We start from the raw sequence: 57,671 nt of genomic DNA on the forward strand, positions 1-57,671 counted from the left end.
CGGGGCGCGCACTCAGCAGCGGGCCGAGGGTTTCGAGAACCTCGTGCACCGCCTGGTGGAATTCGCTCTCGCCCTGATTGCGGCGCAGCACCTCGGCGTACAGCTTCTCGATGACGCTGTTGTCGAAGGCACCGGTCCTGGCGGCACCGTTCTGCATGGCCGCGGAAGAGGTCGCAGACATCGGTCACATCCTTTCCATACTGGTCCGCGCCCGGCACGGCGAGCCCTCCGGGGAGACGGCCCGGGGCCCGTCGGCCGCACGCCGACTCGGGAATTCCTCAGCCGCACGCACGGGGCGCACGGCTGTACCTGCGGCGATTGTTCCAGTGCACGTCACAGGCGTTCACAACGGTCCACATACTGGCGCCCACGCCCCAAAACCTGTTGAGCAAGCCGCCGGGGCTCCCCTACGGTCACTGCACATCGACGTGTAGCTCAGCAGTCAGAGCACCGGGCTTCCTACCCGGAGGGCGCGGGGGCGGAACCCGCCACGTCGGCCATGGACACCAACGCTGACCAGCAGCCCTCGCATCCCTCCCAGGTCACAGCCGTCAACCTCTCCTACGCCGCCGACCAGCTGGCCAAGGCCCTGGCCACGGCGGGCAGCCACCCCGACGCGGCCACCCGCGAGCGGGCCGCCGCGCGCGGCAAGCGCTGGCAGGCCGTGCTGGCGGGGATCGCCGAGGGCCGTCTGTCGATCGGTTCGCGCACCCCGGTGCGCGGCCTGCCCGCCTGGGTGACCCCCGAGGTCGTGCGCGGCGGATTCGCCACCGGCACGGCGAGCGCTTCGGGGCCCGTCCTGCCGTACGAGACCGAGGCCGCCCGGCGTTGCGGCATCCCGGCGACGCGCGGCGCCCTCTTCGCGCACGCCCTCACCGAGCCCGGTCTCGACGCGCTGTTCGCCCTGCTCGACAGCGGTCGCTACGAGGTGGCCGTGCCCGAGGAGGCCGCCCTGCTCACCGTGGCGTGGCTGGTGCGGGCGGGCGACGTCGCCTCCGCCGCCGACCTGGTGGAGGTGCTCGCTCCGTACGTCGACACCCTGCGTTTCCTGCCCCGCCCCTCCGCCGTCCCGGCGGGCCGCGCCGACCTGGTGCACCGGCGCACGGTCGCCGACGCGCGCGGGCGGCTGGAGGCCCGGCTCCCCAACACGGCGGTGGAGAAGCAACGCGAGGCGCTCACGGTCTGGAACCCGTTCTCCGACGAGCTGCTGGCGCACTGGCTGACGGACCCCGACGACGCCTGGTACGCCCACGGCGACGCGCTCCTCCAGCGCTACCGGGCGCTCGCCGCCGAGCACACGCTCTGCACCAAGCACCGCGACCCGAAGGGGAACGTCGGCATCCTGATCGGCGCGCTCACGGAGGTCTCCGCCCGGCGCCCCCTCGACGCACGCCGCACCGGTCTCGTGCGCACCGCCGTCGACTCGATGGTCCGCAGGCGCGGCCTGCCCGGCTCCGAGCGGCACACCGCCCTGCGCGGCACCCAGGCCGCCCAGGCGGCGCTGCCCGCGCACCACGAGCTGGCCCACCTGGCCGCCCGCAGGCTCGCCGCGCTCCCCCAGGAGTCCGGCGTCGAGGACACCGGCCCGCTGGTCGTGGAGGTGAGCGCGCGGGAGGCCGGGGAGTCGGGGCTGCCCGCAGGCGCTCCGCTGCCCGTTCCGGTACGCCGTGTGGTCGAGGGCACGCTCAGCGCGCCGCTGGCCACGCTGGTCGAGCGCCAGCTGGTGCCGTCCGCCGAGGTGCTGGCCGAGCTGGTGCCGCAGTTGGTGGCGTCGACGACGGCCCGTACGTACGAGGACGGACCGCTGCGCACGCTCGCCGCGGCCACCTACCGTGCGTTCCGCAACCGCCGCTCGCTGCTCCTGCTCAACCTGGCGCACCAGGTACGGGTGGACGAGCTGCCCTGGGTGCGGGCCGTTGCCGCGCACCGGAGCCCGGACGCCGACGCCGCCCTGGACGCGCTGCGCGAGCTGGCCGGGACCGCCGTGCGCGCCTTCCCCGGCACGATCCTGCCCAATCCGCTCGTGCGGGAGCTGTCCGTGCTGGCCCGTCAGGCGGAGCTGGACGCGCCGCTGGTGGAGGAGCTGGCGGCGGACATCTTCATGGGGACGTTCAGCCCGAAGTTCCTGAAGGCCGCGCAGGTCGCCGCCGAGCTGTTGGAGGGTTCGCTGTACGCGCGCTACTACGGCATCGACTACGCGGCGCTGCGTGAGCCTCCCGTCGCACGGCCCGACAAGGGCTCCCGGCCGGGCAGGAAGACGCCCCGCACCGCACCTGACTTCGCCGCCCTGTGCGCGACGCGGGCCGGTGGCGGCGCGCACTCCTGGTCGGTCGCGGCCAACGGCAAGGTGATCGAGCAGGCGCAGATCCTCACCACCCACAACCTCGCCACGCTCGTGCACCGGGTGGGGGTCCGTCCCGGCGAGGGCTGGGACGCGCTCGCCCTGCGCTGCTTCACGACGGTGTGCCGCCTCACGGCCCGGGTGCAGGGAAGCCCCTGGCCGCTGCCCACCGTCAAGGACGCCGCGTACGCCTGGCGCCAGATGCTGTTCCACCTGTCGCTGTGCGCACCGGCGGCCCGGGACCGTGTGCTCGCCGGGCTGTCGGCGGAGGCGGCCCGCCATCCGGCGCACGTCGCCGCCCGCCTCGCCCCGGCCCTCGCGGGTCTCCGACTCGTCGTGTCCGGCGGCGAGTTCGCTGCGGACGGCACAGCGGACAGCGGCCGGGCGCAGCGTTTCGTCGGCTGGAGCACGGGCGGGCACTGGATGCTCCCGCCCCGGTGAGCGGACCTCACCGCCGCTGAGCGGACCTCACCGCCAGCGGGCGTCACCACGCCACGGGCAGCGCCCTCAATCCGTACACGATGCTCTCCGTCGAGAAGCTGAGCTCCTCCTCCGCCGCCGCGAGCCGCAGTGTCGGCAGGCGGCGCAGGAGGGTCTCCAGGACGATCTGAAGTTCCGCCCGGGCCAGCGCCTGGCCGATGCACTGGTGGATGCCGAAGCCGAAGGCCAGGTGGCGGCGGGCGTCGCGGGTCACGTCGAGTGCGGTGGGGCAGGTGCCGCCGTCCGCCGCGAAGAGTTCTTGGTCGAGGTTGGCGGTGGACAGCATGCAGATCACGCCGTCGCCGGGTTCGACGGTCACGCCCGCGAGCTCGACGCGCTCCTTGGCCACGCGGGAGAGCCCGAGGTGGATGATGGTTTGCTGTCGCAACAGCTCTTCGACCGCTCCGGGCAGAAGCTCGGGGCGGTCGCGCAGCAGGGCGAGCTGCTCGGGGTGGCGCAGCAGGGTGAGGGTGCTGACGGCGGTCATGTTGGCGGTGCTCTCGTGGCCGGTGACCAGCAGCAGGAAGCCGAGCGACGCGGTCTCCTGCGGGGTGAGGTCGTCGCGGGCGACCAGGCGGCTGAGGATGTCGTCGCCGGGGTGCTCGCGCTTGTGCGCGGCGAGCCGGGTGAGGAAGTCCATCAGCTCGTGGTGGGCCTCGGCGATGCGTGCGTGCCCCACGGTGTTGTCCAGCAGGGTGCGGCTGAGTGACTGGAACAGCTCGTGGTCCTCGTACGGAACCCCCAGCATCAGGCAGATGACCAGCGACGGGACGGGCAGCGCGAAGTCCGCGACGAGGTCGGCCGGGGCGCCCTTGGCGAGCATGGCGTCGACGGCCTCGTCGACGATGCGCTGAATCCCGGGCCGCAGCGCGTCCACCCGCTTGACCAGGAAGTCCTTGGTCACCATGCGCCGCAGCCTGGCGTGCTCGGGGTCGTCCATGCGGATGAAGCTGGGCTTGGCGGTGGCGAGTTGCCGCTGCCCGGGCGAGAGGAAGGGGAATCCGGGCGTGCGCGCGTCGGCGCTGAACCGGGCGTCGGCGAGCACCGCACGTACCTCCGCGTACCCGGTGACCAGCCAGCACGGGGTGCCGTCGGGCAGCGCGGAGAGGCTGACCGGCGCGGTGCGCGCGGCGTCGAGGTAGGCCGCGGGCGGCCCGTACGGGCAGGCGCCGTAGGGGGCGGGGAGCGCGGGACCGGGGTGGGGGCGGGGCTCGGTACGCGTGACGGACATGCGGGGGCTGCCTTTCGGAGGACTCCGTGACGGTTTGCTGATGTGCTTCTGTTACGTGGACGAGGGCGTCGGCCCGCACTCCCGGGCGCGGCCGGTCCGTACGGTCGGCACGGTCCGTACAGTCCGTTCGGCAGGAGAGTCGAGGGAGTCGTCCTGCGGGGTGCGCAGGGTCCGCAGCGTCATGCACATCATGGCCGACTGCCCTGCCAGCACCAGGAGTTCGACCAGCTGATCGGTGCGCAGGCGGTCCGCGAGGCGCTGCCACACCGCGTCCGGTACGTCCTCGTGCGCGGCCAGCGCGTCGACCGTGTGCAGCAGCGCGAGGTCGTCGGGCTGCCAGGGGTGAGCGTCGAGCGGTACGGCGGTGGCCGCCGTCTCGGCCGGGGTCAGTCCGGCGAGGGCGGCCTGACCGGTGTGGCGGTCGTGGACGAAGGCGCAGTCCAGGCGCCAGGCGGTGCGCAGGACGACGAGTTCGCGGTCGCGCGCGGTGAGGGTGCCGTCGTGCGTGAGCACCCGGGCCAGCGCCAACCAGGCCTCGGCGAGCGGGAGATGGTGGGCGAGGGTGCCGAAGAGGTTGACGCGGCCCGACCCGTCCTTGCGGGACCCGTCGAGCACGTCACGCAGGGCCTGCGGCCACTGGTCGTACGGCACGGGTTCGATGCGAACACGCGAACTCACCTTCATGTCGGCCGAATTCACCATTCGCAGATCACCACCCCGGCGCTGGCCCCGCTCGCGAACCCGAACAGGCCGACGAGGTCGCCCCGTTGGAGGTCCCCCGCTTCCAGGGCGAGGGCGAGTTGCAGCGGCAGCGTGTTGGTGGCGACGTTGCCGTGCGTGGGGAAGGTGGCCCGCACGTCGGCCGGGTCGGCCCCGATCCATGCGCAGGCGACCTTGGTGAAGGCGACCGAGGGCTGGTGGACGCAGACCAGGTCCAGGTCGCCGGTCTTCACCCCGAGGTCCCGCATCGCCTGCCGCACCTTCTCCGGCATCCCCTCGAAGGAGGCCACCAACTCCGCCGAGTCGATGGTGAGTTGCCCGAGCGTGCGGTGGTTGGCGTATGGGTTGGGGAGGGTGGCCGCCCGCCAGCCCCAGGAGTTGGCGAAGAAGCGGGAGCCGAGGATGCCGGGCCGTTCGCGGGCCTCGACGAGGACGGCGGAGCCCATGTCGCCGGTGCTCAGGCTCGGCAGGGCGTGCAGGACGTCGTCGGCGCTCTCCACCGACCAGCGGCTCTCGCGGGTGCTGACCTCGGCGGTGGTGACGAGGATGCGGCGGTAGCGGCCGGTGGTGATGAGGGCGTCGGCGACCTCCAGGGCGTTCAGCACGCCGTTGCAGGCGTTCTTGAGGTCGAACACCGGGCAGGTGAGGCCGAGTTTGTCGGCGACGAGGTGGGCGGTGGCGGGCTCCTCCATGTCGGCGAGGATGCCCGCGAAGATCAGCAGGTCGACGTCGAGCGGGTCGGTGCCGTGCTGCCGGAACAGGGTGCGGGCGGCGTGGGCGGCGAGGTCGGACGGCTGCTCGTCGGCCGGGGCGACGGTGCGCTCGACGAGTCCGTACATGTGCTGGAGCACGCCCGGGGTCATCGGGATGCCGGGGTTGTGCGCGCGGAAGCGGTCTTCGACCTCGGCCACCGTCTGGCGGCCGGCCGGGATGTGGACGCTCGCGTATGCGAGGGCGCTGTACACGGTCAAGGGGTGAACGGACTCTCTCAGTCGCGAAAGGGAACGAATCGGGGTACGGAACGAATCGGGGGAAGCAACGAAGTGGGGGAAGGAACGAAGGGACGCTCAGACGGCCCGCAGCACCAGCACCACGTTGTGCCCGCCGAAGCCGAAGGAGTGGCTCGCCGCCGCCCGCACCTCCTGGTGCGAGGGCTCGCCGGTCACGCAGTTCAGCGGGAACTCCAGGTTCTGCGGGGTCAGGTTGGCCGTCGGCGGGACCGTCCCGTGGTGGATCGTCAGCGCGGTGAGCGCCGCCTCGATCGCCCCGGCCGCGCCGAGGCTGTGTCCCAGGACGCCCTTGGCGGACGTGACGCTGGGCCCGTGCGGCAGCACCCGGCCGATGAGTTCGGCCTCCGTGCTGTCGTTGAGCGGGGTCGAGGTGCCGTGCGCGTTGACGTGGTCGACGTCGGCGACGTCGAGGCCCGCGTCGGCGACGGCCAGCCGCAGCGCGGTCTCGGCGACCGTGCCCCCGGGGGCGGGGGCGGTCGGGTGGTGGGCGTCGGAGCTGGCGCCGGTCCCGGCGAGCAGCGCGTATCCGCTCCTCCCCCGGGCCTTCGCGTCCGCCGCCCGCTCCAGGACCAGGATCGCCGCGCCCTCGGAGATGACGAAGCCGTCCCGGTCCGCAGCGAACGGCCGGGAGGCCGCCACGGGTGCGTCGTTACGTCCCGACAGCGCGCCCATCCGCTGGAACCCGGTGGTGACGACCGGACTGATCGCCGCCTCCGTGCCCCCGGCGACCGCGATGTCGCACGCCCCCGAGAGCAGCAGGTCACGGGCGACGACCAGGGCGCTCGCGCCCGAGGCGCAGGCGGTCTCGGTGGCGAGCGACGGGCCGTGCGCCGTGAGGTCGAGGGCCACTTCGCCCGCGGCCATGTTGGAGATCAGCATGGGGATCAGCACCGGTGACACGAAGTCGGGCCCGGCCTGGTGCATGCGTACCGTCTGCTCCTCCAGGTGGGCGGCGCCCGCGAGTCCGGAACCGATCACCACCGCGACCCGTGCGCCGTCCCAGCTCTTGGGGTCCAGCCCGGCGTCGGCGACGGCCTCGCGGGCGGCGAGCACCGCGAGCTGGGTGAAGCGGGACATCCGCCACGCCTTGCCCCCGCCGATGCGGCCCTCGCCGGGGGCGAACGGGGGAATGCGGCAGGAGAAGGCGCCGGAGGAGAGCTCCTTGAGCTCGGGGTCGTGCGCGGCCGTGGACTCGCCGCGCAGCACGCCCTGCCAGGTGGCCTCCCTGCCGACACCGGCAGGGGTGATCATCCCGAGCCCCGTGACCGCGACCGCGCGGTCGGCCGAGGGGGTCGGAGCGGTCACAGCGTGCCTGCCGCGGCGCGCTTGGCGGTCAGCGTGGAGGTGAGTTCGGCGACCGTGGTGGCCTTGGTCGCCTCGTGCTCCTCGACCTTGACGCCCAGCTCCTCCTGGAGGGCGAGGGCGAGCTCCGCCAGCGAGAGCGAGTCGAGGTCGAGGCTCTCCAGGGTGGCCTCGGGCCGGATCGAGTCGGCAGCGACCTCGAACTTGTCGGTGAGCACGGAGTGGACGGCGGTGACGACAGGAGACATGGGGGTGCCTTTCGCATAGGTCTATTCAGTGCAGGGGCACGCGAGGAGAGGTCGCGTGGGGAAGGGGAGGAGTACGGAGGAGTGGTCGCGTGGTGAGGAGTACGCGGCGGTGTTACGGACCGTCGGTCACCCGGCGTCCGACACCGGTGCCACCGTGGCCAGTTCCGGCCACACCAGGGCGGCGGAGCCCCAGGTGAGTCCCGCGCCGAACGAGGTGAGCAGGACGCGTGCGCCCGGCCGGAGTTCGTCGCGGGACGCGGCGTCGGCGAGGGCGAGCGGGATGGAGGCGGCGCCGGTGTTGCCGACCCGCTCGATGTTCGAGATCTGCCGGGCCGCCGGGACGTCGAGCCGTTCGCCGACCGCGCTGAGGATGCGGGCGTTGGCCTGGTGGCCGACGAAGTGGTCGACGTCCTCGGTACGCCAGCCGACACCGGCCAGCAGGGCCTGCGAGGAGGCGGTCATCCGGCGGACCGCGTGCTGGTAGACCTCCCGCCCGTCCATGCGGAAGTGCCGGTCGCCGGGTACGAAGCGGCTCGGCTCGGAGCGTTCCAGCGCGCCGCCGCCGGGGACCTCGATGAGGCCGTGCCCGCTGCCGTCGCTGCCGAGGTCGAAGCCGAGGACACTGCCCGGCTCCCTTCGTTCGCCCCGGCGCAGGACCACGGCCCCGGCGCCGTCGGCGAACACGACTCCGGCGCTGCGGTCGTCGGGGGCGATCAGGGTCGAGTACACCTCGGTGGCGACCAGCAGGACCCGTTCCGCGATGCCGGAGGCGAGCGCTCCGGCCGCGCTGGCCAGGGCGTACACGAATCCGCTGCACGCGGCCGAGACGTCCCAGGCGGCGACGGGTCCCAGGCCCAGCCGGGTGGCGAGTTCGGGTGCCATGGCCGGCATGGGCCGGTCGGGCGTGGAGGTCGCCAGGACGACCGCGTCGATGCGCGGGTTCCCGGCGACGTCCAGTGCGCGCACGGCGGCGCGGAGGGCGAGGTCGCCGGTGGAGGTGCCCGGGTCCGCCCAGTGGCGTTCGCCGATGCCGGTGCGGCGGCGCACCCAGGCGTCGTCCACCTCCCAGGCGGAGGGGAGCGCGTCGTTGGCCACCGTACGGGGCGGGACCCAGCCCGCGAGGCCCTCGACGACGGCGGTCGGACCCCCGGCGATGCCGCCTCTTGCCTGCCTCGGTTCCGCTTCGGGGCAGAAGAGTTCGCCTGACACCCACACCTCGCCGGATCACGTTTTGGATGAAATCGGGACGACCTTACGAGGGTTACGGATCATGGCCAGCACACCGATTACTCGAACGAAAGTTCCAGGAGCTACCGGATCGAGCAACACCGCAGTTCAGAGGCGGTTCCGCAGGAACGTTACGGCTTTCAGGACGATCTCGCTGTCACGCGAAGGGGTGGCATTTCTTAGGACCAATGGAGTCCGCCCCTGGGCCCGGTCCGCCGTCAGCGCCGCAGCCACACCGCCGTGTCCCCCGGCAGCCTGCCCTCCCCGTCCAGCGGTCCACTGCTCAGCAGCACCTCGGCACCCTCGGGCAACTCCACCGCCACGGCCCTCAGGTTGACGAAGCAGCACAGCCCCTCCGTACGCGCGAAGGCGAGGACTCCCCCGGGCGCGTCCAGCCACTCCAGCGGTCCGTCGCCGAAGCCCGGTACGGTCCGCCGGATGCGCAGCGCCTCGCGGTAGAGGGCGAGCATCGACCCGGGGTCGGCGTCCTGCCGGTCCACCGCGTACGCCGACCACCCCTCGGGCTGCGGCAGCCAGGGCTCGACCGTCGACCCGAATCCGCAGTACGGCTCCTCGGCCGCCCACGGCAGCGGCACCCGGCAGCCGTCCCGCCCGGGGTCGACGCCCCCGGACCGGAAGTGCATCGGGTCCTGGATGCGGCCCCTCGGAATGTCCGCCTCCGGAAGGCCGAGTTCCTCGCCCTGGTAGAGGTACGCGGAGCCGGGCAGGGCCAGCGTCAGCAGGGCGGCGGCACGGGCGCGGCGGGTGCCGAGGGCCAGGTCGGTGGGGGTGCGGTAGGTCTTGGTGGCGAAGTCGAAGGCGGTGTCCGCGCGCCCGTACCGGGTGACGGTGCGGGTCACGTCGTGGTTGCACAGCACCCAGGTCGCGGGGGCGCCCACCGGCGCGTGTTCGGCGAGCGTGTCGTCGATGGAGCGCCGCAGCCGCTCCGGGTCCCAGGGGCAGGCGAGGAAGCTGAAGTTGAAGGCGGTGTGGAGTTCGTCGGGGCGCAGGTAGCGGGCGAAGCGCTCGGCGTCCGGCAGCCACACCTCACCGACGAACACCCCGTCGTACGCATCGGCGATCCGGCGCCACGCGCGGTAGATGTCGTGCAGTTCGTCCTGGTCGATGTACGGGTGGGGGTCGACGCCCTCGACGAAGTCGGGCAGCGCCGGGTCCTTGGCGAGCAGGGCGGCGGAGTCGATCCGTACGCCTGCCACTCCCCGCTCGAACCAGAAGCGCAGGACGTCCTCGTGCTCCTGGCGGACGGCCGGGTGCGCCCAGTTGAGGTCGGGCTGTTCGGGGGTGAAGAGGTGCAGGTACCACTCGCCGTCGGGCACCCGGGTCCAGGTGGGGCCCGCGAACTGCGACGGCCAGTCGTTGGGCGGCAGTTCGCCGTGCGCACCGCGTCCGGGGCGGAAGTGGAACAGCTCGCGCTCGGGGCTGCCGGGCCCCGCCTCCAACGCCGCTCGGAACCACGCGTGTTGGTCCGATACGTGGTTGGGGACGATGTCCACGATCGTGCGGATGCCGAGTTCACGGGCCTCGGCGATGAGCTTCTCGGCCTCGGCGAGGGTGCCGAAGGCCGGGTCGACGGTGCGGTAGTCGGCGACGTCGTACCCGCCGTCGACCAGCGGGGAGACGTACCACGGGGTGAACCACACGGCGTCGACGCCGAGTTGGGAGAGGTAGGGAAGTCTGGCCCGGACCCCCGCGAGGTCTCCGGTGCCGTCGCCGTCGGCGTCGGCGAAGCTGCGCGGGTACACCTGGTAGATGACGGCGTCGCGCCACCAGTGCGGGCTGCGGGACGGGAGGGCGTCTGCCACGTGAAGGTCCTTTCGGGCAGGTCGGACCGCGCCGCCTGCCCGGCGGCGCGGTCGTGCGAGGGGTCGGGCGATCAGGAGGGGCCGCGCGACCGGGACGGGTCGGGCGACCGGGAAGGGCCGGCCGGGCTCAGCCTTTGAGGCCGCCCGCGGTGAGGCCGCTCATGATGTTCCGCTGGAAGATCAGGAAGATGAGCAGGGTGGGGATCGACGCGATGGTGAGGGCGGCGATCAGCACATTGACGGGGACCCCGTTGGAGAGCGAGTAGATGCCGACGTTGAGGGTCTGTTTCGCCGGGTCGGGCAGGGTGAGCAGCGGCCACAGGAAGTCCTTCCAGACGCCGACGACCGCGAAGATGGACACGACGCCGAGGATCGGCCGGGAGATCGGCAGGACGATCGACCACAGGGTGCGCGTCGGGCTCGCCCCGTCGATGGAGGCGGCGTCGAGGAGTTCCTTGGGGATGGAGTCGAAGAACCGCTTCAGCAGGAAGATGTTGAAGGCGTTGGTGACGGAGGGCAGCCAGATCGCCCACGGCGAGTTGAGCAGGTTGCGCTCGACGACCGGCACGTCCAGGACGGTCAGGTACTGCGGTACGACCAGGACGGTGGCCGGGATCATCAGCGTCGCCAGCATCATGCCGAGGACGGCCTTGCCGAAGATCGGCCGGAGCTTGGACAGCGAGTAGGCGGCGGCGACGTCCAGGACGAGCTGGAAGGCGAGCGCGCCGAAGGCGTAGTAGAGGGTGTTGAAGAGCAGTGAGGCGAGGTCCATGACCTCCCAGGCCCGGCCGTAGTTGGCCGGTTCGAAGGAGCCGGGAACCAGGGTGGGCGGGGTCTGGATGACTTCCTGCGGATTCTTGAAGCCGCTGGAGACCAGCCAGTACAGCGGTCCGAGGAAGACCAGGGTGAAGCCGCCGACGATGACGGCGAAAATGATCCAGTAGACCAACTTGCCGCGCGGGCGCGCGAGTTGGGCGGGTGAGATGAGCGTGCGTGTCGACATGGCGTGTCTCCCCGTTCCCTACTCGTCCTCGGCGCGGCTGAGCTTGACGTACGCGGCCGAGAATCCGGCGAGCAGTACGAGCAGGAGCAGGCCGAGGGCGGCCGCCGCGCCGTAGTTGTTGAAGCTGAAGGCGTACTGGTAGATGAGGTAGACGACGGTCGTGGTGGACCCCTCGGGGCCCGCACCGCCGGTCAGCAGGAAGGGCTCCACGAAGACCTGCATGGTGGCGATGACCTGCATGAGCAGCATGAGCGACAGGATGAGCCGGGTCTGCGGAACGGTGACGTGCCAGATCTTGCGCAGCAGCCCCGCGCCGTCCAGCTCGGCGGCCTCGTACAGCTCGCCGGGTATCCCCTGGAGTGCGGCGAGGTAGATCAGGGTCGCGCCGCCCATGTTCATCCAGGTGGAGGCGACGACGACCGCGAGCAGGGAGACGTCCGGGTCCTGGAGCCACTGCTGAGCGGGGAGCCCGAAGAAGTCGAAGACCTCGTTGAGGAGCCCGTATCCGGGGTCGTACAGGTACTTGAAGAGGAGTACGGAGGCGACCGGCGGCAGCATCACCGGGAGGTAGACCAGTAGCCTCAAGTAGCCCTTGCCGTGCCGGAACTCGTTGATGGTGACGGCGACGACGAACGGCACCGCGAAGCCGAGCACCAGCGCGAGCAGGGTGAACATCAAGGTGTTGCGCCAGGCCTGCCAGAACGCCGGGTCGTTGAAGACGGTGGCGAGGTTGTCGAGCCCGACCCAGCTGACCGCGCCGTCCTCGGTCTTCTGGAAGGCGAGCAGGACCTCCCGGACCATCGGGTACCAGGAGAACAGCGCAAAACAGACGACCGCGCCGACGAGGAAGCCGTGGGCGGTGAGGTTGCGGCGCAGGCTCCGGGCGAGGCGTCCGCCCTGCGGTCCGGGTCGGGCTGAACGTGGCTTCACCGCAAGGGAGTTGCCCGTCTTGCTCGGGGTGAGGCTGGGGGCCGACATCGTTGCTCCTCGGTGCGGGGGTGCCGGTTCTTCGTGCGTACGTATGCGTGTGTACGGTGCGGGGTCGGGCGGGGACGGGAGTGCGGCCCGTCCCCGCCCGGGCGGGGGGCCGTCCGGCCTGGCTCTCTGGCGAGGCCGTCGGGCCGGGCCTACGACCGGCGTCGGCCGCTATGCGCCGAGGATCTGGTTGACCTGCGACTCGGCCGTGGCAAGGAGCTTGTCCACGTCGGCGTCCTTGTTGGTGAGGACTCCGGACATCACGTTGTCGAGGATCTTGTAGATCTCCTGCGCCTTCGGCGGCTCGGCCTTGCCCTGGACGGGGTTGTCCATGAAGGTCTTGAAGTTGGCGACCGGCATGGTGGCGTCCTTCACGCGGGCCGCGTCGTCCGTCTTCTTGGACTCGTTGAGCCAGAAGTTGGGCTGCGGAATGCCGACCGGCAGGCTGTCCGCCTTGGTGCGGGCCCAGTCGAACTGGCCCTTGCCGACGGAGAGGTTCTTGAAGTTCAGCCAGGCGACGGCCGCCTTCACCTTGTCGGCGGAGATCCCCTTCTTGATCATGTAGTTGTTGCCGCCGGCCAGGGTGTTCTTCTCGCCGGGAATCGGGCCCATCCCGAAGTTCTCGTACGTGGCGCCCAGTTGCTGGACCATGTACGGGATGTCGTCGGGCGCGGCCAGGTACATGCCGAGCTTGTCGGTGGTGACCATCTTCTGGAGGTCGCCCCACTTGAGCAGTTGGGTCTTGCCCATGCTGTCGTCCTCCCAGCGCATGGCGTGGAGGTTCTTCAGCACCTGCTTGCCGAGGTCGGTGTTGAAGGCGGCCTTCTTGCCGCTCGGGTCGACGATGTCGCCGCCGACGCTGTACATCTGCGCGGTGAAGTGCCAGCCGCCCTGGTTGGTGGCGCTGTACTCGCCGAACCCGGCGATGCCGTTGCCGAGCCCGGCGATCTTCTTGGCGGCGGCGCGCACCTCCTCCCAGGTGCGGGGAGGCGTGTCGGGGTTGAGGCCCGCCTGCTGGAAGAGCTTGCGGTTGACGAGCAGGCCCATCGTGTAGTTGCTGGTGGGCAGACCGTACAACTTGCCGTCCTGCTTGAGGGAGTTGAGGACGTTCGGGTCGATGTCCTTGAGCCGCGGCACCGACTTCTCGTTGACGTACGCGGTGATGTCCTGCGCGCCGTCGTTGTCGAGCACCTGGGGCAGGTCGGTGAAGTACGTGTAGAACACGTCGGGTTGGGACTTGGCCTTGAGCATCGCGGTGAAGCGCGGCGGCTCCAGGCACTGGCCGGCGGTGGAGCGGCCCTGGATCGTGACATTCGGGTAGGTCTTGTTGAACGCGGCCACGTCCTCCTTCCACTCCTTCAGCTCGGCCGCCTTCGCCGTCGGGGGCATGCAGTCGATGGAGATCGTGACCCTGGTCTTCGGGTCCAGCGGGGCGGCGGGGTCCGAGTTCCCGCTGCCCTTGGAACCCGAACCGGGGTCGTCGTCCTTGCTGCTGCTCGTACCGCAGGCGGCAAGAGCGGTGAGCGTCAGGGCGGAGACGAGCGTCATGGCGCTTGCAGTGCGGGCGCGACGGAACCGAGCACTTCTCATGGGTGGACCCCTTCGGGCATGAACGTGGAAGGCGCCCCACCGCCGATGCGTTGTGGGGCGCCGCTCACTCAACCACCGCAAACAAGTGGCCGCAAGATGTCGCGTAGATTTCGTAATTGATTGACAGACAGGTGGAGTTCAGAAGCAGAAGGACGTCAGATCGTGACCGTCACAAGGGTTCACTTTGCGGCCCAGCCGACTCCCGAAGGCCCTACTTCGCGGCCCCTGCGACCCCGGACGGCTGCGCGGTGGAGCCGCGCACCACCAGCTCCGGGTCGAAGAGCAGCTCGCTGTGCGGCACGTCGCTGCCCTGGATCTGGAGGATCAGCAGTTCGACGGCGGCCCGTCCCATCGCCTCGATGGGCTGGCGGACCGTGGTCAGGGGCGGTTCGGTGCAGGTCATGAACGCCGAGTCGTCGTAGCCGACCACGGACACGTCCTGCGGCACCCGCAGGCCCAGCCGCCGCGCGGCCCGCACGGCCCCCAGCGCCAGCGGGTCGCTCGCGCACACGATGCCGGTCGCCCCGCGCTCCAGCAGCCGCGTCGCGGCCGCCTGGCCGCCCTCCAGCGAGAACATGGACCGCTCGATGAACTCGTCCCCCAGCGAGCCGCCCGCGGCCTGCTCGGCGGCCTTCAGCCGACGCCGCGACGGCATGTGGTCGGCAGGCCCGAGCACCAGGCCGATCCGCTCGTGCCCCAGCGACTCCAGGTGCCGCCACGACTGCTCGACGGCCACCGCGTCGTCGCAGGCCACACAGGGGAAGTCGAGCCCCGCGATGGAGGCGTTCATCAGCACCACCGGGATCTGCCGCTCGGCCAGCAGCCGGTAGTGCTCGTGCGGGGCGTCCGCCTGCGCGAACAGCCCTCCGGCGAAGACCACTCCGGACACCTGCTGCTGGAGCAGGAGATCCACGTAATCGGCCTCCGAGACGCCCCCCTTGGTCTGCGTGCACAGCACGGGGGTGAGGCCCTGCTGGGCCAACGCACTGCCGATGACCTCGGCGAACGCCGGAAAGATGGGGTTCTGCAACTCCGGCAGCACGAGCCCCACCAGCCGCGCCCGTTCCCCCCGCAGCTGCGTCGGCCGCTCGTACCCGAGCACGTCCAGCGCGGTCAGCACCGACTGCCGGGTCGCCTCCGACACCCCCTGCTTGCCGTTGAGCACCCGGCTGACCGTGGCCTCGCTGACCCCAACCTTTTTCGCTACCTGAGCAAGTCGTCGCGTCATGGGCGCAAGAATAGCGCAAGCGCTGCAAGGCGCTTGCGCTATTCGGACAGTCGAAGTGCGCTGAGCGGACAGCCCTCGGAGGGTGCCGGAGCACCCTCCGAGGCCTCCCGCTAAGGGTTGTTGACGATCTTCAGCGTCAAGGTGGTGTTCCGGATGTCCACCGCGTTGCCGCTCAGCCGCAGCCCGTTGAAGACGACCTCGCCGACGGCCGGCCCCTGACCCGCCTCCGGCATCTCGTTCGCCCACAGACCGAAGCCCGACTTGGCATCGTAGGCGTCACCGCTCTTGCGCGCCCCGGTGACGGACACGTCGGTGAAGACGGTGTCCTTGATGGGGAACTGCGGCTGCCCGCCCACGTAGTTCGTCTGGAACATGATCCCGCTGTAGGTGGGATCGACGATGTCCACGTGGTTCACCCGGATTCCCTGGAAGACCTTCGAGGCGGAGAAGACCCAGATGCCGGGGAAGGTCTGCGCGCCCCAGAAGTGCCCGCCCGCGCGGACCACCGAGATGTTCTCGAAGACCGTTGGCTCGGTCCCGAAGCCGTTCATCGGATACCCGAAGTCCAGCGAGGAGATGGTGATTCCGGAGTAGACCAGGGTGTCGGCGATGTGGATGTTGCGGAAGGTGTTGCGGTAGCCGCCGTACACGGCGACGCCCGCGGCCCTCCAGGTCAGCGTCGACGTCAGGTTCTCGTAGACGTTGTTCTTCATGTCGGCGCCGCCCGCGTCGATCGCGGAGAACAGCGCGAAGCTGTCGTCGCCCGTGGCCCGGGCGTCGTTGTTCGTCACGAGGTTGTCCGTCGACCCGTTGGTCATGTTGATGCCGTCGGCGAACATGTTGCGGATGCGGGAATTCTTGATGGTCATCGAGTCGGTGTTCGCGCCCCAGTAGAGGCAGACCATGTGCTCGTTCCAGATGTTGTCGATGACGATGTCCGACACGTTGGAGAAGTCGAAGACCTTGCCGGGTCCGTCGATCCGCGAGGTGTAGTTCCCGAAGTACGCGAAGTTCGCGAAGGACGACCCCTTCGCCGCAGCCTCCGCGCGGAAGCCGACATCGGTGTTCTCCTGCCCGGCGGGCGCGTGGAACTGCGTGTACCAGGGCCCGGCCCCGACGACCTTGACCGCCTTCCCGTACACCTGGAACTTGCTGGACGTCTGGTAGTCGCCCGGCGGCAGGTACACCCCGACCAGCTTCCCCGTCGTGTCCATCCGCACCTTGTCGAGCGCGTTCTGCACGTCCTGGTGGCCGAATCCGGCGGGCACGGTGTACGTCGCCGGGTCCGGGTTCGCGACGGGTGCCACCTGCTCCGTGTTCACGAAGTCGATCGCGTACGTCGAGGTGTTCGCGGCGTCCTTCTGGAGCCGTATCCTCGCCCCCGCCGGAACGGTCTCGCCGAGCATCAGGTGTGCCTCGTCGTAGATGTGGCGGGGCGAGCCGGAACCGGGCGAGTTGCCGGGGGCGGTCTCGTTCCCGTACAGCCAGGCGTAGCGGGAGGTGAGCGGGAACGCCTTCTTCAGGGATCCGTTGACGTAGACGTCGATCGTCGATTCGATGCCGCCGCCGCCTGCTGCGTCCGGGATGGAGAAGCGCGTGACCAGGGTGTTCGTGCTGGCTCTGGTGGTGAACTCGACGTACTCGCCGGTCGCGTCGAGGTTCACGGCCCTGCGGCCCGAGGCTTCGCCCGCGATGTCGCCGACGGTCCGGTTGGGCCCGACCACCTGCGCGCCGCCGCCGAGCGTGCCGTCCTCGGCCTCGTACATGTCGTACGGCATGTTCGCGCCACGCCCCACGAACAGCGGCTGGGTGGAGGTGTTGTTCTCCCGCTTGACCGGCAGCTCGGTCGCGTCCGGCGCGATGACGATCTTCGTCGTGTACGAGCCGTTGGCGGCCTTCCAGGTGCCGAGCGAGACCGGTGCGGTGGTCGCGCCGGCGGCGATGGCCCCGGAGTGGTTGCCGGTGAGCGTCGTGACGACCGCGCCCTTCGCATCGGTCAGCGTGACGGTCACGGCGTGGTCGCCGCCCGAGGAGGCGACGGTGCCCTGGTTCTTGATGGCCACCTTGTACGTGATGTCGTCCCCGGCGGCCGGGGAGGACGGGGTGGTGGTCACCGATGCGGCGACCAGGTCTGCGCTCGCGACCGGCTTGACGACCAGCGGACTCGGGCTGGTCAGGGTGTTGTTGGACTCGTTCTGCTCCAGCACCGCGTTGCCGTCGTCGGCGACCGCGCTCAGTTCGTACGATCCCGCCTCGCGCTGACCGAGCGAAGCCGTGACGGTGGCCTGCGCGCCCGCCGCGAGGGCCGGGACCTGCGCGGTGGCGACCTTGGTTCCGCCGAGCCGGACCGCGACCTTGCTGGCCGCCGCGTCGGCGGGACCGCTGTTGCGTACCGTCACGGAGGCGGTGACGGTGTCCGTCTCGACGGGCGATGCGGGCGAGGCCGTCAGCCCCGTCACTTCGAGATCCGGGTTCGGCGCGGCCACACCGATCACCTGAAACTCAGCCAATTGACCAGCCCCCGAACCGGAGTTGGCGGTGAAGCGCAGCTGCACGTCGGCCACTCGCCTGCCCACGGGGACCGTCACGGTGTTCTGCCCGCTCGCCGGGTCGAAGACGTACTCCTTGGCGGCGACCAGCGAGGTCACGCCGGACGCGCTTTGCTCGCGGCCCAGCACCTCGATGGTCTGGGTGCGCCGGCCCCAGGCGGAGTCGGGGTTGAGCTTGAGGACGAGCCGGTCGACGTCGGCGTTGGCGCCGAGCTTGACGGTGAGGGTGGCGGGGTGGCCGGTGCCCTCCCAGTAGGTGGCGGTGTTGTTGTCGTTGGCGTTCTCCGCGACGAAGGTGTGGATCACCGAGGAGGCCGCGATCGGCTTGCCGACGGCGAGGTTGGTGCCGCCTCCGGTGCCGGTGCCATTGCGGGTGACGGTGTTGCTGTTGGCCGACTGACTCCCCGCCGCGTCCTTCGCCCGTACGTAATAACTGACGGTCTCCGAGGCCGGACGGTTGTCGGTGTACGTCGTGACAGTGCCGCCGACCGAGGTCAGCAGGGCCCCGTTGGCGTAGACGTCGTAGCCGGTCACGCCCTTGTTGTCCGTGGACGCGCCCCAGGTCAGCTTGATCTGGCCGGTCGCGGGCTCGGTGTACGCGAGGTTCGCGGGGGCCGTCGGGGCCTGGGTGTCACCGGTGTCGCCGGTGCGGGTGACGGTGTTGCTGTTGGCCGACTCGTTCCCGGCCGCGTCCTTGGCCCGTACGAAATAGCTGACGGTCGCGGAGGCGGGACGGTTGTCCGTGTACGTGGTGGCGCCCGCGCCGAGCGAGGTCAACAGGGTGCCGTTGGCGTAGACGTCGTAGCCGGTGACGGCCGTGTTGTCGGTCGAGGCGCCCCAGGTGAGCCTGATCTGGCCGGTGGCGGGCTCGGTGTAGGCCAGGTTCGCGGGGGCGGTCGGGGCCTGGGTGTCGCCGGTGGCCGGGCCGTAGACCTCCAGCTCGCTCAACTGGCCTGCGTTCTGCGCGCTGTTGGCGGAGATCAGGGCCCGGACGTAACGGGTCGTGGTGGCGTCGAAGGAGAGGGTGGTGGAGTTCTGGCCCGCCGCGTCGAAGGTGTAGGCCTTGGCGGCGGTGAGGTCGGTGAAGTCGGAGCCGTTGGTACTGCCCTGGAGCTTCAGGGTCTGGGTGCGCGCACCCCAGCCGTCGGGGAGGCGCAGGACCGCCCGGTTGACGCGCACGGACGCGCCGAGGTCGGCCTGGAGCCACTGCGGGAGGGCACTGTTGCGGCTCTCCCAGTAGGTGGCCTTGTTGCCGTCGGCCGCGTTGCCGGGTGCGTACACCTCGGTCTGGCTGCTCGCGGTGAAGGTCTTGCCGCGGGCCAGGTTGACCGAGGAATCGCCCGCGCCGTGCACCTCCAGCTCCGACAACTGCCCCGCCTGCCAACCGGTGTTGGCGCTGATCGCGATCCGCACGAACCGGGTCTGCGTCGCCGGGAAGCCGACGGTGACGGTGTTGCCGGACCCCGGCGCGAAGGTGTACGCGGCGGAGACCTTGAGGGTGGTGAAGCTGGTGCCGTCGGCGCTGCCCTGCACGGCGAGGGTCTGGTTGCGCTGCTCCCAGCCCGCCGGGAGCTTGAGGACCACCTCGTCGACCCGCTGAGCGGCCCCGAGGTCGACCTGCACCCACTGCGGGAGCGCGCTGCCCGCGCTCTGCCAGTACGTGGACTGGTTGCCGTCGGTGACGTTCGCCGCGCCGTACTCGCTGTGGGAGCTGCTCGCCGAGGCCGGGTCGCCGACGGCGACGTTGGGTCCCTCGGCGGCGGACGCCGAGGTCAGGAGGGGTCCGGCCAGCAGGAGGAGGCTGGTGGCCAGCGTGGCGCTGAGCACGCTTCTCGCCACGCGCTGCGGCGCTCTCGTACGGGATCTCATACGTCCCCGATCTCGGCCCCGCCGCGCACGCGGTGGGGCACGTCAGTGGGATGGGTGGGGGGCGGTGCGCCCGGCGCTGGGGCCGGGCGCACCGGTCGTACGGGGGTCGTACGTACGGTGATCAGCGGCGCGAGGCCTGTGCTCCCGCCGCGCCGTTGATCACGAACGGGGAGCCCGGCTCGATGAGGACGTTGCCCTGCGCCGAGTTGGTGATGGTCACGCCGGAGAGGGTGGCGCTGCCTCGGGCCCCGCTCATGGCGAGGATTCCGGAGCCGTTGTTCGACTTGTCGATGGTGACGTTCTTGATCTGCACGTTCGGCATCTCGCCGCCGCCGGTCTTGAACTGGATGCCGTCGTAGGTCGAGTCGCGGATGTCGGTGTCGCGGATGGTGACGCCGGGTATCGGCTGGCCCTGGGCGAACAGGGTGATCGCACCGAATTCCTGGTCCTCGTTCCAGAACGCGCCGCCGGTGCGGTGCAGCCCGTTGCCCGCGATCAGGGTCTGGCCGGAGAAGGGCAGCGGGTCGTGGTCGGTGGCCAGCATGATGCCGGGGTAGTTCATGGTGTCGGAGATGAGGTTGTTCTCGATGGTGTTTCCGTACCCGCCGTACACCGCGATGCCGTTGGCGCGCCACGGCAGCTGGATGGTGTTGTTGCGGAAGTGGTTGTCGTGGCCGACGTCGACGGAGGTGTCCTTGACGTACTTGCTGGCCCAGACCGCGAGCGCGTCGTCGCCCGTGTTGCGGAAGGAGGAGTTGAAAACGGTCGAATTGCGGGTGCCGTTCGCGAAGTTGACGCCGTCGGCGTAGGTGTTGCGGATGCGGACGCCGTTGAATTCGAGGCCGTCGCCCGGCCCCCACAGCTCGGGGATGTTGGAGTAGTCGCGGCCGACCCAGGCGCCCACGTTGGCGTGCTCGATCCAGACGTTGCTGATCTTCGTGTTCTTGCCGAAGCGGCCGTTGAGCGCGACGCCGCCCTCGGCGTTGCCGTCGCCGCCCCGGATGGTGCCGGAGCCGAAGATCGCGATGTCGGAGATCTTGGTGTTGTCGTCGATGTCGAAGCCGAAGTTGCCCTCGTGCGGGTGGTTGATGCCGCCCGCGTCCTGCGGGGCGATCAGCGAGTAGAGCTGGGAGTGCCACATGCCCGCGCCGCGGATCGTGACGTCCTTGATGCCGACCTGGTTGAACTGCCCGCGGTTCAGCGGGTCGTCGGTGAGGATCTTCTTCTCCTGCCGCCACTGGCCGGCCGGTATCCACACGCAGGGGATGTCGCCGTTCTGGTCGGCGGTCACCGCGCGCTGGATGGCGTCGGCGTCGTCGATGCCGTCGTTGGGCACGGCCCCGTAGGCGGTGATGGAGGTGCACTCGGCGGGCTTGGCGGCCGGGGCGGCGACCTGCTCCAGGTCGATCAGGTCGACGACGTAGAAGGAGGCGTTGTCGCCCGCGTCGCGCTGGAGGCGGAAGACGGTGCCGGCCGGGTAGGTCTGGCTGAGCAGGACGTTCGACTCGTCGAAGAGGCGACGGGCGTCGCCGCCGGGCCGGTTGGTGAGGCCCTCGGGGTCGTCGGTGCTGCCGTACAGCCAGCTGTGCTTGGAGGACAGGTTGACCTTGCGGACGAACTGGCCGTTGGCGTAGAGGCTCAGCGTCGCCTCCTGGCCGCCGCCCGCCGCCGCGTCGGGGATGGAGTTGCGTACGACGAGGGAGTTGGCGGCGCCGGTCGAGCTGACCTCGACGTACTGGCCGGTGGCGGTCAGCCGGACGGACTTGCGGCCCGAGGACTCGGTGGCGAAGTTGGTGTGCCCGAAGGTGCGTTGGGCGTCCGACTCCAGGAGGGTGCCGTTGTACCGGCCGTCCTCCGCCTCGTACGCGGTGTACGGGACGGCGGCGCCGCGACCGACGACCAGGGAGCGGGCCAAGGTGTTGTTGTTCTCGTTGGTCTCGGCGACGACGCCCGTGGCATCGGCGGTGGCGGTCAGGGTCGCTCCGCCGCTGGCGGCGGTCCAGGTGCCGTTGACGGCGACGGTGGCGGTGCCGCCTGCCGCGACGGCGGGCGTGGTGCCGTTGAGGGTGCTGCCGCCCACGGTCAGCCGGGTGACCGATCCGGCGGGGACGGCCACGTTGCCCCGGTTGCGGACGGCGACGGTGAAGCTGACCGGTGAGCCGACCGCCGGGTTCGCCGGGCTGCTGGTGATGCCGGTGACGTCGAGGTCGGGACCGGGTGCCTGACCGACCGTCAACTTGGCTGCTGCCGTTCGTCCGTTGTTGCTGTTGTCGAGTTCGGCGACGGTGTCGGTGGGGTCGACGACCGCCGACACCGTGTAGCTTCCGGCGGCCCGCTTGCCGACCTGGACGGGCACCTTCGCGGACGCGCCGGGTGCGAGCGCGCCGACTGCCCCGCTGCCCGCGACGGTTCCTTCGACGCTGACGTCGACGGTGGTGGCGGGGGACGCGGCGGTGCCGGTGTTGCGCACGGTCGCATCCACGGTGACCGGGTCCGCTTCGGACGGCGCGGTGGGCGACCAGGTCAGGTCCGCCACGGTCAGGTCGGGGGCCGGGGCCGCCGCTCCGACCACCTGGAACTCGGCCACCTGGCCGCCGCCCGCCCCGGTGTTGCCGAAGAACTGGAGGCGTACGTCGGCGTAGCGGCCGGAGACCGGGATGGTGACGGTGTTCCTGTTGCCGGAGGGGCTGAAGGAGTAGTCGGCGCGTGCCCTGAGCGAAGTGAAGGCAGTCGCGCCCGCCGCCCGGCCGAGGACCTGAAGGTTCTGGGTCCTCGCTCCCCAGGCGGCGTCGGGGTTGAGCTTGAGGACGACGCCCGACAGGTCGGCGTCCGCGCCGAGCTTGACGGTGAGGGTGGAGGAAGCGCCGCCCGCCTCCCAGTAGGTGCTGGTGCTGTCGTCGTTGGCGTTGGCCGGGACGTAGTTCTGGGTGGTGGAGGAGGCTTCGATCGGCTTGCGCAGGGCGAGGTTGGTTCCGGCGGGCGGCTCACCGGGGCCGGTCCCGCCGTCCTTGCCGTACACCTCCAACTCGCTCAGCTGGCCGGCGCTCCAGCCGGTGTTGGCGCTGATCTGGACGCGTACGTAGCGGGCCCGGCCGGAGACGGCGATCGGCACGCGGTTGCCCGAGGCGGGCGCGAAGTTCCGGCCCGCCGATGCGGACAGGGCGCTGAAGGCGGTGCCGTCGGTGCTCCCCTGAACGCTCAGGGTCTGGGTGCGGGCCTCCCAGGACGCGGGGAGCTTGAGCACCACCTCGGTGAGGTCGGTGGCGGTGCCGAGGTCGATCTGCACCCACTGCGGGAAGGTGCCGGATGCACTCTCCCAGTACGTGGCCTGGCTGCCGTCGGTGACGTTGCCCGCCGGGTAGGCACCGTGGGCGCCGGACGCGGTGGCGGGGCGGCCGAGGGCGAGGTTGGGGCCCTCCAGTGCGCGCGGCGCGGCGCTCACTGCTGCGCCCTGCCGTTCGGCGGCATGTGCGGCCACGGGCAGCAGCCCGCCCGCGAGCAGACCGGCCGCCGTCAGCCCGGCGAGCAGCCGCCGGTTGCGACGTCTGCGGTCTCTCGGAGTCCTGAAGCGGTTTCTCTCACTCATGAAGCTCTCTCGATCCCTTCCCTGGGCGCGCGACCACGGCCCCGCCGCACGGCTTTCGGGCGCGAGGGGGATGACCGGGAGCCTGGTGATATCGGATAGCGAACGCCGATAATCAAAAAATTGAGTAGATCAGTCAATCTTTTGCAGCGCTGAGCAGACAGGTTTCTACCAGGTATCGGTTTTGTCAACGGAGCGGTACGTGAAGGGAGTTGGCGGAGTCATCGCGCGAGGCGCACTCGACACCATCCGCCCCGGTCCGGAGCGGTACGTGCCCCTCCGGATCCGCCGGGGCACGCAGAAGCACCCCGGCCCCTCACTGCGGGTCCGGGGTGCGGGCGGAGCGGCTCAGGCCCGGTGGGCCGCCGACCTCAGGTACGAGGCGCGCACCCGGTGCTTGGCGATCTTGCCGTTGGGGTCGCGGGGCAGATCGGGGACGAGATCGAGGGTGCGGGGGACCTTGAAGCCCGCGAGGGTGGTGCGCAGGGAGGCACGCAGGGCGTCGGGGTCGGGGGTGGCGCCCGGCTCCGGCTGCACGAGTGCGTGCAGGCGCTCGCCGAACTCGGCGTCGGGTATGCCGAAGACCGCGCAGTCCAGGACGCCGGGGAGGGTCAGCAGGGCGGCCTCGATCTCGGCGGGGTAGATGTTGACACCGCCGGAGATGACCATGTCGACGGCGCGGTCGCAGATGTAGAGGTAGCCGTCGGCGTCGAGGTAGCCCATGTCGCCGACCGAGACCAGCCCGTCGAGGCCCGCCTCCGCGCGGGCCTCCGGGCGGCCCTGGTAGGTGAAGTCGGTGTGCGCGGGCTGGCGTACGTACAGGACACCGACCTCGCCGGGCGGGCAGTCCTTGCCGTTCTCGTCGATCACCCTGATCTGCGCGTCGCCGAGCGGGCGGCCGACGCTGCCGGGCCGTTCCAGGGCCTCGTGGGAGTCGATGACGGTGATGTAACCCGTCTCGCTGGAGGCGTACGTCTCGTGCACGATCGGCCCGAGCCAGTCGATGAGGGCCCGCTTGACCTCGGGCGCGCACGGCGCCCCGGTCGAGCCGACGAAGCGCAGCGAGGACAGGTCGTACCGCTCCCGGACCTCGCGCGGCAGCTTGAGCAGCCGTACGTACATGGTCGGTACGCAGTACAGCGCGTCGATGCGGTGACGCTCGACCAGGGCGAGGGTCTGCTCGGGGTCGAAGCGCGGGGCGATGACGAACAGGTCGGCGGCGATGGCCGCGTACTGGGCGAACATGCTCGGGGCGCTGTGGTAGAGCGGGGCCGTCATCAGGGCGCGGCAGCCGGGGCGCAGGCCGTAGACCTGGCCGACGACGGCGAGGGTGCGGTTGCGGAAGTCGTCGATCTCCTCGACCGGGACGGGGGCGCGGACGACGCCCTTGGGGCGGCCTGTGGTGCCGGAGGTGTACGCCATGTGCCCGCCGGGGGAAACCAACGGGCCGTCGTAGTCGGGCTGTTGGGCGAGCCAGGGTTCGTACGGCACGTGGGCGGGCTCCGTCGGTCCGGCGCCGACGGCGAGGGCCGGGAGTCCGTCGGGCAGCGCGTCGTGTGCCGCCGCCAGCAGGTCCGTGTGGCCGACGACGGCCTTCGCGCCGCAGTCCGCGACGATGTATGCGAGCTCGGCCGGGGTGAAGTGCCAGTTGAGCGGACAGAAGTGGTAGCCGCCGAGGCGACAGGCCAGCATGACGTCGACGTACACGGCGTCGTTGCGCAGCAGCACCGCGACGACGTCTCCGGCGCGCAGCCCGAGCGCGTACAGACCGCCCGCCAACTTCTTTGCGCGTGACTCCAGTTGGCCGGATGCGGTCTCGGTTCCCTCGAAGCTGACGGTGGCGGTCATGGGGGTCCTCTCGTCTGTCGGGGGCAGGATCGCGACGGTGCGGCTTTTGACAGGTTCGCGCAGAGGGTCATGGTAGTCAGCCGGGCACGCCTCGCGGGGCATGCGGGCCGGGGCGGGGTGGGCCGGGGCAGACGGCCGCCGGCGACAGGCCCCCGTGACTACCCTGTGGCCCGGCAGCACCCACCCACGCCCCCGGAGGCCCCCGCATGACCAGCAAGTTCACCGAGCTCGCCGTCGACTGCGCCGACCCCGCCGCGCTCGCCCGCTTCTGGTGCGCGGTACTCGGCTACGAGGTGCAGGACGAGGAGGGCGACGGGGAGTACATCTCCATCGGCTCCCCCGCCGTACCCGAGGGCATTGACCGCCCCGGTCCGGTACCGCCGACGCTGGCGTTCGTCCGGGTGCCCGAGGGCAAGACGGTCAAGAACCGGCTGCACCTCGACGTCAACCCCACGGACAGCGGTCAGGAGGCGGAGGTCAGCCGCCTGCTCTCGCTGGGCGCCCGCCCGGCCGACGTCGGTCAGACCGGTCAGGAGAGCTGGGTGACACTCGCAGATCCCGAGGGCAACGAATTCTGCGTGCTCGCGACACGCCGCCCCTGAAAGAGGGCCCGGAACATCTGCTCCAGCAGATGCAATGCCCGCGCCCGCACCGGTACTTGACGTGCGGTCCCTTGCCGGCGGATGTCCGTCCAGGCCTCCAGCGCCGCGAGGGTGCGGTGATCGTCCCGGGCGGCGAGCACCAGCACGAAGCGCACATAATCGCCGAGGTCGGTGCCCTCGGGATACCGGTCGACGCATCCCCACAGACGCGCGCTGAGCGCCGGAAGGGTACGGGCCATGGGGAAGACGACCGCGAGACCGGCAAGCGCCAGCCGTACGGCGGGACACTCGACGCCCCAACGGGCAAGAAGGCCTGCGAGTTCCAACTCGACGGCCTGACGCGCCCGTTGCTCGCTGTCCGGGTCCGCATGCGGCGCGGGACGCGGCCAGGATTCGGCGAGGTGGCGCTCCGTCACGGTGGCGATGGACAGGAGCAGTCCCGCCAAGGCGTACCGCTGCTGCGGCGGTACGCGGTCGTCGGCGGCCAGCACCGCGAGGAGCGGGACGCCGTCGGCAGTGACCGGGGTGCAGGTGTCCTGGTGCAGGAACTCGTGGAGGAAGTCCGCGAGGAAGCCCGCGTCGCCGTCCCGGCTCGGGTCGACTCCGCCCTCGTACAACATGGCCGCCTGAGGCGGGAGTTGACCGCCGAGCATGCGGTCGGTGACGACGTCCCGGAAGAGGGATCGGACGGGCGGACCGAGTCCGGGGTCGGGTCCGCTGCCGGGCACCCGGGTCAGCTCGTGCGTGACGGTCGGCCCGGTGTCTGGATCAGGCTCTCAGGCAAGTAGTGCGACTCCAGGTCGAGTTGCCAGCCGTGGACCTGAACGGCCAGTGCGGTCAGGGCGATCGTGAGCAGCGGGAGCAGAGTGCGCGGCGGCGCGGCGGCAGGGGTCTCCGTGGAGAGTCGTACGAGACGGTCCGTGAGCGCCGCTTCGAAGGCGGGGCGGTCGTCGTCCAGGAGGACGCGCAGCAGGCGCTGGTCCGGCGTCGCGGGGGTCGAGGCGGAGGCCGCGTCCAAGTCCCGTGCCGCAGCGGCCCGTTCGGCGGCGTCGGGCTTGCGCAGGGCGGTGGTGGGCCAGTCGCCGGGGCGGTGGCCGGAGGCCTCCGTCAGGTAGAGGCACAGCGCGTTCATCTCGGCGAGGCCTGCGGGGGACGACGTCGACTCCAGGCGCGAGTAGGGCACGCCCTCGCGGATGGCCGGGGCGTAGTCGGAGCGGAGGAGCAGGCCCAGCACGCGGTCGCGCTCGTGGACGAGGCCGCTGGTCACCGCCCAGGCGAAGGCGTCCAGCCAGTGTTCCGTGGTGGGGGCGAACTCCACGACGTCCTCGAAGGTGACACCCTCGCCGCTGCGGAGTTCCCGGTCGGCGAGCGGGAAGCTGATGTCGAAGTCCCCGCTGGGGAAGCAGCCGAGGCTCAGCACGCCGAACGCCCCCTCCGAACCGGCCTCCAGCGCCTGCCGAGCGTGAGCGTCGCCGAGCGAGGGGTCGTCCAGGGTGCGGGCGGCGATGTGGTCGTGGAGGTCGTCGCACATGCGCCGGAGGTCGTTCAGTGCCAGGCCGCCGTACTGCAGGCCGTGCCAGTACCCGAAGGTCCGGCCCCTGATGTCCTCCAGCGCTTGGGCGATGCTCTGCCGGTCGACTCCGTGGCGTGCCACTTCCCGCACGATGAGGTCCTCCCCTGGTCCCGTGATCGTTTCCCGCTCGTACCGCGCACGCTAGCGCAGCCGTCCGGGCGGGCGGACGACCGGGGCCACCCGCTGCGGAGCGGAGAGGCCCCGGCTGCCCGAGCCGACCGTACGGGTCCGCCGGCCGCTCCTGTCACGTCATCAGGACGCCTCCCGGCAATCCCTCGGACGGGTGAAGAGCCACCCAGGAGTGAATCGAACGCCGGATCACGAGCCGCCCGCACAGCCCCCGCCCGCCCACACCCCCGAACCCGAACATTCACTCGACGATTCGCCTCCCGCTCCCCGTAACGGGTCCTTGATCAGGAGAGTTTCCCCGCTGCCGCATCCGATCGCGTCTCCTCAGGAGGACCCATGCATGCCGTCCGTTCCCGTACTCGACGTCACTTTGCGTTCGAGAACCCTCCCGCCGGTCCCGCCCGGTCCCGGCACCTGGTTGACGCCGTCAGGGCGCTGCCGGGCACCTCCTCACGCCGTTCACCGAGGTGGGCGGCATGAGCAAATCCGAGGACAGCCGACCCGGTACGTCCGGCCCCGCCCACCACGGCCCGGCCACCGGCCCCACCCCTTCCCCCACCGTTCCGCAGCCCCGGCCCGATCGGCCCCGGCCCACCGTGCCGCCCGAACTGGACTACAACGGGCGGCGCCACCGCCGGGCGATGGAGGACGCCACGCTCCTCGACATGGCCCGGCGCATCCCGACCGCGCTGGCGCAGACCGCCCGGCTGGCCTGGTCGGTCGACCGGCGCATGGTGCTCACCGTGCTGGTCTGCCAGGTGCTGTCGGGCATCGGCACGGCGATCATGCTGGCCGCCGTGGCCCGCGCCCTGCCCCACCTCTTCACCGCGTCGAGCCCCGCCGCGGCGCTGCACGCGGCCTGGCCCGCGCTCGTCGTCGCGGGGGTGGCGCAGGCCGCCGGTTCGGGGGCGTGGATCGGCGCCGACTGGGCCACCCGGCGCCTCAACCCCCAGGTGGCCTCCGCCGCCGACCTCACCATCGTCGACCTGCACATGCGGGCCGAGGTCAGCGCGTACGACCAGGAAGGGTTCAAGGACCGCAGTCAGGCGGCCGAGATCGGGGCGGCGCGGGCGGTGGACCTCGCGGACGACGCGAAGACCTTCACCAACGGCCTGGTCCAACTGGTCTCCGCCGCTTCCGTCTTGACCCTGCTCCACCCCCTCCTGCTCTTCGTCCTGCTCCTCTCCGTCGTCCCGAAGGGGCTCGGCGGGGTGATCGCGGCGCGCATCGACTACCGCGTCCACGACCGCACGATTTCCTCGCGCAATGTCCGCTCGATGATGCGGTGGTGGCTGACCACCGCCGAACTCGCCGACGAACTGCGCGCCAACACCATGCGGGAATACCTGCATTTCTGGTACCGGACGATGTGCGACCGCGTCGAGGGCAAGGAACTGGAAGGGGCGGGCCCCTATCTCCGTATCACCGCACTCGCTGCCGCGCTCTCCGGATTCTTCGTCCTCGGAATGTGGGCGTCGCTCGCGGCACTCGTACTCGGCGGGCACATGGCCCTGGCCGTGGCCGGAACCGCGATCGTGGCCTCGCAGACGTCCGGCCGGGCCCTGAATTCCATCATTCGGTACGGCACGGTGATGTTCCACCACGGCCTCTATCTCAGCGACTACCACGAATTCCTGACCGAAGTACGAAATTCGACCACGAATCGAGGAACGTCCCTCGTCCCCACCGCCCCCCACACCATTCATCTCGACGACGTCGCATTCGCCTATCCCCACAAGGACACCCCGGCCCTCCACCCGCTCTCCCTCACCCTCCGGCGCGGCGAAGTGACCGCGATCGTCGGTGAGAACGGCGCGGGAAAGTCGACACTCGTACGGCTGATCACCGGGCTGACCCTGCCGACCTCGGGCCACGTCCGCTGGGACGCCACCGACCTGGCGGAGGCGGACGCCGAGTCGGTGTGGCGGCATGTGGGCCTGGTCCCGCAGAAGAACGGCCACTGGCCCCTGGCCGCGCGCGAGAACATCACGCTCGGCCAGCAGCGGGAGTTCGACGACTTCCGGGTCTGGGAGGCGGCGGAATCCGTCGGCATGGCCGCCCCCCTGCGCAAACTGCCCGCCGAACTGGGCACCCTCCTGGCCCGCTCGGTGTGGGGCGGCCACGAACTCTCCGGCGGCCAGTGGCAACGCCTCGCCTGTGCCCGGGCGCTCTACCGGAGTCCCGGCGTCCTGGTCCTGGACGAACCCACCAGCGAGATGGACCCGAGGGGCGAGCACGAGATCTTCCGCGCCCTGCGGGAGCTGGCCCCGGGCCGTATCACGCTGGTCGTGACGCACCGCCTGGACAACGTACGGATGGCGGACCGCGTCATCGTCCTCGACAAGGGCCGTATCCGCGAACAGGGCACGTTCGACGAACTGGTCGCCCGGGAGGACAGCCTGCTGGCCGAGCTGTACGCCCTCTCGAAGGACCGGTGACCCGGTGATCCAGCGTGTCCAGGATGCGCGTGATCGTTGGACGTGAAGTGCCGGTACGGGGCCCGCGGGTGCAGGCAACGGTGTCCCGCTAGAGCAGGGCGCCGCCGGAAACCTCGATGCGTTGGGCGGTGACCCATCGCAGTCCGTCGGAGGCGAGCGTGGCGATGGCGTCGCCGATCTCGGCGGGCTCGCCGACGCGGCCCAGGGCGGTCTGCGCCGCCAGTCCCGCTCGTATGTCGCTGTCATCGCGCATGGCACCGCCGTTGAAGTCGGTGGCGGTCGGTCCCGGGGCGACGGAGTTGACCCGGATGCCGCGCGGGCCCAGTTCCAGGGCCAGGCTGCGGCTGAACACTTCGACGGCGGCCTTGGACGCCGCGTAGACGGCTGTGGCCGGGCTGGTGTGGCGGGTCAGGGAGCTGGAGACGTTGATGACGCTGGCGGGGTCGGCCATCAGTGGCACCAGTGCCTGGATGAGGAAGAAGGTCCCACGGACGTTGGTGTCCATCATCGCGTCGAAGTCCGCGACACCGACCTGCTCCAGGGGGCTGAAGATCCCCACACCTGCGTTGTTGACCAGGATGTCCAGCCGCGTGGCGCCCCAGGGCCGCAGGTGCTCGCCGAGCTCGGCCGCGAAGAGCGGGAACGAGGCGACATCGGCGATGTCCAGACGCAGCACGAGGCCGTCGGCCCCGGCCGCCCGCACCGCCTCGACCGTTTCCTGCGCCCCGACCTCATCACCCCGGCAGGTGACGACGACCTTGATGCCCCGCTGCGCCAGGGCCAGCGCCGTGCTGCGGCCCAGCCCTCGGTTGGCACCGGTCACCAGCGCGATCTTCTTGCTGTCCATGGGACTGCTCCTCGGATGGGAAGGGGGAAACGCTGTAGGGCTCACTGCCCGACATGAGAGGCGAGTCGGTCGACTCGCCTCTTTCAACGTAGGCCCGCCTCCAGAGGCGAGTCAAGTGACTCGCCTCGCAGGAGCGGGCATACTGACGCCATGACAGAAGGACTCTCCGACCACCACCGGCGGCTGGCGCGGCAGAAGCGGGAGGCGATCACCTCGTCCGCCACCGCCCTGTTCCTCGACCACGGCTACGCAGGGACGTCACTGGCCCGGATCGCCGAGGCGGCCGGGGTGTCAAAGTCCACGCTGTTCAAGCAGTTCCCCACGAAGGCGGCCCTGTTCGAGGCCATCGTGAGCGAGTCGTGGCAGCGGGGGTCCGGTCACGCTGCGACCCCACCCCCGCCCCCGCCCGGCGACCTGCGTGCGGGCCTGACGGCCATCGGCCACCGTTACGCGGAGCTGGTCGGCCGGCCCGCGATGACGGCCCTGTTCAGGATCGTCATCGCCGAACTGCCGCGCCTGCCCGAACTGGGCAGGATGCAGTTCCAGCTGGGCAAGCTGCCCTACTTCGACTCCGTACGGCTCTACCTGCAAGCCGAGCACGAGGCCGGCACCGCGCGCGTGCCCGACGCGGAGAGCGCCGCCAACCAGTTCCTCGGCATGATCGCCAACTTCGTCCTGTGGCCCCGGATGCTGCTCACCGACTGGAACCCGGCCGCCGACGCGACCGGCCATGCCGTCGACGAGGCCGTGGAGACGATGCTCGCCCGCTACGCCACCGGTCACCAGAAGTAACCGCCCCCGCTCGCACCCCCGACGCTTCGCACGGGCGGGAACGCGGGCCGCAACGTGCGGTCAGTGCCGGGTGGGGCACGTGTCGTTGACGTCGACGGGCGCGCCGCCGGGCTTGCCGCCGCAGGCGAGGCAGGTCGTCGCGGCGGTCGCCCGCAAGGCAGGTCGTCGCGGCGGTCGCCCCGCATCAGGGGCTCTCCGATGCCCAGTTGAGGGCGATGGTCGTACGGTGCGGGGCCCAGGTCGTGGCCCGGGTCGCCGCCAACCCGGGTGCCACGCCGGGCCTGTTGGAGTTCCTGGCCCGGCGCGAGCCGCCGGTGTCGCGGGCGTTGCGGGTGATCGCCCGGCATCCTCGCGCGACGGCACGGGCGTTGGCGGTGTGTCTGGGCGACCGTCGGGCGAGGCCGGTGGCAGCCGATCGCCCCGGGCTTCCGCCCGAAGTCGTCGCGGCAGCGGCCGCAGATGCCGGTGGTTGTGCTTGCGGGGGCGGGAATTAGCCTGTGCCCATGTCGCACTCCATACCCGACCGGTTCGAGCCCCCGACCGGTACCGGCACGGGCCGTGTCGCCCTCGTCGTACCGGGGGCCGGGTACACGCCCGCCCGGCCGCTGCTGCACTACGCCCGTGCCGTGCTGCTCCAACATGGTTGGACCGTAAGGGAGTTGTGGTGGCAGCTGCCGGACGGCATCCGTGAACTGACCGCGGACGAGCAGGTGGCGTGGGCGGAGGAGCAGGTCGCGCGGGCGGTCGACGCCGAGGACGGCGGGTGCGGGCTCGTGGTCGGGAAGTCGCTGGCCTCGCTCACGACCGGGCTGGTGGCCGACCGGGGGATTCCGGCGGTCTGGCTGACGCCGCTGCTGCACCTTCCGCTGGTGTCGCGGAACCTCGCGCGGGCCACGGCCCCGACCCTGCTGGTCGGCGGGACGGGCGACGGGTCCTGGGTGCCCCGGGCCGCCCGGGAGCTGCCGCACGACATCCTCGAACTGCCTTTGGCCGACCACGGTTTGGAGGTCCCGGGGGACGCTCTCGCATCCGTACGGCTTCTGGGGGAGGTCGTCGGGGAGTTGGGGCGGTTCGCGGGGAAGCTCGCCCAGGTTCCGTGAGCGGTGCCAGGACCGGTCGGGTTCGGGCACCGCTTGCGTCGGCTCCGGGGCGGTGGCGGCCCAGGGCTGCGTTTGGTGTCAGTCGGTGGCGTCCGCCTTCGCGAGGAAGTCCGCCACGGTCTTGGCGAAGGCGGCCGCGTCGTCCAGCCATGGAAAGTGCCCCGCCCCCGCCTGTACGACCAGTTCCGCGCGCGGGAACAGGTGCACGGCCTCCGCCGCCACCCGTGGGCGCGGCCCCCCGTCCAGCTCTCCCGCCAGCAAGAGCACCGGCGCCGCCAGCCCGGCCAGCGTCTGCCGCGCCGCCGCCGGGTCGAAGGCTCCCTCGGACGCGTACACCGCCCCCGCCGCCTCGTTGCTCTGCTCGACGTCCGCCGCCGCGTGTGCCTGCGCCGCCGCGTCCCAACGGCCGTAGAAGAGCGGCTGCGCCGCATCGAACTCGTCGTCCGTCGGCTGCGACGACTCGCCGCCGAACACCACCTCGAACGCCTCCCGTGCCCGACCGAACCACGGCTCCCCCGCCCTCAACTCCACCGCCTCCCGGCGCTGTTCCACGGTGAAGTCGATGCCGAGCGCCCGCACGCGCGCCGTGACGAGGGTCAGGGTCCGCACACGCTGCGGGTATGTGGCCGCGTAGAGCAGGGCGAGATCGCCGCCCGCCGAGTGCGCGAGCAGGTCGACGCGGTCGAGCCCGAGGTGTGTGCGCAAGGCCTCGACGTCCTGGACCTGTTGGTCGCAGCGGTACGTCGCCGGGTCGGCCGGAGTCGCGGAGGCACCGGTGCCGCGCAGGTCCAGCAGGACCAGCTGCCGGTGTTCCGTCAGACCGCCGAGGTCCCCGAGGTACGCGGAGGCGCGCATCGGTCCGCCGGGGAGGCAGAGCAGGGGCGCGCCCCTGCCCCGTACATGAAAGGCCAGTTCAGTGCCGTCGGGGGCGGTGAAGTGAGACATCCGGTCATCCTTGCCATCCCCGGAGACCATGGCAATCGGATTGCCCCTGTGCGGCCCCTCCCGGTGATCGGCCGGGTCCGCGTTCAGCCGAGCACGAACGGCACCCGGTCGCCCAACTCCCCCAGTTCCACCCGCTCCTTCTCCGTCGCGGGCCGCCGCCCCGTGCCCACCAGCAGCGCGTCCGTGTCGGAGAACGACGCGGGGAACGGCGCCCCGGCGATCCTCTCCAGCATCTGCCGCGACGCCGCGAGCCCCTCGGCGGGCGGGCCCGGCACGCCCTCCGGCAGGTGGGCGACGAGGTCGAGGTGGTGGAGGGTCCACTCCATGACGTACGTGGAGAGGTAGGCGTCCACGGTGAGCACCTGGTCGCGGGTACCGACCCGGGCCGTCCGGTCGGCCAGCGCCCCGGCCCGCCCGGCGGCCGAACCGATGTCGTCCAGGTGGAACGTGAGGAGGGCGGGGTCCTGGTAGGCGGCGGCCAGCCGGACGGTCAGCGCGTCCAGCGGGTCGTCGCCGGTGGGCGGGGTGCCAGAGACGTCCCAATAGGTCAGCTCGTCACGGGTCGGCGGGCCGTCCTCGGGGGTGGCGAGGGTGATCAGTACGTCCTGGGCATCGATGATCAGGTGGCAGACCAGGTCCTGTACGAGCCAGCCGTCGCAGCCCGAGGGGCGGACGAAGTCCTCGTCGGCAAGACCGGCGACCGCGGCGCGCAGAGCTGCCCATGTGTGCGAGAAGAGATCCACCCCGGGCACGCTAGTGGGGGCGGAGGGGGTGGACAACCCTGCGGGGGCGTCCCCTTGACCGCACCGAACGGGCCGACAGGGCGGGCGGCGGGGAGAGAGCGGGCGGGGATGGCTGGCGGCAGGGCACACGGGTGGCAGGGCACACGGGCAGCGGACCCGAGCGGCAGGGCTGGCGGGGATGGCTGGCGGCAGGGCGCGCGAGTGGCAGGGCACACGGGCAGCGGACCCGAGCGGCAGGGCTGGCAGGGATGGCTGGCGGCAGGGCGCGCGAGTGGCAGGGCACACGGGCAAGGGACGCGAGCGGCAGGGCTGGCAGGCAGGGCACGCGGACAGGGCTCCCAAGCCGCAGGGCTGGCAGGCAGGGCGCGCGGACAGGCGCGGACAGCCCGGCGATGACGTCTCCTCACCGCGCCGGACGGGGCGACAGGGCCGACGGGCGGGCACGGCACGCGGGCAAGGTTGGCCGGCAGGCAGGGCGGACAGGCCCGACAGAGCCCGACAGAGCCCGACAGAGCCCGACAGAGCCCGACAGAGCCCGACAGAGCCCGACAGGCAAGGCTCGCGGACAGGCTCGGCAGGCCCTCTCGTGGCCCCCACCCCTTCCAGCGAGCAGGCACCGCAAGCCCCCACGCGCCCCCCACCCCACCGGCCAGCAGGCACCGTAAATCTCGACGTGGCCCCCACCCCTCCAGCGAGCAGGCACCATAAGCCTCCACGTGCCCCCACCCCTCCAGCGAGCAGGCACCATAAGCCTCCACGTGCCCCCACCCCACCGGCGAGCCAGCACCGCAAGCCCCCAACCGGCCCCCGCTCCGCCCCCATTCGGCGCATGATGGACACACGGCCAGCCCCCCTCCTCCCAGGAGGCCCCATGCACCGTCGCCCGTTGCACCTCGCCGCCGCAGTCCTCGCGCTCGCCCTCCCCCTCACCGCCTGCTCCACCACCGGCACCCCCGGGCCCCGGATCGACACCCCCGCACCCGCCGCCCGTACCGGCACCCTCCCCGACTTCGTCGGTCAAGGGCTCCAGGCCGCCCAGGACGGCGCGCAGAAGGCCGGGTTCAGCCTCCTCAAGAGCCATGACGCCTCCGGGCGCGGCCGTGCCCAAGTCCTCGACCGCAGCTGGAAGGTCTGCTCCCAGACCCCGAAGCCGGGTGCTCACCCGACCCGTACCACCGTGGACTTCGGCACGGTCAAGACCGAGGAGACCTGCCCGTCCTCCGACGCGGGCGTCCCGCCCAAGCCCGGCACGACCATGCCCAACCTCGTCGGCAAGAGCGTCAAGGTGGCCCGCGAATCCCTCCCGCAGGACGCGCGCATCGAACTCCGCGACGCCTCCGGCCAGAACCGCATGATCCTCGTCGGTTCGAACTGGCGGGTCTGCACCGTCTCCCCGAAACCGGGCGCGGACCTGACCGGCCAACAGATCGTCATCGGTGCCGTGAAGTTCACGGAGTCCTGCTGAAGCCGAAGGGAGTCCCACAGTGTCCCCGCCCGTGTCCCCGCCCGGAACCGCCCCTCTCGATGCCGTCACCGGCGCCTTCAGCTACTCCGGGCACGCCATCGCCCAGCACCTCCAGCACGCCGGCCGACGCGTCCGCACCCTCACCGGGCACCCCCGCCGCGCCCCCGCGGACACCCCCGTCGACGTCCACCCCCTCGACTTCGCCGACCGGGCCCGCCTGACCCGCTCCCTGGACGGCGTCTCCACCCTCCACAACACCTACTGGGTCCGCTTCGGACGCGGCGACGTCGACCACGGCGCCGCCACCGCCCACTCCCGCACCCTGTTCCGGGCCGCCGCCGACGCCGGGGTGCGGCGGATCGTCCACGTGTCGATCACCCACCCGGACCCGGACTCCCCGTACCCGTACTTCCGGGAGAAGGCGGCCACCGAGCAGGCGCTGGCCGACGTGGGCGTCCCGTACACGATCCTGCGCCCGGCCATCCTCTTCGGCGGCCCCGGCGTCCTGCTGAACAACATCGCCTGGCTGCTCCGCCGCCTGCCGGTGTTCGCCGTCGGCGGCGACGGCTCGTACCGGGTGCGCGGCATCCACGTCGACGACCTCGCCGCGTTGTGCGTCGCGGAGGGCCGTCGCAGCGGCAACGCGGTCCTGGACGCCGTGGGTCCCGAGCGTCCCACCTTCGACACTCTGGTACGGGCCATTGCCGACGCCGTCGGCAGCCGCGCCCGCGTGCTCCACGTACCGGGGGCCCTCATCCCGCCGCTCGCGAACGGGCTCGGCGCGCTCCTGCGCGACCGCCTCCTCACCGCCGACGAGTACCGCGCCATGGCCGACGGCCTCGCCGACACGGAGGGCCCGGCCACCGGAACGACCCTCCTCAGCACCACCCTGCGCGCCGAGGCCCCCCGCCTGGGCCGCCGCTACGCCAACGAACTCACCCGGCACTACCGCTGAATCCCTCAGGGGCCTTGGGCGGCCGGTGGGCGAGAAGGGTGGCGTGGGTCCTGGTGGCCCCGGCGGCGGGCTCGTCCACCACCTGCGTGTCCAGCGCGAAGCCCGCACCGCGCAGCAGGGCGAGGACGCGCGGCGGCGGGAGGAGATGGCTGGTGTACGTGACGGTGTGCCCTCCGTACGCCTGCCTCGGCTGCCGGACCCCTTCCTCGCCGACATGACCGGCCAGCATGAGGTGGCCGCCCGGGGCGAGCACCCGGTGGAACTCGGCGAAGACACCGGGGAGTCGGTCCGTGGGGGTGTGGTGGGTGGAGTAGTACGCGAGGATGCCGCCCAGCGAGCGGTCGGCGAGGGGCAGGGCGGTCATGGAGCCCACGGCGAAGCGGAGGCCGGGGTGGGCGGTGCGGGCCAGTCCGACCATCCCCGGCGACAGGTCGAGCCCGAAGGCGGGTACACCCAGGCCGGCCAGGTGCGCGGTGACCTTGCCCGGCCCGCACCCCAGATCGGCGACGGGGCCGAGGTCCGCGGCGCGCACGGTCTCGGCGAACGCGGCGAGCAACGCACGTGAGAGCGGGTCGAGTTGGGCGGGAGCGGGGACCTGCGCGGCGTAGGCGACGGCGACGGTGTCGTAGGACTCGCGGACGGCGGTGAGGTGGGAGGCTTCGGTCACGCGCCGACTGTAGACAACCCGCGCGGCGGGACGGAGCCACGGAGCCCCTGTACAACGGTCCGGAGCGGGATAAGGACCCGTCGGGGGAGGGAGTGCGTACCGTCCCATGTCCCGGGTAGCTTCTGGGAAGTGACGAGGAGGTGCGTTCGTGACCGTTCCATCGGCCCATCCGGCCCGTCCGCGTCCCGGCCGGTCCGCAGTCGGGCCGCCCATGGGCACCCTGCACGAACTGCGCGCCGCCCTGCGCACCCACGGCCCGGCCGATCTGGAGCGGTTCGAGGCGGAGCTCGACGACGCCGACCTCGACGACCTCGCCCAGGTCCGCGAGCTCATCCAGGCGTACCGGCACCGGGTCCTGCTGCGGCTCGACCCCGACGGCGCGGCCGCACTGGCCCGGCCCAACGACGACGTGGCCGCCGAGCTGCGCCGCAAGCTGGGCGAGGCCGGTCGACGGTGACCCTGGCCTTCTACAGCGACGGCGCCGAGAAGGCCCGGATCGACCTCGCCCCGCGCGAACGCGCCGCGGTGGAAGCGGTCAGGGCCTCGCTGGAGACCGACCCCCAGCGGGGTCGCCCGGTGCCCGACGCCGGTGAGGGCTCGGACTCGTACGTCGTGGAACTCCTTCCGGAGGCGACCGGCGGGCGCGGCATATCGGTGGTCCACCGCTACAGCGGCGAACTGGACGCGGTCCTGATCACCTGGCTGGTGGCCGGACCCTGAGCACCGCGTCGCCCCCGTCACCAGCGCCCCCTTCAGCTCTCGCGCAGGTCGCGGCGCATGAGCACCCGGGGGTGCCCGGCCAGGACCGAGGTCGTGTCGGCGGCATGGGTGAAGCCCGCGCGGGCGAAGTTCTTGCGGAGTCCGGCGTAGGCCATCGTCAGGTCGACCCGGGCGTCGCCGTTGTCGAGCGGGTAGGCCTCGATCGCCGGGGCGCCCTGCGTGCGGGCGAACTCCACCGCGCCCTCGATGAGCGCGTGCGAGATGCCCTTCTTGCGGTGCCCGGGGCGCACCCGGACGCACCACAGCGACCAGACCGGCAGGTCGTCCACGTGCGGGATCTTGCGGCTCTTGGCGAAGGTCGTGTCGGCACGCGGGGCGACGGCCGCCCACCCCACCGGCTCGTCGCCGTCATACGCGAGGACGCCGGGCGGGGGCTTCTTCACGCACAGCTCGGCGACGTACTCCCCGCGTGCCGGGCCGACGAGGCCGGTGTTGAGCTGGGACGGGATGCGGTAGCTCAGGCACCAACACACGTTGGCGGTCGGGGACTTCGGGCCGACCAGGGTGCGGACGTCCTCGAAGACCGTGGCCGGACGGATCTCGATGGTCATGAAGTCATCGTGGCACGGGGCACTGACAGTCCCGGCCCTCGTCACGTCGTACGGGATGTACGGGTCGTACGGGATCGGGACCGTCAGCCGCGGTCGTTACGAGGCGTGCAGGGCCAGCGTCGGGGACAGCCGGGCCGCGCGGACCGCCGGGTAGAGGCCCGCGACCGTGCCGATGGCGAGCGTCGCGGCGAATCCGCCGGAGACCGCCCAGGGCGGAACCACCCAGGGCAGGCCCGCCGTTCCGGCGTAGGCGGCGGTGGCGACCGCCCCCAGCGCCACGCCCGCGACGCCTCCCAGGCCCGACAGCAGCAGCGACTCCGTGACGAACTGGATGCGGATCTGCCCCTTCGTCGCGCCCAGCGCCCGGCGCAGGCCGATCTCGTGGCGGCGTTCCAGCACCGAGATGATCATGGTGTTGGCGACGCCCACCCCGCCGACGAGCAGGGCGACTCCGCCGAGCCCGAGGAGCAGGTTGGTGAACGCGCCCTCGGCGGCCGCCTTGGCCTGGAGGGCGTCGGCGGGGTTGCTGACGGCGACGAGTTCCGGGTGCTCGGGGTTGATCGTCCCGCCCAGCGCCTTGCGCACGGCGTTCACGGACGCGTCGGTGGAGCGTTCGTACAGCGCGGTGGGATGGCCGTCGAAGCCGAGCTTCTGCTGGGCGTACTCCCAGCCGATCAGCGCGGAACGCTCCACGTCGGGGGCGAGCGGGACCTTGTCGAGGATGCCGATGACGGTGAAGTACGTGTCACCGATGAGGACTTGGCCGCCGGGTTTGCCGATGCCCAGGCGTTCGGCCGCGACATGGCCGAGGACCACCGACGGGTAGCGTCCGTTCGCGGAATTGAGCCAGGTCCCGTCGCGGATCCGGCCGCGCAGGACGTCGAGGAGGTCTCCGGTGGTGGCCTTGAGGGCGATGCCGTTGGTGTCCTCGGGCGGGGTCAGCTCGCTGCGGTAGACGGGCTGGTCGAGGTCACCGGTGGCGGCGGTGTGCTCGACGCCGGGGATGCGGGCGGCGGTCGCGACGGAGTCACGGGGCAGCCGTACGTCCTGCCCGGGAATGATCGACTGGCCGGGTCCCGCCTTGAGGAGGTTGGTCCCGAGGCGGTCCAGCTGGTCCATCAACTGGGCCTTGCTGGAGGCGGAGATGCCGACGACCGCGATCATCGTGGCGATGCCGATCGCGATGCCGAGGGCGGACAGCAGGACCCTCAGCGGCCGCCCGCGCAGCCCGGCGGAACCGGTGTGCAGGACGTCGCGGGGGCGGAGCCGGGCGGGGGCGAGTGCGGGCCGCGTCAGCATGCGGACACCCCGGCCTTCGCGTCGGCCGTACGCACCGTGTCGGCGACCACGCGCCCGTCCCGGATGCGGACCTGCCGGGGCAGGCTGTCGGCGATCTCGGTGTCGTGGGTGATGACCGCGATGGTCGCGCCGTCCGCGTTCAGGTCGTGCAGCAGCCGCATCACCGCCTCGCCGGACGCGGTGTCCAGTGCACCCGTCGGCTCGTCGGCGAGCAGCAGGTCGGGGGCGCCGACGACCGCGCGGGCGATGGCCACCCGCTGCTTCTGGCCGCCGGACAGCTGGTGCGGCCGGTGGTCCATCCGGTCGGCGAGCCCCACCCGCTCCAGCGCTTCCGCCGCCATCCTGCGGCGTACGGAGCGGGGTCGGCCGGTGTAGAGCAGTCCGTCGGCCACGTTGTCCCGGGCGGTGGCGCCGGGGGCGAGGTGGAAGGCCTGGAAGACGAACCCGATGTGCTGGGCCCGCAGGGCGGACAGCCGCCGGTCGCCGAGGCTCGCCACGTCGTGCCCGGCGAGGTGCACCGCCCCGGAGGTGGGCCGGTCCAGGGTGCCGACGATGTGCAGCAGCGTGGACTTGCCCGACCCGGACGGCCCGACGATGGCGAGCAGTTCGCCCCGCTCGATGCCGAGGTCGATCCCGGCGAGGGCCTGCACGCCGCCCGGGTACTCCTTGGTGACTCCCCGAAGCTCCACTACGGTGTCCGGCCCCCGCCGAGTACCCGCCCCACCGGTGTCGCACGCGCTCCCATCGGGCGTCCCCGCGCTGGGCACTCCGATTCCGGGCGCGCCAGTGCCGGGCGCTCCGGTCCCGGGCGCTCCGGTGCCGGTGCCGCTGCCGGGTGCTCCCGTGCTGGTGCCGGGCATTCTGGCGCCCGTGCCTGCCTCCGCGCCCGCAACTGACACACCGGTGCCGGTGCCTGCGTCCGGGGCTCCAGCGCCGGTGCCAGTGCCTGCGCCCGCGCCCGCGCCGGACGCACCGACACCGGTGGCTGCGCCTGCGCCGAACACGCCAGTTCCATTTCCCGCACCGGTGCCGGTGCCGGACACCCCCGTACCGTCTCCTGCGCCAGCACCCGCACCCGCACCCGCACCCGCACCCGCCTCGAACGTACTCATATGCGCGGCACCCCCACCCTCGTACCCTCGCTCAAGCCACCACCCGTGACCTCCACCCGGCCGCCGCCGAACAGGCCCAGGCCGACCTTCGCCTCGCGAACCGCTCCGTTCGCCACGACCTGGACGCCGAAGCCGCCGTCCGGGAGGGCGAGGAGGGCGTTCACCGGGACCGTGAGCACGCCCTTCTTCGTCTCGCCCGTGATCCTGACGGTCACCGGCGCCTGGTCCAGGCCCTTCGCCCGGTCCGGGTCGTCGAAGGCGACGGTCACCGTGATCTTGGGCTTGGCGTCCTGTTCCTGGCCGCCCTGCGGGTCCTTCGGCGGGTCCACCGTCGTGCCCACGGAGCGAATCCGGCCCCCGGCCGTGCCCCCGCCGGGCAGTTCCACGGTCACCCGCGCCCCCTCCGCGACCCCGCCCGCCTTGGCGACGTCCAGTTTGATCGTCACGATGCGGTCCGAGCCCGTGGTGGTCAGCACGTGCCCGCCGGGCGCGAGCCGGTCGCCGAGCGCGGCCGCCGCCGACTTCACCCGCTGCGCGCCCGGCGCGAAGGCGATCTCCCCCGCCCCGACCCTGCCGGTCTGCCGCACCCCGTGCTTGCGCTGCCAGCGCCTGACGGCCTCGGTGGTGCCGGGCGTGAACTTCTCGTCGACGGTGAGCCCGGTCCCGTACCCCATGGCCTGGAGGTTCGCCTTGAGCTGGCGTACGTCACGGCCCTTGTCGCCCTGTTTGAGGTCCCGGTACATGGGTTCCTGGCCGTACAGGAGGCGCACCGGTGAGCCGTTGACCTGGTAGAGGACCCCGTCGCGGGCGATCGTGGAGCCGGTGGCGGCCAGGGAGGTGAGGACGCCCGACGCGGCCGTGCTGATCTTGCGTTCGCCGTCGTAGCCGATGGTGCCGTGGGTCTGGCTGCTGGTGCTGAGGGAGCCGCGTTCGACGGCGGCGGTGGCGGGCGGCAGTCCGGTGGACTCCTCCCGGCCCGCCGCGTCGGCGCTCCCGTCGCCGAGCACGGTCACCGCCGCCGTGCCGCCGCCCGCGACGAGGAGCAGGGCGAGGGCGATGCCCAGGGTCTTGCGGGTCACTGGGGGTTCCCCTCGGCGTCGAGGTTCATCGCGTCGGTGAGGATCTTGTTGCACTTGCCGTGCGCCTTGTCGAAGCCGGGTTGGCCGACCATCTCGGGCGTGCCGAGCGCCTCCCCCTCCTGTTTCGGGTCGGGGATGTCGAAACCCTCGCCGCGCATGCAGCGCGCGTACTTCACCATGGCGTCGAGCCCGGCGCTCTTCCCCTTGCTGAACGCCTGGCTGTCGCCCTTGTTGCACGCGGTCATCGCGGCCTGGAGCTTCTCCGGGTCCTGGCCCTCGCCCAGCTGGACGGTCTCGCCCGGCTTCGACTCGGGCACCTCGATGCCGTGCTTCTTCATGCACGAGCGGAATTTCACGGCGGCGTCGGCGGCGGCCCCCTCGCCGGTGCCGTTGTCCCCCTGGGCGGCGGTCTCCGGCTGCGAGCAGGCGGTCGCGACCAGGGCGAGCGCCGCCACCGCGAGGGCCAGCGCGGGGCGTCGGGTACGGATGCTGCGTGAGCTGAGTGAGGTCATGCCGGGAGCGTGGCGCAGACCCGTGTTTCGTTTCCCTCTGCGCGGTGCTTACAAAGACGAAAGGTCCCGATGACGTAGACAGGGAGCATGCGCGTACTGGTGGTGGAGGACGAGGAATTCCTCGCGGAGATGATCGCCGAGGGGCTTCGCCGGGACTCCCTCGCCGTGGACGTGGCGCACGACGGCCTCGAAGCCCTGCGCAAGCTGGAGCTGGGCGCGTACGACGTCCTGGTGCTGGACCGCGACCTGCCCGGCCTGCACGGCGACGAGGTCTGCCGCCGGGTCGTACGGCAGGGCCTGCTCACCCGCATCCTCATGCTCACCGCCTCCGGCGCACTGCACGAGCGGGTCGAGGGGCTCGGGCTGGGCGCCGACGACTACCTCACCAAGCCCTTCGCGTACGACGAACTGCTCGCCCGCATCCTGGCCCTCGGCCGCCGCGCCCGGCCCGCCCTGCCCCCGGTGATCGAACGGGCGGGCCTGACCCTGGACACGGCCCGCCGCAGGGCCCGCCGGAACGGCCTGCCGCTGGACCTGTCCCGCAAGGAGTTCGCCGTACTGGAGACCCTGATGCGGGCCGACGGCGCGGTGGTCAGCGGCGACGAGCTGATCGAGCAGGTCTGGGAGGAGGACACCAGCTACCGCACCAACGCGGTCCGCGTCACGCTGAGCAAACTGCGCGCCAAACTGGGGGACCCGCCGGTCGTGGAGACGGTGTCCGGCGCGGGCTACCGCATCGCCGACGACCCCACGGACACCACCGGCACGGCAGACGGGTCCCGCGCATGAGGTCCCCGGGCGCCATGACCGGCGAGCGGACCCGGCTCACCGCCCTGTACGCCGCCCTCCTCGTCCTCTCCGGGGCGACCCTCATCGGCGTCGTCTACCTGCTCGTCCGGCAGGGCATCAACGGGCAGATCGGCAAGGCCGTCACCCAGGTGATCTCCGCGTCCGACGCGGCCGCGTACCGTCCGGGGCACGCCGTCCCGATGTTCCCGGCGAACCCCCAGCAGCCGGGCGACACGTCCGTCCTCTCCCCCGACCAGTTCGTCAACTCCGCCGCCCAGGCCGCTCTCGGGCGGCTGCTGACCGTCTCCCTCCTCACCCTCGTCGCGTTCGTGCTGCTCTCCGTGGTGCTCGCCTGGTGGCTCGCGGGCCGGGTGCTGCGCCCCGTCGACGTGATCACCGAGACCGCCCGCCGCCTGTCCGGCAGCAACCTGGACCGGCGCATCGCCCTCGACGCCCCGCCCGGCGAGCTCAAGCGCCTCGCCGACACCTTCGACGCGATGCTCGGCCGCATCGAGCAACTGGTCACCGCCCAGAGCCGCTTCGCCGCCAACGCGGCCCACGAGCTGCGCACCCCGCTCGCCCTCCAGCGGGCCGCCGCCGAGATCGGCCTCGCGGGCGAACCCGACGCCGAGCGCGTCCGGGCCATCCGGCAGAAGCTGATCGAGCTGAGCGACGACAGTGCGCGGACCATCGAGGGCCTCCTCACCCTGGCCCGCGCCGAACAGGGTCTCGACGCCCCCGAACCCGTCGCCCTGCACGCCCTCGCCGCCGCCGCAGCCCTTGCCGCCGAGACCGAGGCCGAGGAGCGGGGCATCGCGCTCGCCCTCGACCTGCGCCCCCTCCCGGTCGACGGCGATCCCGTCCTCCTGACCCGTCTGCTCCACAACCTCCTCGCCAACGCCCTGCGCTACAACCACCGCGACGGCGAGGTCACGCTCTCCACCGCCCCGGACGGCACCCTGACGGTCTCCAACACCGGGCCCGAGGTCCCCGCCGCATCCGTTCCCCGCCTCTTCGAGCCGTTCCACCGCCTCCAGCCGCGCCGCCACTCCCCCACCGAGGGCGTCGGCCTCGGCCTGGCGCTGGTGGCCTCGATCGCGCGGGCGCACGGCGCACGCCTCGCCGCCGAGGCGAACCCCGGCGGCGGCCTGACGGTCCGTGTGATGTTTCACGTGAAACACTGATACGTCCGGATCTCTCTCCGCAGCTCACCCGCAGCCGCACACCCCTCACTCGACCACCCTCCGCCCGGTCGACCTCCTCCCATGCTTGCCATCCTCCCTGTGTTTACGTAAACATACGACGGTGGGCGGCAATCCCCCACTGGCACACGCCACTTCGCCGGACGGCACCCCTCAGCACAGGAGCCCCAGCACATGCCCGTACTCCAGACCGACGACGCCGGTGGGTTCCGACTCGACGGCGAACCCTTCCGGATGCTCTCCGGCGGACTGCACTACTTCCGCGTGCACCCCCAGCAGTGGGCCGACCGCCTGCGCAAGGCACGGCTGATGGGGCTCAACACCGTGGAGACGTACGTCCCCTGGAACCTGCACCAGCCCCGGCCCGACCGGTTCCGGATGGACGGGGACGTCGACCTGCCCGCCTTCCTCGACCTCGCCGCCGCCGAGGGCCTGCACGTCCTGCTGCGCCCCGGGCCGTACATCTGCGCGGAATGGGAGGGCGGCGGACTGCCGTCCTGGCTGCTCGAACAGCCGGACATACGCCTGCGCACCCGCGACCCGCGCTTCCTGGCCGCCGTGGACGACTACTTCACCCAGCTCCTCACCCCGCTGCTGCCGTACCTGGCCACCCGCGGCGGCCCGGTCCTCGCCGTACAGGTGGAGAACGAGTACGGGGCGTACGGCGACGACACCGCCTACCTGGAGCACCTGGCCGGGACCCTGCGCGAACTGGGCGTGGACGTGCCCCTGTTCACCTGCGACCAGCCCGCCGACCTGGCGCGCGGGGCGCTGCCCGGTGTTCTCGCGACGGCCAACTTCGGCAGCCGGTCGACGGCGAACCTCGCCGCGCTGCGCGCGCACCAGCCGTACGGTCCGCTGCTGTCCACGGAGTTCTGGATCGGTTGGTTCGACCGGTGGGGCGGCTACCACATCGTCCGCGACCCCGACGACGCCGCGCGCGAGCTGGACGAACTCCTCGGCGCGGGGGCCTCGGTCAACTTCTACATGTTCCACGGCGGCACCAACTTCGGCTTCACCAACGGCGCCAACGACAAGCACACCTACCGGCCGACGGTCACCTCGTACGACTACGACGCCCCGCTCGACGAGGCGGGCGACCCGACGCCGAAGTTCACCGCCTTCCGGGAGGTCATCGCCAAGTACGCGCCGGTGCCCGACGAACCGGTGCCCGCGCCCGCACCGAAGCTGGCGGTCGAGGGGGTGGCGCTCGGCGAGAGCGCGGCGCTGCTGGAGCAGGCCGACGTGCTCGGCGAGGGCGTGCCGTCCGAACGGCCGCTGGCCATGGAGCAGTTGACGCAGGACTTCGGGTTCGTGCTGTACGAGACGGTGCTGCGGACGGCGGGTCCGGCGCTGCTGGAGCTTCCTGACGTACGCGACCGGGCCCAGGTCTTCCTCGACGGGCAGCCGGTGGGCGTGCTGGAGCGGGAGAACCACGAACACGCCCTCGCGTTCACCGTCCCCCGGACGGGCAGCGTGCTGCGGGTGCTGGTGGAGAACCAGGGGCGGGTCAACTACGGGCCCGGCATCCACGACCGCAAGGGGCTCCCCGGCGGTGCCTTCCTCAACGGCGGGGAGCTGCTGGGCTGGACCAGCCGCCCGCTCCCGCTGACCTCGTTCGACGGCCTGGACTTCGCCCCGACGACCGCGCCGCCGGTCGGCCCGGCCCTCCACCGGGGCACGTTCGCGCTCGACCGGATCGCGGACACGTATCTGCACCTGGACGGCTGGACCAAGGGCAACGCCTGGGTGAACGGGTTCGCGCTGGGCCGCCACTGGTCACGGGGGCCGCAGCGGTCGCTGTACGTACCGTGGCCGGTGCTGCGCGAGGGGGACAACGAGGTGGTCGTCCTCGAACTGCACGCCGCCCCGCGGGACCGGACGGTGTCCTTCCGGGAGCGGCCGGACCTCGGGCCGACGGACGAGTGAGCACGCGACCGGCCGGGTGCCCTCCGCGTGGCGGGGCACCCGGCCGGTCGGGCCGGTCCGGACGGACCTCAGCCGGTCGCCCCGGGCAGCGTCCAGGACTGGTTGCTTCCGGTGGTAGGCCGGTAGACGCCCACCGCCGCGCCGTCATGGGTGGCTTCGTCCATGACGTCGAGGAGCTTTCCGGTGGCGCGGTTCACCAGGGTGGTGTGACCGTCGCCGGTGGTGGAGCGCATCCACTGCTGGGCGGTGGAGCCGTTGGGCGTGGCGAGGCTGAGCGTGTCGCCGGACGCGGACAGGGCCCTGCCGGTCTTGGTGTTGGTGATCCGGTAGGCGGCGGTGTGGCTCCAGTCGCCCGGGGCCGCCGGGGTGAAGGTCCACTGCTGGGCGGTGTCGGCCGGGTTGACCGCGCGCTGGACGGGGGCCGTGGTGCCGTCGGCGGTGACGGCCGACAGGGCCAGCTTGCTGTGGTCGTTGACGATCCGGCGCGGGGCGCCGGTGGGTGTGGTGGCGGCACGGGGGTTCACCCCGGTCGCCTGCGGGAGGACGAAGGTGGTGACGGAGCCCGGGGCGACGGTCGCCTTCAGGGTCGTGCCGGTGAGCTTCAGGTCGGTATCCCGCTGGAGGTCGCGGGTGCCGTCGGTGACGTGCCGCTGCACGGCGCCGGTGCCCACCTTGCCGAAGCCGGACAGGTCGAGGCTGATGTTCCGGGCCTTGTCGGTGGTGTTGGTGTGGACGACGACCGTGCCCGTGCCGCTCGGGCGCAGCGCGGCGAAGGTGTCGGCGTCGTCGGTGGTGATGACGCGGGCGCCGGGGCGCACGAAGCGGCTGTAGTTCGCCATCGCCCAGTACTTCTTGTTCTTGCGCAGGGGTTCGGTGGCGGCGTTGTCGGGGGTGAAGTCGGTCTGGACGAGGCCCCAGTTGGAGTTCTCCCGGCCGGGGGTCATGTTCTCGTAGTCCTCGACGGCCTGCCACAACACCCAGGCGCTGGGCTCCAGTTCGCGGATGTCGTCGTTGATGCGGCGGGTCAGGTCGAAGGCGGGGCTCATGTCGGTGAAGCTCTGCGGGACGCTGCCGCCGAGGTCGACCTCCGACATCCACAGCCGGGTGGCCTCGCCCTTGGCGATGTCGCGGACGCCGGTGCGGCCGCCGGTGCCGTACGTGTGCGCGTTGAGCTGGCCCACCGCGTCACGGACGCCGCTCGCGTAACTGTCCCAGTTCTTGCGGAACGTGTTCGGGTTGGTCTCGTCCATGGCGGCGATCGGGGTGCGCAGGCCCTGGGCGTTCAGGGTGGAGCGCAGGGTGGTGATCATGCGGGCCTGGGAGGCGGGGTCCCAGTGCGAGCCCTCCTGGCGGCCGCCGGCCTTCCAGTAGTCGGTGTTGGGTTCGTTGACCGGGGAGAGCGAGCCGAAGGTGACGCCGGTGGCCTTCTGCACGCGCTGGACGGCGCCGCTGAGGTAGGCGGCGAAGTTCGCGTACTGGTCGGGGCGGAGGTTGTCCTCCCCGGCGACGTTCGCGCCGGAGACCTTGCCGCTGCGGGTCATGAAGTACGGGGCGGAGTTGGAGAAGGCCTCGAAGGTGGTGGCTCCGCGTGCCTTGGCGGCCTTCAGCCACCACTGCTGGTTGGCGTCCGCGGTGACGTTCCAGTGCGCGGGGTTGGCCGGGTTCCACCAGTTGGGGGTCTCGGCACCGGGGCGCTTCCACAGGCCCGGTACGGCTCCTCCGGCGCGCATGTAGGGCGGGGTCTCGGGGCTGTCGCCGCCGCCGATGTTGTAGCGGGCGACGGTGAAGCCGAGGCCGTCGGCCCCGTACAGCGCGTCGGCGAGGCGCTTGCGCTGGGCGTCCGGCCAGCCGCCGGTGACGTTGGCGAACCAGGCGAGGGCGGTGCCCCAGCCCTGGAACGGTGCCTGCTGGTAGCTGGGGTCGAGGTGGACGGTGCGGGCGTCCGGGAGGGTCTGCGGGGTGCCGCGCCGCCACTGCTGGTTCGTCCCGGCGTTGCAGGTCCACTGCACCAGCGGGGCGCCGTCGGTGCGTGACTGGTTCAGCACATCCAGGCACTTGTCCCGGTTGACGAGTTTGATGCCGTCCCCGGAGGCGCTCGCGGTCCACCGCTGGGCCGCTCCGCCGTCGCAGGTGCGCTGGACGATCTCCGCGCCGTCCGCCGTCGACCCGTCCTTGGGGGTGAGGCACTTGCCGCTGTTGCGGGCCACGATCTGCGACTGGCCGCCACTGAGGCCCTTCAGCCAGAACTCCTGGTTGAAGCTCCTGTTCCCGCAGGTCCACTGCACCACGGCGGCGCCCTCCGCGGTCGAGCGGTCGGCGACGTCGGCGCACTTGCCGCTGTGCGCGGCGGACAGGGGCTGCCAGTCGCCCGCGCCGGACACGGTGCCCGCGGCCGCGTCGATCGTCAGCTCGGGGTAGAAGTCCATGGTCATCGTCGTACGGGTGGGGAAGGCGAGCGGGGCCCACACGTACTGCGAGTCGTTGACCGTGCCGCCGATGGAGTTGCCCCAGCGGTCCCCCAGGTACAGGTACGAGGTGCCCTTGCTGCCCTGCACGGGGAGCACGTACGCGGTCTGCGAGCCGTAGGTGGTGTCGTCGCCGATGTCGGTGAGGCCGCTCCACTCGCCGGTGACGCTGGTGGCGGTCCCGTACTTCTGCTGGTTCGGCGACCAGCCGGTGGCCCCGGACGTCAGCAGGAAGTACACGCCGTCGCGCACGAACATCGCGGGCGCCTCGCGCGACTGACCGGCCCACAGCTTCTGCACCTGGGACTCGATGTCGGTGTAGTCGGCGGTCAGCCGGTAGACGTGCAGGTCACGGTTCTCGTTGGCGGCGGAGATCATGTAGCCGGTGCCGTCGGTGTCGACGAAGGTGGTGATGTCGCGGGACATGTGCCCCAGCGGGCGGAAGCTCCGCTTCCAGGTGTAGTCGCCGTCCACGGTGTCGACGACGGCGACCGCCGCGCGGGCCTCGCCGTAGTCGCCGGCGTTCTCCTTGTGCATCCACATCACGAACTTCCCAGTGGCCTTGTTGAACATGACCTTGGGGCGCTCGATGTTCGCGGAGGCGAGTTCCGGATCGGTGGCCTGGGTGAGGACGTGCTTGCGGAACTCCCAGGTCTTCAGGTCCTTGGAGCGGTACGCGGAGACGTAGCGGAAGGTGTTGTCGGCGTTGCGGTTCTCGCCGAACCAGTAGTAGTAGCCGCCGACTTGGACGACGCCGCCGCCGTGTGCGTGCACGGGTTCGCCCTGCGGGTCCTTGAACTGGGTGGCGTTGGTGAGGGTGACGGGGGCCGCCTGGGCGGTACCGGGGATGCCCAGGAGTGTCAGGAGGAGCGCGGCCAGAAGGGCGGCGCAGAGCGCGTTGGCCGGAAATGTTCGTCGTATCGCGTACCCGTGCATCACGTACCTCTCGTGGGGGTGCACACCGTGTCGGTAACGGCGCGAATACGGCCGAATGATGTTTGCGTAAACACCTGTGCCCTGGAGAGATTGGGAGACCCCCGGGTGGCCTGTCAAGGCTCCGCACAAGAACTCTCATCGGTTTGACCGCCGCAGGTGGTTGCGTCAACATGCGACCTCGGGCGACTTCAGGTGCAAGGGACGGGCGCATGACAGACAAGGCGGAGAAGAAGGCCAGATCGCCTCGTTCGCGGCCGGCCAGGCAGTGGCCCTCGATGGCGGACGTCGCGGCGCTCGCGGGGGTCTCCTCGCAGACCGTCTCCCGCGTCTCCAACAACCGTACGAACGTGGACGCGGCCACCCGGGAGAAGGTCCTGGCCGCGATGAAGACCCTCGGCTACCGGCCCAACACGGCGGCCCGCGCCCTGGTCACCGGCCGCTTCGGCGCGATCGGCGTGATCAGCTTCGACGTCGGCGCGCACGGCAACGCCCGCACGCTCGGTGCCATCGCGGACGCCGCGCGGGAGGCCGGTTTCTCCATCAACTTCATGGGCGTACGGGCGCAGACCGAGGCGGCGGTGCAGGAGGCCTTCCAGCATCTGATGCTCCAGTCCGTGGACGGCATCGTGCTGGTCGAGTCCCAGATGCTGGACACCACGTCCCTGCACCTGCCGCCGTCGATGCCGGTGGTCGTCGCGGACGGCGACGCCGGACACGCGTACGCCAACGTGGACTTCGACCAGGCGCTCGGCGCGCACAGCGCGGTCACCCACCTGCTGGGCCTCGGCCACCGCACGGTCTGGCACCTGGCCGGGCCCCGCGACTCCTTCGCCTCCCGCCGCCGCACGGAGTCCTGGCGTACGACGCTGGAGGCGGCCGGCGCCCCCGTGCCCGAGGTGGTGCACGGCGACTGGAGTGCGGAGTCCGGCTACCGGGTGGGCCAGGAGCTGGCCGCCCGCGCCGAGGTGACGGCGGTGTTCACCGCCAACGACCAGATGGCGCTCGGCCTGATGCGGGCGCTGCACGAGGCGGGCCGCGCAGTGCCGCGCGACGTCAGCGTGACGGGCTTCGACGACATGGCGGAAGCCGCCTTCTTCCAGCCGCCGTTGACGACGGTGCGGCAGGACTTCGACCTGGTGGGCAGGCACTGCGTACGGCTGCTGCTCGACCAGATCGAGGGCAAGTCGGACGGGCCGCGCCGGATGGCCGTGGAACCGGCGCTGGTCGTCCGGGGCAGCACGGCGTCACCCGCGCGCGGCTGATCACCCCCGGGGCCGGGGGCGGGGCACACCCGGGGGCCGGGGCCGCGACCGGGGCACACCCGGGGGGCCGGGATCGCCTCCGCCCCCCCTCCCGGCGGCCCCGAGCAGGGCGAACGCCCTCCCACCGCACCCCCACCCGCCGCAGGGCCGGAGCCTCGCGCCCGCCCGCGGCGGCGTCGGCGATCGGCGCCGCACCCGCGTCCACGCCCACGTCCGGGCCCGCGTCCGCACCCGGGCCCCGTCCGGCTCCCCGAACGCCGAACCGACCGAGTCGCCCGATACCTCCCGACTCCCGCACCACCAAGCCGAGTTCAGACGCTTGACGGTCACCCATGGGAGTGTCACCATCTCGCTACCGATGATTACGTAAACATGAACTCGTCGGCCCGCCCCGAACCGGCCGTTTCCGGCCAGTGGGCCCCTCCCTCCGCTCCACCATCGACGCCATCGACCGGTCGGTCCATCGACTCAAGGAACCCACCATGACGCTCCTGCCGACGTCAGTCAGGGCAGCATCACCACCCTCCGCCCCGGCTCCCCGGGCACGCCCCCGCTTTCGCAGGCAGTCGCTGGCAGGGTGGGGCTTCCTCGGCCCGTTCGTCGCGGTGTTCGCCCTGGTCTTCCTCGCACCGATCGGCTACGCCCTCTACCTCAGCTTCTTCAAGGACAAGCTGATCGGCGGCACGTCCTTCGTGGGGGTCGAGAACTACACGCAGGCCCTGACCGATCCCCGGTTCTGGGAGGGCGTGGGCCGGGTCGGGCTGTTCCTGGCGGTGCAGGTGCCGGTGATGCTCGGCATCGCGCTGCTGGTGGCGCTGGCGGTGGACAGCGGCCGGCTGTACGGGAAGGCGTTCTTCCGGATCTCCGTCTTCCTGCCGTACGCCGTGCCCGCCGTGGTGGCCAGCCTGATGTGGGGGTTCATCTACGGAACCCGGTTCGGCCTGGTCGGCAACATCAACGACGCGTTCGGCATCACCCTGCCCGACCCGCTCTCCCCCTCCCTCGTGCTCGCCTCCATCGGCAACATCGTGACCTGGGAGTTCGTCGGCTACAACATGCTGATCTTCTACTCGGCCCTCAAGGTCGTGCCCCGTTCGCTGTACGAGGCGGCCGCCCTCGACGGGGCGGGCGAGTGGCGGATCGTGACCTCCGTGAAGCTCCCCGCGATCCGGGGCGCGCTGGTCATCGCCACCATCTTCTCGATCATCGGCAGCTTCCAGCTCTTCAACGAGCCGAGCATCCTGCAGAAGCTCGCGCCGAACTCGATCACCACCGACTTCGTCCCGAACCTCTACACCTACTCGCTGTCCTTCTCCGGCCAGCAGCACAACTACGCCGCGACGGTGGCGATCGTCATGGGCGTGATCACCGCGATCGTCGCCTACACCGTGCAGCTGCGCGGCATGCGGAAGGGCTGACCATGAGCACCACCGACCTCCCCGGCGCCTCCCGGCCCACGGACCGCCGCGGCGGCACCTCGGAAAGGGCCGCATCCGCCCCGTACCGTACGGAAAAGCCTTCCGGAACCCGTACGGCCGGGCCTTCCGGCAGCGCGGTGCGCACCGCACGTCGGCGTCGGCCGCCGAGCACCCCGCTCAACCCGCGTCCCAGCATCCCGCTGACCCTGGTGACCGGGCTGGTCCTGGTCTACTCGCTGCTGCCGCTGGTGTGGCTGCTGATCAACTCGACGAAGGACCAGCGGGACCTGCTGGACACCTTCGGCCTGTGGTTCGGCCGGGGCTTCCACCTCTTCGACAACATCTCGCGCACCCTGGCCTACGACGACGGCGCGTTCGTGCGCTGGCTGCTGAACACGCTGCTGTACGTGGTCGTGGGCGGCGGCGGCGCGACCGTGCTGGCCGTGCTCGGCGGGTACGCGCTGGCCAAGTACCGGTTCCCCGGCCGCCGGGCGGTGTTCGCGGTGGTGCTCGGCGCGGTCGCGATCCCGGGGACGGCGCTGGCGGTGCCGACCTTCCTGATGTTCAGCGAGATGGGCCTGACCAACACCCCGTGGGCGGTGATCATCCCGTCGCTGATCTCGCCGTTCGGCCTGTATCTGATGTGGGTGTTCGCCGCCGAGTCCGTTCCCGACGAGCTCCTCGAAGCCGCCCGTATCGACGGTTCCGGCGAGATCCGCACCTTCTTCAGGATCGCGCTGCCGCTCTTGATGCCGGGCACCGTCACCGTGCTGCTCTTCTCCATGGTGGCGACCTGGAACAACTACTTCCTGCCGCTGATCATGATCAAGGACCCGGAGTGGTTCCCCCTCACCCTCGGCCTCAATGCCTGGAACGCGCAGGCGCAGACCGCGGGCGGCGAGGCGGTGTTCGACCTGATCGTCACGGGTTCGCTGCTCACCATCATTCCGATCGTCGTGGTCTTCCTGCTGCTCCAGCGGTACTGGCAGTCCGGCCTGGCCGCGGGGAGCGTCAAGGAATGACGCCGTTCCGCCCCTCCCTCCCCTTCCTCCCCTCCCTCTCCAGGAGCACCCTGATGACGACCCCCCGCCGTTCCCGGCGCATCGCCGCCGCCACGGCCGCCGTCTGCGCCCTCGCCCTGGGCGCGACCGCCTGCGGCTCCTCCGACACCTCCGCCGGGTCGAGCCCGGGGGACGTGAAGTCCGCGCTGGAGAAGGGCGGCACGGTGAAGGTGTGGGCCTGGGAGCCGACGCTGAAGAAGGCGGCGGCCGACTTCGAGAAGAAGTACCCGAAGGTCACCATCGAGCTGGTCAACGCGGGCACCGGCGACAAGCAGTACACCGCCCTCCAGAACGCGGCCTCCGCGGGCTCCGGCGGCCCGGACGTCGCGCAGATCGAGTACTACGCGCTCGGCCAGTTCACCATCGGCAAGACCGTCACCGACCTCGCCCCCTACGGCGCCTCCCAGCACGACAAGGCGTTCACCAAGGGCCCGTGGGCCGCGGTGGCGAAGGACAAGTCCGTCTTCGCGATGCCCATGGACTCCGGCCCGATGGCGCTGTTCTACAACAAGAAGGTCTTCGACCAGCACAAGATCGCGATCCCGACCACCTGGGACGAGTACGTCGAGGCCGCCCGCGCCCTGCACAAGGCCGACCCCAAGCTGTTCATCACCAACGACACCGGCGACGCGGGCGCCACCACCAGCCTCATCTGGCAGGCCGGCGGCCGTCCGTACAAGGCCGAGAACACCGACGTGAAGATCGGCTTCGACAGCGACGCCGGGACGAAGAAGTACACCGCCACCTGGCAGAAGCTGCTCGACGAGAAGCTTCTCGCGCCCATCACCTCGTGGAGCGACGAGTGGTACAAGGGCCTGTCCGACGGCAGCATCGCCACCCTCTCCATCGGCGCCTGGATGCCCGCCAACTTCACCACCGGCGCGGCCTCGGCGGCCGGTGACTGGCGGGTGGCCCCGCTGCCGCAGTGGACGAAGGGCAGCAAGGACAGCGCCGAGAACGGCGGCAGCTCGCTGGCCGTCCCGAAGGACGCGAAGAACAAGGAACTCGCGTACGCCTTCATCGAGTACGCGACCACCGGCGCCGGAGCCTCGGCCCGGGTCGCGGAGGGCGCCTTCCCGGCGACCACGGCCGACCTGGACTCGCAGAAGTTCCAGGAGACGAAGTTCCCGTACTTCGGCGGGCAGCAGGCCAACAAGATCTTCGCCGACTCGGCGCGCAACGTGGGCACCGGCTGGTCGTACCTGCCCTACCAGGCGTACGCGAACTCGGTCTTCAACGACACCGTCGGCAAGGCGTACGTCTCCGCGACGCCGCTGGCGCAGGGGCTCGCCGCGTGGCAGCAGGCGAGCGTCAAGTACGGCAACGAGCAGGGCTTCAGCGTCAACAAGTAGCCGCACCTCCTTGGCAGGGGCTCAGGCGGAAGGCAGTCGGCCTTCCGCCGCTCCGCCCTGCCCCTTTTCCCTCCCGCGCCTCTCTCCAGGAGCTTCACATGTCCAGCACGCCCGAAATATCACGTATATCCGTCTCCCGCCGCAGGGCGGTCGCCGCCGCCACCGGCCTCGTGCTCGCCGTCGGCCTGAGCACCGGCTGTTCCTCGGGCAAGGAGTCCACCTCGGGCACCGCCCCGGTCGCCAAGGCGGACGGCAAGATCTCGCTCACGTACCTCCAGAAGCAGGGCGACCAGGAGTACTTCGTCGGCGAGGCGGCCGGTGCGAAGGCGAAGGCCGCCGAGCTCGGCATCGACCTCAAGGTGGTCAACCTGGGCAACGACGCCAACAAGACCGTCAGTGAGGTCCAGTCCGCGATCGCCCAGAAGGCCACCGGCATCATCGTCGTCGTCCCCGACCCGGCGGTCGGCCCGCAGGTCGTGCAGACCGCCCGGGACGGCAAGGTCGCCCTGCTCACCTCCGACGACCAGATCTGCGCCACCGGCCCCGACCCGGCCGCCTGCGCCAAGAAGGACCTGGTGCCCCGCATCGGGTTCAGCGGCGAGCAGATGGGCACCGAGGTCGGCAAGCGCGCGGCGGCCGAGTTCGTCAAGGCGGGCTGGAAGCCGGAGGAGACCAAGGTCGTCTCGGCCTGGAAGCAGGACGTCACCGTCTGCGGCGACCGCGTGAAGGCCGCGCAGAAGGCGTTCGAGGCCGAGGTGAAGGGCGTCGAGGTGCTCAAGGTGTCCACCGACAACTCCCCCACCGGCGCGCAGGACAAGACCGCCGGCACCGTCACCGCCCACCCGCAGGTGAAGAACTGGGTGGTGTGGGGCTGCAACGACGAGAACGTGATGGGCGGCGTCACCGCCCTGGAGAACGCGGGCAAGAAGCCGCAGAACGTCATCGGCGTCGGCCTCGGCGCGTACCTGGCCTGCAAGGAGTGGGGCACCAGCGAGCCGACCGGCATGAAGGCGGCGCTGTTCATCAACGGGCGGGACGTCGGCGCGCTGGCCGTGCAGACGATGTACGACCGGCTGAAGAAGGGCAAGGAGTTCCCGGCGGAGGGCTTCGCCCCGACCACCATGGTCGACGCCGGGAACTGGAAGACCTCCGGCGTCACCTGCGGCTGACAACCCCCTCCCTCTCCGGCCTCTTGAGGCGACTCCTGCTGCCTCTTGAGGTGACTCCTCCTGTCCCTTGAGGTGACTCCACCCATGACCAGCCCGCCCACCGGGCCCAGCCGCTCCGACACCGCAGCCGTGGGCGTCCACGGCATCACCAAACGCTTCGGCCCCGTCCAGGCCCTCTCCGGCATCACCCTCGACTTCCCGCGCGGCCAGGTCACCGCCCTCATGGGCGAGAACGGCGCGGGGAAGTCCACCCTCCTGAAGATCCTCACCGGCGACCACCGGCCCACCGAGGGCCATGTGACGCTCAACGGCCTTCCGGTGCAGCTGAGTTCGCCTGCCGCCGCCCGCGCCGCAGGCATCCGGATCATCCCGCAGGAACCCGAGATCTTCCCGCACCTCTCCGTCGCCGAGAACGTCTACGCCGGTGCGCTGCCCCGCACCCGGGGCCGCCGGCTGGACCGCAGGGAACTGCGCCGCCGGATCGACGCCGATCTCCTGCGGTTCGGCTTCGCCGACGTGCTCGACCCGGACACCCTCGGCTCCCGCCTCACCCCCGCACAGCGTCAACTGGTCGAAGTCCTGCGGGCGTTGACCGGCGAGCGGCCGCCCGAACTGATCGCCTTCGACGAGCCGACCTCCTCCCTGTCGGAACACGAGGTGGACGCACTGTTCGCCCTCGTACGACGGCTGCGCGAGCAGGACGTCGCCCTGGTCTACGTCTCGCACCGGATGGCCGAGATCTTCCAACTCGCCGACCGCATCGCCGTGTTGCGGGACGGCGCGCTCGCCGGGGTGCAGCGGGCCGACGCGACGGACGAGCGCGCGCTCGTCCGCATGATGGTCGGACGCGACCTGTCCGCCATGTTCGTACGGGACCGCCAGGAGCCGGGCCGCCCGGTGCTGGAGGTCGAGGGGCTCACCACCGACGACGTCCGGGACGTCTCGTTCCAGGTCCGGGCCGGGGAGGTGGTCGGCCTCGCGGGTCTCGTCGGCGCGGGGCGCTCCGAACTCGCCCTCGCGCTCGCCGGGGACCTGCCGGTGCGCGGCGGAACCGTCACCCTCGACGGCACCCGGCTGCGCGGCGGCCGTCCGGGCGAGGCGATCCGGGCGGGGCTGGGGCTCGCGCCCGAGGAGCGCAAGGCGCAGGCGCTCTTCCTCCAGCAGTCCGTACGGGACAACGCCTCCCTCGTCGTACTGGACCGGCTGCGGCGCTTCCGCTTCGTCCGGCGTTCCGCGGAACGGGAGTTGACGCAGCAGTACACCGATCGCCTCCGGGTGCGCACCCCTTCGCTGGCCCAGGAGGTGGGCAAGCTGTCCGGGGGCAACCAGCAGAAGGTGGTGCTGGCGCGCTGGCTGGCGCACCGGCCGAAGGTGCTGATCCTCGACGAGCCCACCCGGGGCATCGACGTCGGCGCCAAGGCGGAGATCTACCGGATCATCGCCGACCTGGCCGAGGAGGGCGTCGCGCTCCT

Annotated in this window: 44 protein-coding genes, 1 tRNA gene and 3 pseudogenes (1 of these 48 running past the window's edge); 19 read left to right on the top strand and 29 right to left on the bottom strand. The window is 71.5% G+C overall.

Annotation, left to right across the window (positions count from 1 at the left end; genetic code table 11):
* Window positions 1–157: pseudogene (locus ACIO3O_RS34880) on the bottom strand (glutamate dehydrogenase); the annotation flags it as partial.
* 267 nt (window positions 158–424) lie between these two features.
* Between ACIO3O_RS34880 and ACIO3O_RS34885 the strand changes: the two are divergent.
* Both ACIO3O_RS34885 and ACIO3O_RS34890 read left to right on the top strand, forming a co-directional pair.
* Window positions 425–500: transfer RNA gene (locus tag ACIO3O_RS34885), tRNA-Gly, on the top strand.
* Window positions 500–2,782: a hypothetical protein gene (locus tag ACIO3O_RS34890; protein ID WP_401752905.1), complete on the top strand. Its 2,283-nt coding sequence runs from the start codon at window positions 500–502 to the stop codon at window positions 2,780–2,782. Before ACIO3O_RS34885 ends, ACIO3O_RS34890 begins: the two co-directional genes overlap by 1 nt.
* Before the next feature lie 43 nt (window positions 2,783–2,825).
* Here ACIO3O_RS34890 and ACIO3O_RS34895 read toward each other — a convergent pair whose 3' ends face one another.
* The 14 genes from ACIO3O_RS34895 to ACIO3O_RS34960 form a co-directional block, all read right to left on the bottom strand.
* Window positions 2,826–4,052 carry a cytochrome P450 gene (locus ACIO3O_RS34895; RefSeq protein WP_401752906.1) on the bottom strand — a complete coding sequence of 409 codons (1,227 nt, stop codon included), beginning with the start codon at window positions 4,050–4,052 and terminating at the stop codon, window positions 2,826–2,828.
* A 51-nt stretch (window positions 4,053–4,103) separates the two neighbouring features.
* A complete protein-coding gene (locus tag ACIO3O_RS34900) occupies window positions 4,104–4,703 on the bottom strand; it encodes a carboxymuconolactone decarboxylase family protein (protein WP_401752907.1) in 600 nt (199 codons plus the stop codon).
* A 44-nt stretch (window positions 4,704–4,747) separates the two neighbouring features.
* Window positions 4,748–5,737, bottom strand: a complete 990-nt coding sequence (locus ACIO3O_RS34905) for a 3-oxoacyl-ACP synthase III family protein (protein ID WP_401753019.1) — start codon at window positions 5,735–5,737, stop codon at window positions 4,748–4,750.
* 102 nt (window positions 5,738–5,839) lie between these two features.
* A complete protein-coding gene (locus tag ACIO3O_RS34910; RefSeq protein WP_401752908.1) occupies window positions 5,840–7,087 on the bottom strand; it encodes a beta-ketoacyl-[acyl-carrier-protein] synthase family protein in 1,248 nt (415 codons plus the stop codon).
* Window positions 7,084–7,332: a phosphopantetheine-binding protein gene (locus ACIO3O_RS34915; protein ID WP_401752909.1), complete on the bottom strand. Its 249-nt coding sequence runs from the start codon at window positions 7,330–7,332 to the stop codon at window positions 7,084–7,086. Before ACIO3O_RS34915 ends, ACIO3O_RS34910 begins: the two co-directional genes overlap by 4 nt.
* A gap of 126 nt (window positions 7,333–7,458) precedes the next feature.
* Window positions 7,459–8,487: a beta-ketoacyl-ACP synthase 3 gene (locus ACIO3O_RS34920; RefSeq protein ID WP_401753020.1), complete on the bottom strand. Its 1,029-nt coding sequence runs from the start codon at window positions 8,485–8,487 to the stop codon at window positions 7,459–7,461.
* Between the two features lie 290 nt (window positions 8,488–8,777).
* On the bottom strand, window positions 8,778–10,382 hold the full coding sequence (locus ACIO3O_RS34925; protein WP_401752910.1) for a glycoside hydrolase family 13 protein: 1,605 nt from the start codon (window positions 10,380–10,382) through the stop codon (window positions 8,778–8,780).
* Window positions 10,383–10,509: 127 nt separating this feature from the next.
* A complete protein-coding gene (locus ACIO3O_RS34930; RefSeq protein WP_401752911.1) occupies window positions 10,510–11,385 on the bottom strand; it encodes a carbohydrate ABC transporter permease in 876 nt (291 codons plus the stop codon).
* Window positions 11,386–11,403: 18 nt separating this feature from the next.
* Window positions 11,404–12,363: a carbohydrate ABC transporter permease gene (locus ACIO3O_RS34935; protein ID WP_401752912.1), complete on the bottom strand. Its 960-nt coding sequence runs from the start codon at window positions 12,361–12,363 to the stop codon at window positions 11,404–11,406.
* A 168-nt stretch (window positions 12,364–12,531) separates the two neighbouring features.
* Window positions 12,532–13,950 carry an extracellular solute-binding protein gene (locus ACIO3O_RS34940; protein WP_401752913.1) on the bottom strand — a complete coding sequence of 473 codons (1,419 nt, stop codon included), beginning with the start codon at window positions 13,948–13,950 and terminating at the stop codon, window positions 12,532–12,534.
* A gap of 211 nt (window positions 13,951–14,161) precedes the next feature.
* Window positions 14,162–15,178 carry a LacI family DNA-binding transcriptional regulator gene (locus ACIO3O_RS34945; RefSeq protein ID WP_401752914.1) on the bottom strand — a complete coding sequence of 339 codons (1,017 nt, stop codon included), beginning with the start codon at window positions 15,176–15,178 and terminating at the stop codon, window positions 14,162–14,164.
* Between the two features lie 110 nt (window positions 15,179–15,288).
* Window positions 15,289–19,596: a discoidin domain-containing protein gene (locus ACIO3O_RS34950; protein WP_401752915.1), complete on the bottom strand. Its 4,308-nt coding sequence runs from the start codon at window positions 19,594–19,596 to the stop codon at window positions 15,289–15,291.
* Window positions 19,597–19,717: 121 nt separating this feature from the next.
* Window positions 19,718–23,182: a CARDB domain-containing protein gene (locus tag ACIO3O_RS34955; RefSeq protein ID WP_401752916.1), complete on the bottom strand. Its 3,465-nt coding sequence runs from the start codon at window positions 23,180–23,182 to the stop codon at window positions 19,718–19,720.
* 345 nt (window positions 23,183–23,527) lie between these two features.
* Window positions 23,528–25,027 carry an AMP-binding protein gene (locus tag ACIO3O_RS34960; protein WP_401752917.1) on the bottom strand — a complete coding sequence of 500 codons (1,500 nt, stop codon included), beginning with the start codon at window positions 25,025–25,027 and terminating at the stop codon, window positions 23,528–23,530.
* A gap of 206 nt (window positions 25,028–25,233) precedes the next feature.
* Between ACIO3O_RS34960 and ACIO3O_RS34965 the strand changes: the two genes are divergently transcribed.
* The gene (locus tag ACIO3O_RS34965) at window positions 25,234–25,629 is read left to right on the top strand and encodes a VOC family protein (protein WP_401752918.1); all 396 of its coding nucleotides are present in this window, start codon (window positions 25,234–25,236) and stop codon (window positions 25,627–25,629) included.
* Here ACIO3O_RS34965 and ACIO3O_RS34970 read toward each other — a convergent pair.
* Together ACIO3O_RS34970 and ACIO3O_RS34975 are read right to left on the bottom strand one after the other, a co-directional pair.
* Entirely contained in the window at window positions 25,557–26,357 is an 801-nt protein-coding gene (locus tag ACIO3O_RS34970) for a hypothetical protein (protein ID WP_401752919.1), read from the bottom strand. The genes ACIO3O_RS34965 and ACIO3O_RS34970 overlap by 73 nt on opposite strands.
* A gap of 5 nt (window positions 26,358–26,362) precedes the next feature.
* On the bottom strand, window positions 26,363–27,283 hold the full coding sequence (locus tag ACIO3O_RS34975; protein ID WP_401752920.1) for an immunity 49 family protein: 921 nt from the start codon (window positions 27,281–27,283) through the stop codon (window positions 26,363–26,365).
* 524 nt (window positions 27,284–27,807) lie between these two features.
* Between ACIO3O_RS34975 and ACIO3O_RS34980 the strand changes: the two genes are divergently transcribed.
* Complete coding sequence (locus ACIO3O_RS34980) at window positions 27,808–29,769, top strand: ATP-binding cassette domain-containing protein (protein WP_401752921.1); 1,962 nt, start codon at window positions 27,808–27,810, stop codon at window positions 29,767–29,769.
* Between the two features lie 88 nt (window positions 29,770–29,857).
* Here ACIO3O_RS34980 and ACIO3O_RS34985 read toward each other — a convergent pair whose 3' ends face one another.
* Entirely contained in the window at window positions 29,858–30,616 is a 759-nt protein-coding gene (locus ACIO3O_RS34985; protein WP_401752922.1) for an SDR family NAD(P)-dependent oxidoreductase, read from the bottom strand.
* Window positions 30,617–30,766: 150 nt separating this feature from the next.
* Here ACIO3O_RS34985 and ACIO3O_RS34990 point away from each other — a divergent pair, with 150 nt between their 5' ends.
* A complete protein-coding gene (locus ACIO3O_RS34990; protein WP_401752923.1) occupies window positions 30,767–31,408 on the top strand; it encodes a TetR/AcrR family transcriptional regulator in 642 nt (213 codons plus the stop codon).
* Window positions 31,409–31,911: 503 nt separating this feature from the next.
* Window positions 31,912–32,508, top strand: a complete 597-nt coding sequence (locus ACIO3O_RS34995) for an alpha/beta hydrolase (protein WP_401752924.1) — start codon at window positions 31,912–31,914, stop codon at window positions 32,506–32,508.
* A gap of 78 nt (window positions 32,509–32,586) precedes the next feature.
* On the opposite strand, the gene ACIO3O_RS35000 is transcribed toward ACIO3O_RS34995, so the two are convergent.
* Window positions 32,587–33,453, bottom strand: coding sequence for an alpha/beta fold hydrolase (locus ACIO3O_RS35000; RefSeq protein ID WP_401752925.1), 867 nt, complete (start codon window positions 33,451–33,453; stop codon window positions 32,587–32,589).
* Window positions 33,454–33,536: 83 nt separating this feature from the next.
* A complete protein-coding gene (locus ACIO3O_RS35005) occupies window positions 33,537–34,196 on the bottom strand; it encodes a maleylpyruvate isomerase N-terminal domain-containing protein (protein WP_401752926.1) in 660 nt (219 codons plus the stop codon).
* Between the two features lie 871 nt (window positions 34,197–35,067).
* Between ACIO3O_RS35005 and ACIO3O_RS35010 the strand changes: the two genes are divergently transcribed.
* Both ACIO3O_RS35010 and ACIO3O_RS35015 read left to right on the top strand, forming a co-directional pair.
* On the top strand, window positions 35,068–35,661 hold the full coding sequence (locus tag ACIO3O_RS35010; RefSeq protein WP_401752927.1) for a hypothetical protein: 594 nt from the start codon (window positions 35,068–35,070) through the stop codon (window positions 35,659–35,661).
* A 19-nt stretch (window positions 35,662–35,680) separates the two neighbouring features.
* Entirely contained in the window at window positions 35,681–36,616 is a 936-nt protein-coding gene (locus ACIO3O_RS35015; protein ID WP_401752928.1) for an SDR family oxidoreductase, read from the top strand.
* Here ACIO3O_RS35015 and ACIO3O_RS35020 read toward each other — a convergent pair.
* Window positions 36,597–37,283 (bottom strand): class I SAM-dependent methyltransferase, encoded by a 687-nt coding sequence (locus ACIO3O_RS35020; protein ID WP_401752929.1) that lies wholly within the window; start codon window positions 37,281–37,283, stop codon window positions 36,597–36,599. The genes ACIO3O_RS35015 and ACIO3O_RS35020 overlap by 20 nt on opposite strands.
* A gap of 148 nt (window positions 37,284–37,431) precedes the next feature.
* On the opposite strand from ACIO3O_RS35020, the gene ACIO3O_RS35025 reads away from it, so the two are divergent.
* Both ACIO3O_RS35025 and ACIO3O_RS35030 read left to right on the top strand, forming a co-directional pair.
* Complete coding sequence (locus ACIO3O_RS35025; RefSeq protein WP_401752930.1) at window positions 37,432–37,740, top strand: hypothetical protein; 309 nt, start codon at window positions 37,432–37,434, stop codon at window positions 37,738–37,740.
* Window positions 37,737–38,003, top strand: coding sequence for a hypothetical protein (locus ACIO3O_RS35030; protein ID WP_401752931.1), 267 nt, complete (start codon window positions 37,737–37,739; stop codon window positions 38,001–38,003). The genes ACIO3O_RS35025 and ACIO3O_RS35030 overlap by 4 nt, the downstream gene beginning before the upstream one ends.
* A gap of 32 nt (window positions 38,004–38,035) precedes the next feature.
* Here ACIO3O_RS35030 and ACIO3O_RS35035 read toward each other — a convergent pair whose 3' ends face one another.
* From ACIO3O_RS35035 to ACIO3O_RS35055, 5 genes are all read right to left on the bottom strand, one after another.
* A complete protein-coding gene (locus ACIO3O_RS35035) occupies window positions 38,036–38,614 on the bottom strand; it encodes a GNAT family N-acetyltransferase (protein ID WP_401752932.1) in 579 nt (192 codons plus the stop codon).
* A 96-nt stretch (window positions 38,615–38,710) separates the two neighbouring features.
* On the bottom strand, window positions 38,711–39,913 hold the full coding sequence (locus ACIO3O_RS35040; RefSeq protein ID WP_401752933.1) for an ABC transporter permease: 1,203 nt from the start codon (window positions 39,911–39,913) through the stop codon (window positions 38,711–38,713).
* On the bottom strand, window positions 39,907–40,602 hold the full coding sequence (locus ACIO3O_RS35045; RefSeq protein ID WP_401752934.1) for an ABC transporter ATP-binding protein: 696 nt from the start codon (window positions 40,600–40,602) through the stop codon (window positions 39,907–39,909). The genes ACIO3O_RS35040 and ACIO3O_RS35045 overlap by 7 nt, the downstream gene beginning before the upstream one ends.
* A gap of 419 nt (window positions 40,603–41,021) precedes the next feature.
* Entirely contained in the window at window positions 41,022–42,104 is a 1,083-nt protein-coding gene (locus ACIO3O_RS35050) for a peptidoglycan-binding protein (RefSeq protein WP_401752935.1), read from the bottom strand.
* Window positions 42,101–42,616: a hypothetical protein gene (locus ACIO3O_RS35055; protein ID WP_401752936.1), complete on the bottom strand. Its 516-nt coding sequence runs from the start codon at window positions 42,614–42,616 to the stop codon at window positions 42,101–42,103. The genes ACIO3O_RS35050 and ACIO3O_RS35055 overlap by 4 nt, the downstream gene beginning before the upstream one ends.
* 87 nt (window positions 42,617–42,703) lie before the next feature.
* Here ACIO3O_RS35055 and ACIO3O_RS35060 point away from each other — a divergent pair, with 87 nt between their 5' ends.
* From ACIO3O_RS35060 to ACIO3O_RS35070, 3 genes are all read left to right on the top strand, one after another.
* The gene (locus tag ACIO3O_RS35060; RefSeq protein WP_401752937.1) at window positions 42,704–43,405 is read left to right on the top strand and encodes a response regulator transcription factor; all 702 of its coding nucleotides are present in this window, start codon (window positions 42,704–42,706) and stop codon (window positions 43,403–43,405) included.
* Between the two features lie 14 nt (window positions 43,406–43,419).
* Window positions 43,420–44,589, top strand: a complete 1,170-nt coding sequence (locus tag ACIO3O_RS35065; protein ID WP_401752938.1) for an ATP-binding protein — start codon at window positions 43,420–43,422, stop codon at window positions 44,587–44,589.
* A gap of 192 nt (window positions 44,590–44,781) precedes the next feature.
* Window positions 44,782–46,536: a beta-galactosidase family protein gene (locus ACIO3O_RS35070; RefSeq protein WP_401752939.1), complete on the top strand. Its 1,755-nt coding sequence runs from the start codon at window positions 44,782–44,784 to the stop codon at window positions 46,534–46,536.
* Between the two features lie 68 nt (window positions 46,537–46,604).
* On the opposite strand, the gene ACIO3O_RS35075 is transcribed toward ACIO3O_RS35070, so the two are convergent.
* From ACIO3O_RS35075 to ACIO3O_RS35085, 3 genes and pseudogenes are all read right to left on the bottom strand, one after another.
* Window positions 46,605–47,786 (bottom strand): RICIN domain-containing protein, encoded by a 1,182-nt coding sequence (locus ACIO3O_RS35075; protein ID WP_401753021.1) that lies wholly within the window; start codon window positions 47,784–47,786, stop codon window positions 46,605–46,607.
* A gap of 3 nt (window positions 47,787–47,789) precedes the next feature.
* Window positions 47,790–48,458, bottom strand: a pseudogene (locus tag ACIO3O_RS35080) (glycoside hydrolase); the annotation flags it as partial.
* Between the two features lie 36 nt (window positions 48,459–48,494).
* Window positions 48,495–49,937, bottom strand: a pseudogene (locus ACIO3O_RS35085) (RICIN domain-containing protein); the annotation flags it as partial.
* A 275-nt stretch (window positions 49,938–50,212) separates the two neighbouring features.
* Between ACIO3O_RS35085 and ACIO3O_RS35090 the strand changes: the two are divergent.
* From ACIO3O_RS35090 to ACIO3O_RS35115, 6 genes are all read left to right on the top strand, one after another.
* Window positions 50,213–51,199, top strand: coding sequence for a LacI family DNA-binding transcriptional regulator (locus ACIO3O_RS35090; protein ID WP_401753022.1), 987 nt, complete (start codon window positions 50,213–50,215; stop codon window positions 51,197–51,199).
* Between the two features lie 482 nt (window positions 51,200–51,681).
* Window positions 51,682–52,617, top strand: a complete 936-nt coding sequence (locus ACIO3O_RS35095; protein WP_401752940.1) for a carbohydrate ABC transporter permease — start codon at window positions 51,682–51,684, stop codon at window positions 52,615–52,617.
* A 2-nt stretch (window positions 52,618–52,619) separates the two neighbouring features.
* A complete protein-coding gene (locus tag ACIO3O_RS35100; RefSeq protein ID WP_401752941.1) occupies window positions 52,620–53,639 on the top strand; it encodes a carbohydrate ABC transporter permease in 1,020 nt (339 codons plus the stop codon).
* 53 nt (window positions 53,640–53,692) lie between these two features.
* Window positions 53,693–55,030: an ABC transporter substrate-binding protein gene (locus ACIO3O_RS35105; protein WP_401752942.1), complete on the top strand. Its 1,338-nt coding sequence runs from the start codon at window positions 53,693–53,695 to the stop codon at window positions 55,028–55,030.
* A 98-nt stretch (window positions 55,031–55,128) separates the two neighbouring features.
* A complete protein-coding gene (locus ACIO3O_RS35110; RefSeq protein WP_401752943.1) occupies window positions 55,129–56,199 on the top strand; it encodes a substrate-binding domain-containing protein in 1,071 nt (356 codons plus the stop codon).
* An 84-nt stretch (window positions 56,200–56,283) separates the two neighbouring features.
* Window positions 56,284–57,671, top strand: partial view of a sugar ABC transporter ATP-binding protein gene (locus ACIO3O_RS35115; protein ID WP_401752944.1) — the 5' portion only. 295 nt of this gene lie beyond the right edge of the window; the window shows 1,388 of its 1,683 coding nt (coding positions 1–1,388); it begins with the start codon at window positions 56,284–56,286; its stop codon lies off the right edge, out of view.

The organism is Streptomyces sp. NPDC087440 (assembly GCF_044744005.1).
Taxonomy (GTDB): Bacteria; Actinomycetota; Actinomycetes; order Streptomycetales; family Streptomycetaceae; genus Streptomyces.

What these genes read in the sequence shown, in the direction of transcription:
- ACIO3O_RS34890 (WP_401752905.1), top strand. Translation starts at nt 500, where the DNA reads ATGGACACCAACGCTGACCAGCAGCCCTCGCATCCCTCCCAGGTCACA.
- ACIO3O_RS34895 (WP_401752906.1), bottom strand. Translation starts at nt 4,052, where the DNA reads ATGTCCGTCACGCGTACCGAGCCCCGCCCCCACCCCGGTCCCGCGCTC.
- ACIO3O_RS34915 (WP_401752909.1), bottom strand. Translation starts at nt 7,332, where the DNA reads ATGTCTCCTGTCGTCACCGCCGTCCACTCCGTGCTCACCGACAAGTTC.
- ACIO3O_RS34930 (WP_401752911.1), bottom strand. Translation starts at nt 11,385, where the DNA reads ATGTCGACACGCACGCTCATCTCACCCGCCCAACTCGCGCGCCCGCGC.
- ACIO3O_RS34935 (WP_401752912.1), bottom strand. Translation starts at nt 12,363, where the DNA reads ATGTCGGCCCCCAGCCTCACCCCGAGCAAGACGGGCAACTCCCTTGCG.
- ACIO3O_RS34940 (WP_401752913.1), bottom strand. Translation starts at nt 13,950, where the DNA reads ATGAGAAGTGCTCGGTTCCGTCGCGCCCGCACTGCAAGCGCCATGACG.
- ACIO3O_RS34945 (WP_401752914.1), bottom strand. Translation starts at nt 15,178, where the DNA reads ATGACGCGACGACTTGCTCAGGTAGCGAAAAAGGTTGGGGTCAGCGAG.
- ACIO3O_RS34950 (WP_401752915.1), bottom strand. Translation starts at nt 19,596, where the DNA reads ATGAGATCCCGTACGAGAGCGCCGCAGCGCGTGGCGAGAAGCGTGCTC.
- ACIO3O_RS34955 (WP_401752916.1), bottom strand. Translation starts at nt 23,182, where the DNA reads ATGAGTGAGAGAAACCGCTTCAGGACTCCGAGAGACCGCAGACGTCGC.
- ACIO3O_RS34960 (WP_401752917.1), bottom strand. Translation starts at nt 25,027, where the DNA reads ATGACCGCCACCGTCAGCTTCGAGGGAACCGAGACCGCATCCGGCCAA.
- ACIO3O_RS34965 (WP_401752918.1), top strand. Translation starts at nt 25,234, where the DNA reads ATGACCAGCAAGTTCACCGAGCTCGCCGTCGACTGCGCCGACCCCGCC.
- ACIO3O_RS34980 (WP_401752921.1), top strand. Translation starts at nt 27,808, where the DNA reads ATGAGCAAATCCGAGGACAGCCGACCCGGTACGTCCGGCCCCGCCCAC.
- ACIO3O_RS34985 (WP_401752922.1), bottom strand. Translation starts at nt 30,616, where the DNA reads ATGGACAGCAAGAAGATCGCGCTGGTGACCGGTGCCAACCGAGGGCTG.
- ACIO3O_RS34990 (WP_401752923.1), top strand. Translation starts at nt 30,767, where the DNA reads ATGACAGAAGGACTCTCCGACCACCACCGGCGGCTGGCGCGGCAGAAG.
- ACIO3O_RS34995 (WP_401752924.1), top strand. Translation starts at nt 31,912, where the DNA reads ATGTCGCACTCCATACCCGACCGGTTCGAGCCCCCGACCGGTACCGGC.
- ACIO3O_RS35000 (WP_401752925.1), bottom strand. Translation starts at nt 33,453, where the DNA reads ATGTCTCACTTCACCGCCCCCGACGGCACTGAACTGGCCTTTCATGTA.
- ACIO3O_RS35010 (WP_401752927.1), top strand. Translation starts at nt 35,068, where the DNA reads ATGCACCGTCGCCCGTTGCACCTCGCCGCCGCAGTCCTCGCGCTCGCC.
- ACIO3O_RS35035 (WP_401752932.1), bottom strand. Translation starts at nt 38,614, where the DNA reads ATGACCATCGAGATCCGTCCGGCCACGGTCTTCGAGGACGTCCGCACC.
- ACIO3O_RS35040 (WP_401752933.1), bottom strand. Translation starts at nt 39,913, where the DNA reads ATGCTGACGCGGCCCGCACTCGCCCCCGCCCGGCTCCGCCCCCGCGAC.
- ACIO3O_RS35055 (WP_401752936.1), bottom strand. Translation starts at nt 42,616, where the DNA reads ATGACCTCACTCAGCTCACGCAGCATCCGTACCCGACGCCCCGCGCTG.
- ACIO3O_RS35060 (WP_401752937.1), top strand. Translation starts at nt 42,704, where the DNA reads ATGCGCGTACTGGTGGTGGAGGACGAGGAATTCCTCGCGGAGATGATC.
- ACIO3O_RS35065 (WP_401752938.1), top strand. Translation starts at nt 43,420, where the DNA reads ATGACCGGCGAGCGGACCCGGCTCACCGCCCTGTACGCCGCCCTCCTC.
- ACIO3O_RS35070 (WP_401752939.1), top strand. Translation starts at nt 44,782, where the DNA reads ATGCCCGTACTCCAGACCGACGACGCCGGTGGGTTCCGACTCGACGGC.
- ACIO3O_RS35075 (WP_401753021.1), bottom strand. Translation starts at nt 47,786, where the DNA reads ATGGACGAGACCAACCCGAACACGTTCCGCAAGAACTGGGACAGTTAC.
- ACIO3O_RS35090 (WP_401753022.1), top strand. Translation starts at nt 50,213, where the DNA reads ATGGCGGACGTCGCGGCGCTCGCGGGGGTCTCCTCGCAGACCGTCTCC.
- ACIO3O_RS35095 (WP_401752940.1), top strand. Translation starts at nt 51,682, where the DNA reads ATGACGCTCCTGCCGACGTCAGTCAGGGCAGCATCACCACCCTCCGCC.
- ACIO3O_RS35100 (WP_401752941.1), top strand. Translation starts at nt 52,620, where the DNA reads ATGAGCACCACCGACCTCCCCGGCGCCTCCCGGCCCACGGACCGCCGC.
- ACIO3O_RS35105 (WP_401752942.1), top strand. Translation starts at nt 53,693, where the DNA reads ATGACGACCCCCCGCCGTTCCCGGCGCATCGCCGCCGCCACGGCCGCC.
- ACIO3O_RS35110 (WP_401752943.1), top strand. Translation starts at nt 55,129, where the DNA reads ATGTCCAGCACGCCCGAAATATCACGTATATCCGTCTCCCGCCGCAGG.